The sequence below is a fragment of the Pseudomonas sp. NMS19W genome (assembly GCF_051554255.1).
Lineage (GTDB): Bacteria > Pseudomonadota > Gammaproteobacteria > Pseudomonadales > Pseudomonadaceae > Aquipseudomonas > Aquipseudomonas kribbensis.
In genome coordinates this window covers 2,510,001-2,567,671 of the sequence record NZ_CP136718.1, presented here as the reverse complement: position 1 = coordinate 2,567,671, position 57,671 = coordinate 2,510,001, and the positions used below count along the sequence as shown (strand labels likewise).

44 protein-coding genes, 2 rRNA genes and 2 pseudogenes (2 of these 48 cut by a window edge) are annotated in these 57,671 nt (G+C 60.0%); 20 read left to right on the top strand and 28 right to left on the bottom strand.

What is annotated here, in order from left to right:
* The 18 genes and pseudogenes from R1A29_RS11425 to R1A29_RS11340 form a co-directional block, all read right to left on the bottom strand.
* Positions 1-138, bottom strand: the 5' portion of a protein-coding gene (locus R1A29_RS11425) for a TonB-dependent receptor plug domain-containing protein (protein WP_438301526.1). 2,250 nt of this gene lie to the left of the window's left edge; 138 of the gene's 2,388 nt are visible here — the first part of the coding sequence; it begins with the start codon at positions 136-138; its stop codon lies beyond the left edge, outside the window.
* 107 nt (positions 139-245) lie between these two features.
* Positions 246-1,301 (bottom strand): substrate-binding domain-containing protein, encoded by a 1,056-nt coding sequence (locus R1A29_RS11420; RefSeq protein ID WP_438301525.1) that lies wholly within the window; start codon positions 1,299-1,301, stop codon positions 246-248.
* Between the two features lie 31 nt (positions 1,302-1,332).
* Positions 1,333-2,358: an ABC transporter permease gene (locus R1A29_RS11415; RefSeq protein ID WP_438301524.1), complete on the bottom strand. Its 1,026-nt coding sequence runs from the start codon at positions 2,356-2,358 to the stop codon at positions 1,333-1,335.
* On the bottom strand, positions 2,351-3,907 hold the full coding sequence (locus R1A29_RS11410; protein ID WP_438301523.1) for a sugar ABC transporter ATP-binding protein: 1,557 nt from the start codon (positions 3,905-3,907) through the stop codon (positions 2,351-2,353). Before R1A29_RS11410 ends, R1A29_RS11415 begins: the two co-directional genes overlap by 8 nt.
* 8 nt (positions 3,908-3,915) lie before the next feature.
* Positions 3,916-4,587: a methionine ABC transporter permease gene (locus R1A29_RS11405; protein ID WP_438301522.1), complete on the bottom strand. Its 672-nt coding sequence runs from the start codon at positions 4,585-4,587 to the stop codon at positions 3,916-3,918.
* Positions 4,584-5,384: a methionine ABC transporter ATP-binding protein gene (locus R1A29_RS11400; RefSeq protein WP_438301521.1), complete on the bottom strand. Its 801-nt coding sequence runs from the start codon at positions 5,382-5,384 to the stop codon at positions 4,584-4,586. Before R1A29_RS11400 ends, R1A29_RS11405 begins: the two co-directional genes overlap by 4 nt.
* Positions 5,381-6,190 carry a MetQ/NlpA family ABC transporter substrate-binding protein gene (locus R1A29_RS11395; protein WP_438301520.1) on the bottom strand — a complete coding sequence of 270 codons (810 nt, stop codon included), beginning with the start codon at positions 6,188-6,190 and terminating at the stop codon, positions 5,381-5,383. The genes R1A29_RS11400 and R1A29_RS11395 overlap by 4 nt, the downstream gene beginning before the upstream one ends.
* Before the next feature lie 27 nt (positions 6,191-6,217).
* Positions 6,218-7,270 (bottom strand): isopenicillin N synthase family dioxygenase, encoded by a 1,053-nt coding sequence (locus R1A29_RS11390; RefSeq protein WP_438301519.1) that lies wholly within the window; start codon positions 7,268-7,270, stop codon positions 6,218-6,220.
* A gap of 247 nt (positions 7,271-7,517) precedes the next feature.
* Positions 7,518-7,913, bottom strand: a complete 396-nt coding sequence (locus tag R1A29_RS11385; RefSeq protein WP_438301518.1) for a hypothetical protein — start codon at positions 7,911-7,913, stop codon at positions 7,518-7,520.
* 136 nt (positions 7,914-8,049) lie between these two features.
* Positions 8,050-8,313 carry a PAAR domain-containing protein gene (locus tag R1A29_RS11380; protein WP_423205511.1) on the bottom strand — a complete coding sequence of 88 codons (264 nt, stop codon included), beginning with the start codon at positions 8,311-8,313 and terminating at the stop codon, positions 8,050-8,052.
* A gap of 92 nt (positions 8,314-8,405) precedes the next feature.
* Entirely contained in the window at positions 8,406-8,747 is a 342-nt protein-coding gene (locus R1A29_RS11375) for an immunity protein Imm33 domain-containing protein (RefSeq protein WP_438301517.1), read from the bottom strand.
* 369 nt (positions 8,748-9,116) lie between these two features.
* Positions 9,117-13,437, bottom strand: a pseudogene (locus tag R1A29_RS11370) (RHS repeat-associated core domain-containing protein); the annotation flags it as partial.
* Positions 13,434-16,319, bottom strand: a complete 2,886-nt coding sequence (locus tag R1A29_RS11365) for a type VI secretion system tip protein VgrG (protein WP_438301516.1) — start codon at positions 16,317-16,319, stop codon at positions 13,434-13,436. The gene R1A29_RS11365 and the pseudogene R1A29_RS11370, both read right to left, overlap by 4 nt.
* 128 nt (positions 16,320-16,447) lie before the next feature.
* A pseudogene (locus R1A29_RS11360) lies at positions 16,448-16,888 on the bottom strand (Hcp family type VI secretion system effector); the annotation flags it as partial.
* A 419-nt stretch (positions 16,889-17,307) separates the two neighbouring features.
* The gene (locus R1A29_RS11355) at positions 17,308-17,685 is read right to left on the bottom strand and encodes a fe2+ zn2+ uptake regulation protein (protein ID WP_438301515.1); all 378 of its coding nucleotides are present in this window, start codon (positions 17,683-17,685) and stop codon (positions 17,308-17,310) included.
* Between the two features lie 91 nt (positions 17,686-17,776).
* Entirely contained in the window at positions 17,777-19,981 is a 2,205-nt protein-coding gene (locus tag R1A29_RS11350; protein ID WP_438301514.1) for a TonB-dependent receptor, read from the bottom strand.
* Between the two features lie 149 nt (positions 19,982-20,130).
* On the bottom strand, positions 20,131-20,532 hold the full coding sequence (locus R1A29_RS11345; RefSeq protein ID WP_438301513.1) for a ParB N-terminal domain-containing protein: 402 nt from the start codon (positions 20,530-20,532) through the stop codon (positions 20,131-20,133).
* 15 nt (positions 20,533-20,547) lie between these two features.
* The gene (locus R1A29_RS11340; protein WP_438301512.1) at positions 20,548-21,435 is read right to left on the bottom strand and encodes an HpcH/HpaI aldolase/citrate lyase family protein; all 888 of its coding nucleotides are present in this window, start codon (positions 21,433-21,435) and stop codon (positions 20,548-20,550) included.
* A 609-nt stretch (positions 21,436-22,044) separates the two neighbouring features.
* Between R1A29_RS11340 and R1A29_RS11335 the strand changes: the two genes are divergently transcribed.
* From R1A29_RS11335 to R1A29_RS11280, 12 genes are all read left to right on the top strand, one after another.
* Positions 22,045-23,439, top strand: coding sequence for a Y4yA family PLP-dependent enzyme (locus R1A29_RS11335; protein ID WP_438301511.1), 1,395 nt, complete (start codon positions 22,045-22,047; stop codon positions 23,437-23,439).
* Between the two features lie 14 nt (positions 23,440-23,453).
* The gene (locus R1A29_RS11330) at positions 23,454-24,497 is read left to right on the top strand and encodes a PLP-dependent cysteine synthase family protein (protein WP_305836300.1); all 1,044 of its coding nucleotides are present in this window, start codon (positions 23,454-23,456) and stop codon (positions 24,495-24,497) included.
* A 28-nt stretch (positions 24,498-24,525) separates the two neighbouring features.
* Positions 24,526-25,713: an NAD/NADP octopine/nopaline dehydrogenase family protein gene (locus R1A29_RS11325; protein ID WP_438301510.1), complete on the top strand. Its 1,188-nt coding sequence runs from the start codon at positions 24,526-24,528 to the stop codon at positions 25,711-25,713.
* 5 nt (positions 25,714-25,718) lie between these two features.
* Positions 25,719-27,572 carry an IucA/IucC family protein gene (locus R1A29_RS11320; protein ID WP_438301509.1) on the top strand — a complete coding sequence of 618 codons (1,854 nt, stop codon included), beginning with the start codon at positions 25,719-25,721 and terminating at the stop codon, positions 27,570-27,572.
* Between the two features lie 13 nt (positions 27,573-27,585).
* A complete protein-coding gene (locus R1A29_RS11315) occupies positions 27,586-28,830 on the top strand; it encodes an MFS transporter (protein WP_438301508.1) in 1,245 nt (414 codons plus the stop codon).
* A gap of 14 nt (positions 28,831-28,844) precedes the next feature.
* Positions 28,845-30,029, top strand: coding sequence for an aminotransferase class V-fold PLP-dependent enzyme (locus R1A29_RS11310; protein ID WP_438301507.1), 1,185 nt, complete (start codon positions 28,845-28,847; stop codon positions 30,027-30,029).
* A gap of 84 nt (positions 30,030-30,113) precedes the next feature.
* Positions 30,114-30,629: a sigma-70 family RNA polymerase sigma factor gene (locus tag R1A29_RS11305; RefSeq protein WP_085708459.1), complete on the top strand. Its 516-nt coding sequence runs from the start codon at positions 30,114-30,116 to the stop codon at positions 30,627-30,629.
* Entirely contained in the window at positions 30,630-31,607 is a 978-nt protein-coding gene (locus R1A29_RS11300) for a FecR domain-containing protein (RefSeq protein ID WP_438301506.1), read from the top strand.
* A 93-nt stretch (positions 31,608-31,700) separates the two neighbouring features.
* Complete coding sequence (locus R1A29_RS11295) at positions 31,701-34,115, top strand: TonB-dependent siderophore receptor (protein WP_438301505.1); 2,415 nt, start codon at positions 31,701-31,703, stop codon at positions 34,113-34,115.
* A gap of 64 nt (positions 34,116-34,179) precedes the next feature.
* Positions 34,180-35,367, top strand: coding sequence for an ABC transporter substrate-binding protein (locus R1A29_RS11290; RefSeq protein ID WP_438301504.1), 1,188 nt, complete (start codon positions 34,180-34,182; stop codon positions 35,365-35,367).
* The gene (locus R1A29_RS11285) at positions 35,364-36,425 is read left to right on the top strand and encodes a FecCD family ABC transporter permease (RefSeq protein WP_265814808.1); all 1,062 of its coding nucleotides are present in this window, start codon (positions 35,364-35,366) and stop codon (positions 36,423-36,425) included. The genes R1A29_RS11290 and R1A29_RS11285 overlap by 4 nt, the downstream gene beginning before the upstream one ends.
* Entirely contained in the window at positions 36,419-37,174 is a 756-nt protein-coding gene (locus tag R1A29_RS11280) for an ABC transporter ATP-binding protein (protein ID WP_438301503.1), read from the top strand. The genes R1A29_RS11285 and R1A29_RS11280 overlap by 7 nt, the downstream gene beginning before the upstream one ends.
* A gap of 10 nt (positions 37,175-37,184) precedes the next feature.
* Here R1A29_RS11280 and R1A29_RS11275 read toward each other — a convergent pair whose 3' ends face one another.
* The 6 genes from R1A29_RS11275 to R1A29_RS11250 form a co-directional block, all read right to left on the bottom strand.
* The gene (locus R1A29_RS11275) at positions 37,185-39,311 is read right to left on the bottom strand and encodes a TonB-dependent receptor family protein (protein ID WP_438301502.1); all 2,127 of its coding nucleotides are present in this window, start codon (positions 39,309-39,311) and stop codon (positions 37,185-37,187) included.
* Positions 39,312-39,404: 93 nt separating this feature from the next.
* Complete coding sequence (locus tag R1A29_RS11270; RefSeq protein WP_438301501.1) at positions 39,405-40,364, bottom strand: LysR family transcriptional regulator; 960 nt, start codon at positions 40,362-40,364, stop codon at positions 39,405-39,407.
* A gap of 98 nt (positions 40,365-40,462) precedes the next feature.
* Positions 40,463-41,818 (bottom strand): FAD-dependent oxidoreductase, encoded by a 1,356-nt coding sequence (locus R1A29_RS11265; protein WP_438301500.1) that lies wholly within the window; start codon positions 41,816-41,818, stop codon positions 40,463-40,465.
* A 37-nt stretch (positions 41,819-41,855) separates the two neighbouring features.
* Positions 41,856-42,911: a Rieske 2Fe-2S domain-containing protein gene (locus tag R1A29_RS11260; protein WP_438301499.1), complete on the bottom strand. Its 1,056-nt coding sequence runs from the start codon at positions 42,909-42,911 to the stop codon at positions 41,856-41,858.
* Between the two features lie 180 nt (positions 42,912-43,091).
* Entirely contained in the window at positions 43,092-43,361 is a 270-nt protein-coding gene (locus R1A29_RS11255) for a hypothetical protein (protein ID WP_265814814.1), read from the bottom strand.
* Positions 43,362-43,425: 64 nt separating this feature from the next.
* Positions 43,426-44,196, bottom strand: coding sequence for a helix-turn-helix domain-containing protein (locus R1A29_RS11250; RefSeq protein ID WP_438301498.1), 771 nt, complete (start codon positions 44,194-44,196; stop codon positions 43,426-43,428).
* On the opposite strand from R1A29_RS11250, the gene R1A29_RS11245 reads away from it, so the two are divergent.
* The 6 genes from R1A29_RS11245 to R1A29_RS11220 all read left to right on the top strand — a co-directional run bounded on the left by R1A29_RS11245 (position 44,184) and on the right by R1A29_RS11220 (position 50,927).
* Positions 44,184-44,390: a hypothetical protein gene (locus R1A29_RS11245; RefSeq protein WP_438301497.1), complete on the top strand. Its 207-nt coding sequence runs from the start codon at positions 44,184-44,186 to the stop codon at positions 44,388-44,390. The two genes, R1A29_RS11250 and R1A29_RS11245, sit on opposite strands and share 13 nt — an antisense overlap.
* Before the next feature lie 41 nt (positions 44,391-44,431).
* Entirely contained in the window at positions 44,432-46,063 is a 1,632-nt protein-coding gene (locus R1A29_RS11240; protein WP_134827150.1) for an APC family permease, read from the top strand.
* A 22-nt stretch (positions 46,064-46,085) separates the two neighbouring features.
* Entirely contained in the window at positions 46,086-47,012 is a 927-nt protein-coding gene (locus R1A29_RS11235; protein WP_438301496.1) for a 4-hydroxyproline epimerase, read from the top strand.
* 55 nt (positions 47,013-47,067) lie between these two features.
* On the top strand, positions 47,068-48,015 hold the full coding sequence (locus R1A29_RS11230) for a dihydrodipicolinate synthase family protein (RefSeq protein ID WP_423205494.1): 948 nt from the start codon (positions 47,068-47,070) through the stop codon (positions 48,013-48,015).
* 67 nt (positions 48,016-48,082) lie between these two features.
* On the top strand, positions 48,083-49,660 hold the full coding sequence (locus R1A29_RS11225) for an aldehyde dehydrogenase (NADP(+)) (protein WP_438301495.1): 1,578 nt from the start codon (positions 48,083-48,085) through the stop codon (positions 49,658-49,660).
* 4 nt (positions 49,661-49,664) lie between these two features.
* A complete protein-coding gene (locus R1A29_RS11220; RefSeq protein WP_438301494.1) occupies positions 49,665-50,927 on the top strand; it encodes an NAD(P)/FAD-dependent oxidoreductase in 1,263 nt (420 codons plus the stop codon).
* On the opposite strand, the gene R1A29_RS11215 is transcribed toward R1A29_RS11220, so the two are convergent.
* Entirely contained in the window at positions 50,906-51,868 is a 963-nt protein-coding gene (locus tag R1A29_RS11215) for a LysR family transcriptional regulator (protein ID WP_438301493.1), read from the bottom strand. The two genes, R1A29_RS11220 and R1A29_RS11215, sit on opposite strands and share 22 nt — an antisense overlap.
* A gap of 125 nt (positions 51,869-51,993) precedes the next feature.
* Between R1A29_RS11215 and R1A29_RS11210 the strand changes: the two genes are divergently transcribed.
* On the top strand, positions 51,994-52,983 hold the full coding sequence (locus R1A29_RS11210; protein WP_438301492.1) for a zinc-dependent alcohol dehydrogenase family protein: 990 nt from the start codon (positions 51,994-51,996) through the stop codon (positions 52,981-52,983).
* 75 nt (positions 52,984-53,058) lie between these two features.
* Here R1A29_RS11210 and ycaC read toward each other — a convergent pair whose 3' ends face one another.
* Positions 53,059-53,691, bottom strand: coding sequence for an isochorismate family cysteine hydrolase YcaC (gene ycaC / locus R1A29_RS11205; protein ID WP_169429988.1), 633 nt, complete (start codon positions 53,689-53,691; stop codon positions 53,059-53,061).
* A gap of 225 nt (positions 53,692-53,916) precedes the next feature.
* On the opposite strand from ycaC, the gene R1A29_RS11200 reads away from it, so the two are divergent.
* Positions 53,917-55,473 (top strand): sensor domain-containing diguanylate cyclase, encoded by a 1,557-nt coding sequence (locus R1A29_RS11200; protein WP_438301491.1) that lies wholly within the window; start codon positions 53,917-53,919, stop codon positions 55,471-55,473.
* 151 nt (positions 55,474-55,624) lie between these two features.
* On the opposite strand, the gene rrf is transcribed toward R1A29_RS11200, so the two are convergent.
* Together rrf and R1A29_RS11190 are read right to left on the bottom strand one after the other, a co-directional pair.
* A 5S ribosomal RNA gene (gene rrf / locus R1A29_RS11195) occupies positions 55,625-55,740 on the bottom strand.
* Positions 55,741-55,895: 155 nt separating this feature from the next.
* Positions 55,896-57,671: ribosomal RNA gene (locus tag R1A29_RS11190) — 23S ribosomal RNA — on the bottom strand (it continues 1,115 nt past the right edge of the window).

Sequence of the window (57,671 nt, the reverse complement as noted above, 5' to 3'; positions counted from 1 at the left end):
CCGGGTGCCGGTGACCAGCACGGTGCCCAACCGTGTGTCATCGTCGATGTGGGTGGAAGTGTCCTCGGCTTGTGCGGGAAGTTGCCAGATCGCACTGACAACAGCGACAGCCAGTAATGAACGGGAACGGTGAATCATGTGACAGCTCCTTTTATCGCAGCTAATACCCGTCCGCTGCCGACAAAAAAGGAGTCGTCAGTCAGTGCACGGCAAATGTCTGCTGTAGTTTTTGGGTGTTGGGATTTTCAGTTCGCCACAGGAATCCACGGTGCCCGCGCGACGTTGGCGGTATCACCGAAGGACGGCAGCTTCTGCCCCAGATCGCGGACGTTTTTCACATCCAGATCCAGCAACTGCTGGCGGGTAATCAGGGTCGGCGGCACCAGCACCTTGTGCCCCGGATTCTCGCCGGCGATCAGCAGCGCCAGACTGCGCACGCTGATCGCCCCGGCCACTTGCGGATTGACCGCCGCCGTCGCCGCCCAGGCGCTGTCGGGTTCCTTCATGATTTGAATGTCGGCGGTGGAAATGTCGGCGCTGTAGATCTTCACCTTGCTGCTCAGCCCCGCCTCGTCCACGGCGATTTTCGCGCCTTTGGCAAACTCGTCGAACGGCGCGAAGATCACGCTGATCCCCGGATTGGCGCGCAGCACGGCGCTGGCCTGATCGGCCACCGAGTTGGCAATCGGCGGATTAAGGGTGCCGAACCGCGCCTTCTCGATGATCCCCGGATTGCTCTTTTTGACCTGGCTCCAGATCTCGTCGCGACGCTCCATCGGCGTGAAGCCGCTGATGTAAACGTACCCGGCGTCGAAGCGGGTGCCGTTGTCCTTGACTGCCTGATCCAGCGCCAGACGCGCCAGCGCGTGGTGATCCTGCTCGACCTGAGTCACTTGCGGCGTGTTCAGATCGACGTCGAAGGCAACGACCTTGATGCCCTTGGCCAGCGCCCGGTCAATCGGCCCCTTGAGGGTTTCGGCCAGACCCAGTTGCACGATGATCCCGTCCACCCCGAGGTCGGCCGCCTGATCGATCATTTCGCCCTGACTGGCCGCCTGTTGCCGGGCATCGAACACCCGCAGGTTGGCGCCCAGTGCTTCGGTCTGTTTCTCGACGCCGCGCAGGTAGGCTTCGGGGAAATCCCCGGAGAACAGATAGCCGACCAGCGCGATCTGTACCTGACCTTTATCGAACGGTGCCGGCGCCCCCGGCAAGGCCCTGGCCTGAGCATTCAGCGCCAGTGCCGAAAGCAAGGCGCCGGCGAGGCAATGACGTGCGAACTGCTTGATTGAACCGTGCATGGATCTTTCCTTGAAGCATCAATGAACCGGCTCAGCGCGCCCGATGCGCGAGGCCGAAGGTGAACATCAGGGCCAGCACCAGCACCAGTCCCTTGACGAAATCCTGCGCGTAATACGGCGCGTTGAGCATGGTCAGGCCGTTGAGCAACGACGCCACCAGCAACGCGCCGACCAGCGTGCCGAACGCGTTGGGCTTTTTCGCCCCGAGCACGGCAAAACCGATCAGCGCAGCGCCGAGCGCATCCAGCACCAGGCCGTTGCCGGAGCTGACATCGCCGCGCCCCAACCGCGCCGCCAACAACACTCCGCCGAGCGAGGCCAGCAACGCCGACAACACGTAAGCAAGCAGTTTGAAGCGCTGCACCGGCGCACCGGCCAGCCGCGCAGCCTGCTCGTTGCCACCAATCGCGTAGAACAACCGGCCGATGCGCGTACGTTCGAGAAACAGCCACACCGCCAGCGCGACAACCGCCGTGATCAACACCGGAACCGGCACCACGTCCCACAACCGTCCACGGCCGAGCGCAAGAAACAGCGCACTGAACGCGCCTTCGGCTTCATCGCCATTGGGCAGGGTCATGCCCACCGCAATCGAGCGCCCGCCCGTAGGGATCAACTGCACGCCGATCACCAGGAACATGCTGCCCAGCGTCGCGAGGATGTCCGGCACGCGCATCTTTACGATCAGCCAGCCGTTGAGCAGTCCGACCAGCGCGCCACCCGCCAGACTGATCAGCACCGCCGGCAGCGTGCCCCAGCCGAGCACCACCATCACGTAACTGGCGATCATCAGGCTCATGGCCGCCACCGCACCGATGGACAAGTCCAGCCCGCCAACGGCCATGGTCAGGGTCACGCCCAATGCCAACAACGCGACAATCGACACCGACTGCAAGATGCTGAACAGGTTGCCGACCCGCAGGAACGCCGGCTCCGCGACACTGAAAAACACCACGATCAACGCCAGTACCCACAGCAGGCCGTAACGGATCAGCGCCTGCACGAAGCGCTCGGACGTCGCCGGGGCGGATGACAACAGGGAACTCGAATCAGGCACTCGCTCTACTCCTTGGCGCGGCTTGAATGAAAAGACTTTGCGGATCGGTGCCGGCCAGCGCAGCGACCAGAACGGCGCGATCCAGACCGGCACGCGGGTACTCGGCGACCACCGCGTGATCACGTACCAGTAGAATCCGGTCGGCGATTTCCAGGGCTTCATCGACATCCGCACAGATCACCAGCGTGGCGCGGCCTTCGGCGCTGTTGCGCAGCAGTTGACCGATCTCGCGTCGGGCACGTATATCTACGCCCTGAAACGGCTCGTCGAGGACCAGCACCCTGCCCTCGCCAAGCAGCCAGCGACCGAGCACGACCTTCTGCTGATTGCCGCCGGACAGCGCGCTCATCGGCACATCGATGCCGGCAGTCTTGATCCCCAGCGCCGCGACCTGCGCCTCCACCGCCGCCGCTTCGGCGCGATTGCGGATGAAACCGCCACGGGTGAAGCGTTCGAGAAACGGCAAGGTCAGGGTTCGGCGCAATGAAAAGTCCGGCACCAGCGATTGACTTGCCCGGTCTTCGGCGGCGAAGAACACCCCGCTCTGGATCGCCTGACGTGGCGAGCCCGGTTGCCAGTCGGCGCCGTCCAGTTGCAATAACCCGGACAACGGTTGGCGCAGACCGAACAGCACTTCGGCGATCTCGCTTTTGCCGGCGCCGAGCAGCCCGGTCAGCACTACGACTTCGCCTTCATGCAGGGTCAGGTCAAACGCTTGCGTGCGTGGCAGCAGTTTCACTTCGCGCAGCTTCAGCACTTCGCGCCCTGTGGCTCGCGGCGTGTAAACATGAGCCTCCAGCGCCTGACCAAGCATGGCCTCCAGCGCCTGCGGCAATTGCCGGGCACTGAATTCGCCGGCCAGTTGTCCGTCACGCAGAACGATGGCGCGGTCGGCCACCCGTTGCAGATCCGACAGGCGATGGGAGATATACACGATCGCCACACCCCGGCTGCGCAGCGTGTCGATCAGACCGAACAGGCGCTGCGCTTCGGCATCCGACAACGCTGCTGTCGGTTCGTCGAGAATCAGCAACCGTGGCTGCAGAGCGAAGGCGCGGGCCAGCACCACCAGTTGCCGTTCGGCCTGGCCGAGGTGTTCGATCGGTTGCTCCAACGGCAGCACCAAACCAAGCCCGGCCGCGATGTTCGCGGCGCGCTCCAGCAGGCGTTTGCGGTTGAGCCAGAAGTCGCCGTCCGGGCGGCACAATTCATCGAGCAGCAGGTTTTCCGCCACGCTCAAACCGGGTGCGATGCCCTCGTTGATCTGCTGATGAACCGCGACGATCCCGACCCGCCGAGCGGACAGCGGCGAATTGAATTGCCTAGGCTGACCGTCCACCTGAATCTCGCCGCTGTCGGCCGACTGGCTACTGGCAAGGATCTTCACCAGCGTCGATTTACCCGCACCGTTGGCACCGAGCAGCGCCACCACTTCAGCGGGAAAAATCTCCAGGCTGACCCGGTCCAGCGCACGGTTCGAGCCGAAGGTCTTGCTCAGTTCACGGACACGAATCAGTGGCTCGGAGGCCACGGCGACAGGCGCACTCATAGAATTCCTTAACGTCGATGAGCCAGCGAACGCACCAGTCGATCACCCAGGCTCTGCACGCCCTGAACGAGGATGACCAGCACCACCACCGTGGCGACCATCACTTCATTGTTGAACCGCTGATAGCCGTAACGGATGGCCAGATCGCCCAGTCCCCCGCCACCGATCACTCCGGCCATGGAGGAAAAACCGATCAGCATCACCAGCGTCAGGGTGACGCCCGCCAGCAGGGCCGGCAGTGCTTCGGGCAGCAGCACTTTGAAAATCACATGACGGATGTCACCGCCCATGGCCAGGATTGCTTCGATGCGGCCCTTTTCGACTTCGTCCAGGGCGTTCTCGACGATCCGCGCAAAAAACGGAAAGGCGCCGATGGTGATCGGTACCACGGCGGCGGTGCTGCCCAACGTGGTGCCAACCACCAGGCGGGTCAGCGGGATCAGGGCAATCAGCATCACCACAAACGGCAGCGAACGACCAAGGTTGATGATCGCGCCCAGTGCCTGATTGATCCGGGGCAACGGGTACAGACCCTGACGGCGGCTGATGAACAGCAACACCCCCAGCGGCAGGCCGATCAACAGGGTGAACAGCCCGGCGAGCAGCACCATGTACAGGGTTTCGCCGGTGGCGTTGAGCACCAGTTGCAGGATTTCATTCCAGTCGATGATGCGATTCATGAGTGGGCCGCCCGTACGCCGTATTGCCGTAGAAAACTCAAGCCCGGCGCGTCGTGCCCCTGCGGCAATCCGCAACTGGGCCGCAGAGAGGCACCGAGCGCGGAACCCCGAGTTGCCAGTAATCTGGCGACCGTCCCCGCCTCCACCAGCCTTCCGTTGGCCATGGACGCGGCGTGATCGCAGATCGAACGCACCACGTCCAGTTCATGAGTGATCAGCACGATGGTCAGTCCGAGCTGACGATTGATGTCGCGTAGCAGTTCCAGAATCGACGCGGTGGTTTCCGGGTCGAGAGCGCTGGTCGCTTCATCCGACAACAGATACGCCGGCCGCGCCGCCAGGGCCCGGGCAATCCCGACCCGCTGCTTTTGTCCACCCGAAAGTTGCGAAGGAAAGGCTTCAGCCTTGTCGCTCAGGCCCACCAGGTCCAGCAATTCCCGAACCCGTTCATGACGCTGTGGTTTGGCGACTTTGGCGATTTCCAGCGGCACTGCGATGTTGTCGAACACGTTGCGCGAATGCAGCAGATTGAAGCCCTGAAAGATCATGCCGATGCGCTGACGCTGGCGACGCAGTTCCTGATCGGACAGCGCGGTGAGGTCTTCTCCATCCAGCAGAATCCGCCCGGCGTCCGGACGTTCGAGCAGATTGAGGCAACGCAGCAGCGTCGACTTGCCCGCGCCGCTGCGCCCGAGAATCCCGTAGATCGCGCCATCGGGAATACTCAGCGATACCTGATCCAGCGCCGGAATCGATGCTGACGCATAGGTCTTGCTCAACCGCTCGACGACGATCATGGCTTGGCATCCGCCACAGGGATCACCGAGCCCTTGAAGCTTTCGGCGATGTACTTGGCCACTTGCGGCGAAGTCAGGTCCTTGGCCAGTTGCTGAATGCGCGGATCGTTTTCCAGTTTCGGCGTGGTCACCAGAATATTGGCGTAAGGATTGTGCTCGGCCTTCTCCAGCCCCAGCGCATCCCTGGCCGGCACCAGTCCGGCTTCCAGTGCGTAGTTGCCGTTGATCACCGCCAGATCCACGTCGTCCAGTGCGCGGGGCAATTGCGGCGATTCGATTTCGAGGATCTTCAAGTGTTTCGGGTTTTCGGCGATGTCCTTGGGCGTTGCCTGATCGGCTGCCGGGTCATTGAAACCAGGCTTGAGCTTGATCAGGCCGTTGTCCTGCAGCAGGTACAGCGCACGGCTCAGGTTGGTCACGTTGTTCGGCACCGCGACCGTGCCCTTGTCCGGCACCTGGGCGAAGGTTTTGTGGCGATGGGAATAGATGCCCAGCGGTTCGATGTGCACCGTGGCCGCCACTGCGAGTTTCTCGCCGAGGGCCTTTTCCTGGGATTGCAGGTACGGCAGATGCTGGAAGTAGTTGGCGTCCACATCGCCGTGTACCAGCAGCTCGTTGGAGTTCACGCCTTGGGGGATTTCGATCACCTTGAGGTTCAGTTGCGGATCGATCTTTTGGATGTAGGCCAGAATCTGCGCGTGGGGCACCGGGTCGGCGGCAACGCGCAATGGCTCCAGCGCTTGAGCGCCAAACGAAGTCACCAGCGCGCCGAGGACGGCCAGGGTCAAACCTGCTGTTTTCAACATGAGGAAAATCCTTTAGCGAGTGATGGATCAGGCGTTGGCGGTCTTGCGAGGCTCAGGTTCGGGCAGCAATGCGTCGGCATAGAACCGACGCGCCACATCAGGGTGCGAACGCAGCCGGCCCTTGAGGTAGTTCCAGCCGACATCGCGGAACAGCGGATTGAGCGGATCGCTCGCCGGGCCTCGCGCCTCGCGCAGCAACACCGCCGGCAGCGGGTACAGCGGCACCACCGCGTCGAGTTGCGCGCCGAGGAAAAACGCGATGGACAAGCGCTCGCTTCCCACCGGCGGCGAGACCACGCGATGCACCGTGGCGCGCAGATAACCGTTGGTGGCCAGCTCCAGCAGCTCGCCGATGTTGACCACCAGGGTGTTGTCCCGTGGCAGTGCATCGATCCAGCGCCCCTCTTCGATTTCCACTTGCAGGCCGGCGTGCCGGTCTTGCAGCAGGAAACTGAGGAAACCCGAATCCTTGTGCGCGCCGACGCCCTGATTGCTCGCCGTCGAGGACTGCCCCGGATAGCGCATCAGCTTGATGTGTTCGTTGGGTTTGTCGCCGTACAACCGGTCGAAGGCGTTCTCCGGCAGCGCGAGTGCCTGGGCGAAAGCACGCAGCAGGCGCAGCGACATATGGGTCATTGCTTGCTGCCAGTCGAGCAGCAACGGTTTGAGTTGCGGCAACGCCTGCGGCCATTGGTTTGGCCCTTGCAGACGCGCCCACAGCGGACTGTCGGCCGTCAGCGGCAAGACCTCACGCTCGGCGCCCAGATCAAACTGTTCACGTTGATCCGGCTGGCCGCGAGTGATCTCCGAAGCGGCGCGGTTGTAGCCACGAAAATGCGGCGAATTGATCATGCCGACGGCGGCTTTCTCGCTGTCGGGCAAGGCGAAGAATTGCCGGGCGTGATCCTGAACTTGCTTGAGAAGACTGGCGTCGATGCCATGGCCGGTCAGGTAGAAGAACCCGACATCGCGAGCGGCGTGGCGCAGGTCATCGAGAAAAGCCTGGCGCTGCTGCGGAGTACCGTCGAGCTGCGACAAGTCGAGGATGGGTAATGCGGTGATGTCTGAGGTATGCGGCATGATTCACTCCCGTGTGAATCAAACCTGAAGAGCCTGTGATCGATTCAGCGTGTGCCGTCATGGCAATCGGGGGTCTGTCGGTTTGATGCTTTGATTCGTCTGTAAATCAAAACTAAACGATATATAAAAATCCGAACAAATATCTTTTTTGCATTAGCTTAGGCCTGTCTATCGGGGGCTCAACTGACCTGAAGACCGACTGCGGCAATCGACTTGCCGTTGCAGTCGGTCCTGAATCGGCTGACGGCTACAGACCGACGCGCTTCAACCCTTCACGCATGCCCTGATCCGCTTGCTCGCACCATTGTTTGAGCGTGAGGTTCGGCGGCAGGTTGCTTTCCAGGCTCTTGTATTCCCCATCCGTGAACACTTCGCCTTTACGGCCAGACTGTTCGTTCTTGTCGCCGTCGCGCTTGTCGAAATCACCTGGCATGTTGCTGACGAATGCGGCCATCTTGTTGGCGTTCTCGGTGCTGTCCGCTTTCAGGAATCCCTTGTCGACACAGCTTTTGATCAGGCCTGACATGTTGCGACCATTGTCGTAAATCCCTTTCAGGGTCGCGGCGTCTTGCCCTTCGGCGTGGGCGAGCGAGTGGGTGCCAAACGCGGCTGCCATGGCGAGAATCAAAGAAGCGGTCTTCATATTTATTCCTTTAAATGTTCGAGCGTTTTGAGCTCTTTTTGAGGTGAAGCATGTTTTGGTTGAAGCGTGTTTTGTTCAAACGACGCGCCGAAAAGGCCGCTTCATGGGAGATGGCAATCAATGCACAGATATGGATTCAACTGACCACGGCCCCTTTGGGTCCACTGGCGATCAACGCTGCACCGCAGGCGGTTTTCATGCCGTCGAGCGCGATGGGCACGCCATCGACGGTGTAGGTGCTGCTGCCCTCGGCTATCGGGAAAACCCCTTTGCACAATGGGCAACTGACCATGTGGCCGACCCCGGCAATCGGCTTGCCGTTGAGATCGGTCTGGGAGAAAGCTTCGAGCACCTTGCCACCGTGGGTGGTGGAGTCGCCGAGGCGGATTGCGTCTTTCAAGTTGTCACTCCTTTGACCTGACTCTGACACGCCAGATTAGTCCACGGGATCTGCCAAGGGTGAAGCCGGCGGTGATCCGAAACCCGTGTTCCTTACTCCGCCATCCAGACATCTTCATAACCGGAGGCATCGATGATGAATTTTGCCCCGGTGGGCAGGCATAGATAATTAACTGCCTCGGGCAGCATTTCGCTCAGGTGGTGAACATGGACAGGCTTGTAAAAATCATCCGCCGTCGAGAACTCGCCACAGTGAATGAACCAGGTAATGTTTCCGCCCTCGGGAAGCTCAACCCTCGTGCCGTAAATCGGTGACTGGCCAAGCGAATCAATAGCGACCGCGACCATCTGTTCGGGCGGCTGCACAGGCATTCCATACTTTTTACAGATTTTTGTCTGTGCTTCGTCGGGATAAACAGCTTCAGCCTTTTGCATTAATCAGATCCCCAGCTTTGTTTTCATACATTTTGAATAGGATGATGCGTGCCCACCCTGCTTTCTTGAGCAGACGGGACAATGTGATTGCACAGCCAACAATGAGGACTGATGTGTCACATCGTTAGTACCCGTTCGATAATACTCCACGACCAAGGCATCTTTATGGTCAGCGACCATTTTAGGTGCCACAGTTCCACATACAACACATGGAACGCCCTGCACGGAGGCGGTTTGCGCTGTAGTAGGCCCACACGCTGAACTTCGAGCGTAAGGCTGAGTAATGCCAGGTTTTGGATCAAATTGAGCCTTGTCAGGAATACCCAGATTACTCATCGGGACGGTTTTTCCCGTACCGTCGGTGGTCGTAGTCAAGCCCAGAGGATCGACCCAACCCGTAGGGTTAGGTGCATAAACATAGGTATTCAGACCACCTGCGTACCCCACTGGGTCCTTGCTTATGAATCGACCGACGCCAGGATCAAAGTAACGATGTCGGTTGTAATGCAGTCCCGTTTCAACATCGTGGTACTGCCCCTGAAAACGTATTGGGTTAGCCAGTCCCAGCTGTTGCGCTTGAACAGAACGTTGCTCCCGAACCTCTCCCCATGCCTTGTACTGAGCACTCCAGGCAATATCACCATTCTGATCAGTCAGTTCTAATGGTGTGCCCAGATGATCGCACTGGTACCAACTAATGGCATCGAAAGGTCTTACTGTCGGTTGGTAATTCCAGAGGGGATCATCATCGAGCGTGTAATCGCCAGTATTATCGGGCAGTCCTGACAGTTGAATCGGGCCGTTGGATAAAGCCTGAGCTACCGGAACGTATGTGCCTGGTTCAAAGATGTAATGAACCGTTCTCCCTGCACCGCCATCTGATTGAGCAGGACGGCTTTCCCACGCAAGGTTATCTCCGTCCCAGCCAAAAAGCGTGAATCCGCAGCCTAGCTCTCTTTGTTTACGAGCGCGCTCATTGTGGTTCCATTGAGACCCTGCCTCCGAGCGTTCTTTGTAGTGAACGTTGGAGTTCTTGTACAGGCGTCGGCCCAATGCGTCATAAGCGAAATCGACGCTCAAACGCGCATCGTCGAAGTTCACCATGCGGTCAAACAGGTCCCAACGTAGGCGGCTGTAGCTTCCGTTGTGCCATCGCTGGACAAGATTGCCTCGCTCGTCGTACTCATAGTGAGTACCGGCATATTCGCGCAGGAGATTGTCGAGTAACTTGCTGCGGGGCTTGTCCTGATCAAGCGGTCGCCGAATTTGTGTGACCGCGTCATCCAAAAGATTACTTGCAGGATCGAACGCAAAGGTTTCAGTGCCCAGCCGGCTGACGGCACTGATGAGGCGGCCCACCGGGTCGTAACGATACGCCAATGGGCCGCGCCGGGTGTCGTTGAGCTCGGTCAACTGGCCAACGGCATCGTATTTATACTCACGCTTGAGTAAAGTTGACTTGTCGTCACTGCGACCCAGCAACTGCTCCTCAAGACGCCCTGCCGGGTCCCATTTCAGTGTTTGTAGCAGCCGATTACCCTGATGACGTGCCACTTCTCGGTGCAGGTCATCGCGCTCGTACGCGATCAGATCATGATCATCCAGCCGCAATCCCAGAAGGTGGCCACTTCCATAGGTCAGCCAGCTCACCCGGTGCCCGTCTGGCCTGACAGTCGCTATACGTTGATTAAGAACGTCATACTCATGCTTCCAAACAGCCACAAGAGGCTTTTCCAGATCCAGATAGTTCTGGTGTTCACGAACCAGATTTCCGGCAGGATCATGAAACCAGTTCAGTCGACTATTGGCATTACTGGCCATGACCAGTCGGCCATTCCCATCATAGGCATACGTTTCAATCTGGGATTCACCACCAAGGCTTGCATGACGATCAGTCAGGCGTCCCATGGAATCGAAGTTGAACTTAATGACGCGCTGTCCATCGATTTTGCTATCCAGACGTCCGGTTTCAGGATCGAATTGATATCGAGTAGTACGACCGTCAAACCCCGTCTCCTCCACGAGTCGGCCAAGCGGATCATAGTGAAAGTGGGCGCGCTGTTCGTTCTCGTTCTCCAAGGCAACCAGGCGCCCCAGGAAATCCCAGTTGTAACGCAAGCTCTGCTCAGCGGCATCTACACGCTCACGGACCAATCCAGCTACGGTATAACTCCAGGTTGTGCACTGTCCCAATGCATCAACGTATGCAAGCAGCCGGCCCTCTGCATCCCGGTCAAAGCGCTCTTCTGTTTTGTCAGGATGTTTGATCAGCACCAACTGACCATTTCTATATTCGTATTCGGTGCTTAACCCGGCTGCGTCAGTGAAGCAGATCATCTGGCCGCGCGCATCGTACTCCCACACACTGACCTTGCCAGAACAGTCAATGTATTTGGTCAGTTGAGCTGCATCGTTGTATTCAATAGCTTTTTCATTGCCGTTGGCATCTTTGATGGCAATCGGCAATCCGGCCTTGTTATAAGCGTATTCCGTCTTGTTGCCTAAAGGATCGATCGACTCAACGAGGTTGCCGTGATCATCGTATCCTCTATGCCACTGACCGCCTTCAGCATCACTGATTTTGATCAGTTGATCATTGTCATCAAACGCGTAGTGCTCGACGCTATCATCCGGGCGGATATGTTCAACCATGTTTCCGCGAGAGTCGTAGCTAAAACGATCGGTGCTTCCATCTGTATGGACATGACGGATCAGATTCTTGGCCTCGTCACGGAAGAACCATTCAGAACGTTCATCTGGATGACGGATGCGATACGTGTAGCCAAGGATGTCGTAGTAATGCCAGGTCTCGTTGCCATATGCGTCCGTCACATAGGTCAAACGAATATTGTCATCCCACTCAAGATGAGTATCGAAACTACCGTCATCCGCCCACTCCCGAACAGCTCTTGCATCGGCGCCACGCCCCTGCCATTCGATGTTCATACCCCGGGCGGTTCGATCGGTATAGCGTGTGATCAGGTGGTGTTCATAACGATACGACCATGCGGCGCCATTCTCGTCCTGAGCCAGGATCAGATCGCCGTGCATGTCGTATTGATAGCTGCAAAGTTGCCGCCGAGGTACGCCATCCTTGATCTCCCAAAGTCCGGTCAGGCGACCATGATCATCAATCAGCGTGCCCAGATGCGAAAGAACCTGTGTGACGTCGTCCTGGTAAGTCATCAAGTCCGACAGAATCAGCTCGCCCCCGTGACGATGCTCATAATGAAGCATGATCCCGGCACCATTACGAAGTACGACGCCAGCCAAAAGATAACGCTGGCCTCGACGAACGTAGGTCTCTTTGCGTTCAAAGCCGCGACACAAAAGCAATTGATCGTTGCTACTGCGAATCAGTGTGACGTTTTCTACAGGGTCATAGTGAAACAGTCCGACCTTGGGTAGTGGATAGTCGTGGCTTCTGCCATCGGCGCCAAAATAAATCAGGCCATCATCCTGACAATCGAAGCGTGTACTCAGCTCCGTTACCCAACGTGCACCCAATGAGCCTTGGTCATAGGCATCCAGTCGAGAGTTATAGGTTCTCGCCCACTCGATGGGAAAGGCGCCGGGCAGACTGAAGTCGGTATGGCGAAGAAGTTCTGACCCCAGCGAAAAGCTAATACTGTGACAAGTACCGGTGCAGGCGACATTCTTGTCGGGATTGGCAGCACCTTTGGCTGGAGCTTGATGACTGGAGGCCTCTAGTCTCCCTCCCCGGCCGTGTGTTGAGCCTTGCTGGTGGTGTTGGGTTTGACGCTGGCGGCCTGACCATGCCCACGACGCTTGCGCCAGGCCAAAACTGCGCCACTGAGCATCTGCAACAACCAGCCAATCGAATGACGTGTGCCGGGATCACCCAACTTGCTCAGTTGGGTTTTAATCTCAGGTCCCATGGCTCTCAAGGTTCCGGTATGGGTCAGAACCAGTTTCTTAGCCTGATCCGGAAGCAGATTCTTGGCTGCACTGTTGGCTACGCCCTTACCTACGGCTTTGTAAGCACTGAAGGCGGCACCAAAGATGTTACTGATGGCCGCTTTAGGATCGCTGAGCAGTTGATTGCCCGCTGCAGTGATTTTCTGACTCGCCGCTCGCGCATCGCCTTTCGCGTCAAGCTTGCCGTTAACGACAGCTTCAAGCCCTTTTGCGATTTCACTGACCGCGCTTTCACCAAGCTTTCCGGCATCGACAAGTATTCCCGAGAGTTTCCCTTGGGCCTGCTTGACGAAGTCATCTATCGTCCCGACGATGGTTGCGTTCAAATGACCGACCAATACTTCGATCATTGAGTCGCCTAACAGCATTTTGGCGCTGTTACGCAGTTCTTGACGTACTAGAAACAAAGTCGGTCGCATACTCATGCGAGCGGCGGCCATCGTGGGGGAGCGGGCAAAACACCGATCAGGTTGATACCCAGACTCACCCAGTCGAGCAGTTCCCGCTGCTTGCTTTTGGCGAGAGTCACGATATCGCCGAGCGCATCGACCAGCGCCATGATGTTGCCAACAACTGGCAGAGCGCCTGCTACACCCTTGATTCGATCCAGCGTAACCACATCGCCACTGATGGATCGCAGCCAGGCATCAAATCTTGCAGCACCGCGTCCGACGTCCTGCACATCCAGCGTATTCAACGGTACTACGGCTACCTGTGGTTCACGCTTTTTGGCACCGGATATATCAGTCATGACAACACTTCTCCATTAAGGAGGCTCGGAGTTTTAACAGCAGATTTCGGCAACACCGGGACCGGCAGACTCGGCAACTTGCCTGCCTTGCTCGCCGTCCCGAGAATCCCCGACGCACTCGGCATCGCCGCACTCGCCAGTTTTGGCAACCCCGCCACCCCGCCCTGCACTGCACTTTTCACCTGCTGCGCCGTTTGCATTGCACCCATCCCTGTCTGTGCCAATTCCTTGCCTTTCTCCAACATGTCCCAGTTCTTGCTCGGCAACGCCTGCGCCACCATCGCCTGCACCTGACTCGGCACATCTTCTGCGCCCGGCGGATTCAACGGCCATTCCGGCTTGCCGATGTAGCTGCCTTCACTCCAGGTGTCCGCCGGATCCTTGCCGAACAGCACACGCGCCGGGCCTGGGGCGGCACCGGCAACGCTGGCGAAACCCTTCGCGTCGAGCTTGCCCTTGATGCTCTTGCCCAGCGCATCGATGACTTCGTAATCGCCTTCCTTGATGCCCTGACGCCCGGCGTACTGGTTGAACAATTCGAGGTTGCCCTTGCCTGGCTTCGGCGGCTCGGGGAACACGCCGGCCAGGCTCTTGGCGCCGGTGTAGGCGAAGTTCGCCGCGTGGGCGGTGTACGGGCCGCTGGTGGCGTGGGTGATGCCGCCGGCGTTGTAGGTCGTGGCGCTGCCGCCGCCCTGGATCACCAGTTCGGTCTTGGCGGTGATGGTGATGCGGTCGGCGTTGGCGGTGATGTTGAGTTTGGCCAGCAGGTTGATGCTGTCCTTGAGTGCCTTGACGTCGATGTCGCCGGAGGCCGCCACCAGACGCCAGCCCATGCTCTGCACGAACAGGCGCATGCCCCGACTGGCACTCGCGAGCAGGCGTTTGCCGATGGAAAAACTGGTGTGCCCGGTGCTGCTCAGCGCCAGGTGTTCGCCGGTGGCGATGTGGCTGGAACGCGGTGTGGTCAGGGCGATGCCGGCGGGACTGGCGAGCACCAGGTGCGGGTCGGTGAACTCGGGGAATTCGTTGGCGGTGAGGTTCGCAGGTCCCGAGCCGAGTACGCCTTGGTGCTGCGCGTGCAAGGCCTTGGCCACGTCGTCCTGATCGCCGGCCTCCTGGGCCTGAAGCTCTTTGGCCTGCGTAGCGAAACCGTCCTGTTGGTCGCTGGCGGTGGCCAGGCGTTCGGCGGTTTCCGGCAGGTCCTTGTGGTGTTTGGATTCATTCGGGCGCGGTTCGGTGGTGATCAACAGACCGGCACCGGCACGCACCGCGCCGTGGCGGTCGGTGCGCAACTCAAACCCTTCACCGCGTGGCTGGCCGCCGCTCGGGCGCGGGTGGGTCAGGTAACCCAGGTTGATCGCACTGGCGCCGTGATCACTGCGCAGCGCGATGCTGATTTCGCTGGTGGTGTCGTCGATGCGCAGTTCGTTGGCGCGGCTGCCCTTGTATTCCTTGCTCTTGACCGTGGCCAGGGTCTTGAAGTCCGGCAGTTTGTACGGCGGCAGGTTGGCGCCGTGGTACAGGCAACCGGTGATCAGCGGCTGGTCGGGATCGCCTTCGAGGAAGGTGATCAGCACTTCCATGCCGACCCGCGGAATGTTGATCGAGCCAAAGGTTTCAGCGGCCCAACTGGAGGCCACGCGCATCCAGCAGGTGGTCTTGTCGTCGTGCTGGCCTTCGCGGTCCCAGAAGAATTGCACCTTCACCCGGCCGTATTGGTCGCAGAAGATTTCTTCACCTTCCGGGCCTGTGACCACGGCGCTTTGCGAACCAAGAACCTTGGGTTTCGGGTGATCCAGCGGCGGACGGTACGGCACGTCCCACGGGATCGCGCTGAAACGGTTGCGATAGCCCTGATGGAAATCGTCCTTGTCGTCGGTGGTGTCGCTGGTGACCGACTCTTCCAGCACTTGCGGCTGCTTGCCTTCGTGGAAGATTTCAGTGAGCAGCCACAGGTCGTTCCACGTCGGGTTGGCGTGGTCGGTCAGGGCCAGAAAATGCCCGCTGACGAGGATCGGCTGGTCGCTGTTGCCCTCGGCCAGCCGATAGTCGCTGCGGTGGCGTTCGAGGTTACGGTTGGCCAGATGTTTGCCGCGCTCGCGGTCCACGAAACGGCCCGGGTAATCGTAATCCTCGAGGTCCGGCTGAGCGCTGCTCCTGGCATCGCTTTCCAGCTCGATCTTCGGTTTGATGAAGTCGTAATCGCGCCGCGTGGTGCGGCTGGTGCGGGTGGCCAGGCGCAGGCCGAAACGCTTGACCACCGGTTTGTCCGCCACCAGCCCGGAGTCCTGCTGATAGGCCACGGGCGCGAGTTTCGGGAACACCGTCTGGTCATCACCGAAGGTCAGTTTGTGGCCGCTGGCGGTGTGCTGGAAGTGGTAGTGAATACCCTCCTCTTCGCACAGGCGCTGGACGAAGTGCAGGTCCGATTCGTCGTACTGCGTGCAGTAGATGCGCTCGGGATAAACCGCGCTCAGCTGGAAGTGGTAATCGCTGGCGAGGATGCCGTGCTCTTCCAGCACCTGACTGATGATCTGCTGTACGGTCATCTGCTGGAAAATACGCTGGTTGAACCGGTGCGCGAGGTAGGAAAGCTGCGGGCGCAGAGAGATCTTGTAGCGGGTCAGGCGCTTGCCCGCCTCGCCCTGGGCGATGCTGTAGATCAGCCCGTGAATCCCGGTGCCGCTCGGCGACAGCTGAAGAAACGCCAGTTTGTGCAGCAGGCTTTCGAGGTTGATCGAGGCCTTTTCGCTGACCAGTTCCAGCTCGAATTCGAAGGGCGTGTTGAGGGCTTCCCGACCGGTGAACGACAGCACCTGGAAATCGCTGTCCGCGCCATCGATGGTCAGATTGAAATGGGGCTGATTGGCCGGTGAGAACATTCCCTTGTCCCTCGCGCAGTGCTGCAACACACGCCAGGTCGGTAAGGATCTGACGTCGAAAAATCCTTGAGTTGTAAAGGTGCCTCGACCGGCGAAACCGGCCGAAGCGGTACAACCGTCAGCCGTAATTAAACGACTGGAGCACGCCAGTCATCGGAACCCGAAGTACCGGAGACTTCGTGGGTCCAGGTGATTTTGCGGTAGGTGAACTGCACTTCTTCCAGGTGGGTGAAGTGCGCGTTGCCTGGATCCTGGCAGTTGTGCATTTTGTTGTTGATGGCGACGATGATCGCGTCTTCCAGTTTGGTGGTGTAGTAGTGCTCTTGGGTACCTTGAGCCGAAGTGCGGTACCACTGGATAACGATTTCGCTCATGCGCTCGCCGGAGGTCAGAGCCGCTTGCAGCAGAGGCGAAGCCTTGTCGTAGACCTTGGTGATCACGACTGGCTTGTGCACGCGCTGACCGGTTGGCTGACCGGATTGCGGGTCACGCGGGATGATCACGTCGTGGGTGAAAGCCTGAACCATGACCTGGTCTTCGTGGCCTTCCTGGTAGGTGTTGCCATGGGATGCTCTCCTTGCTCAAAAGACAGGACCGGAAGGCGTGATTGCCTGTCCAGGCGGCAAAGGAGGAGTCAAAAGTCGTGCCAGCCATCACATGGCCATTACCCATCAAGGGCTTACGAATCTCGCGTGAGAATTTTCCATCCTTTGCTGTAGGAAACAGCGAAAAAGTGCGCAAGAAGTTGCGCAGTACTGTGCAACTTCTTGCGCACTTGGCTGGAAGCCTTGATTGGCAAGGCCTGCCGGGGTTTTGACCGTGATTTTATTACGGACAACTGCGCAACTTTTTGCGCAGTTCAGTAATTTCGATCGGCTCCACTGAAACAGGGAAACCGTACATAGATAACGGTCCGATCAATCCCCAAAACGACAAAACCACCTGCGGCTAAACAGGTGGTCTTGATCTGGCTGAACACAAGCGAATGTCACCGGCCAGCATGCTGCTCGAGCAGCGAGAACGCCTCACCGGTAAACCGATAACTCTTGTCCGGCTGAAACACGATAACGCCCTCCTCGCACAAACGCTTGAGCACTTCCCTCACGCTGATGAACTGAATCCCGCTGACAAACGCCTGCAGATAACCATGCACCCCACGCCCGCCAACGGCGCGTCCTTCACGTGCAGCCACCAGCAAGGCATCGATCACCTTGATCCGGATCAGGCTGGTGCGCAGCCCGTAATAATGCAGCAGTTCACGGATGTGCTCATTGGTGCTGCGCTCGAAATCGAATGCTCGCTGACCTTTCGCCAACGGGAACTGCGATTGCTTGCCAGAGGAAGTCGATGCCGGGCTGGTTAACATTCGAATGCTCCTTTTTATGATCAGCCGCTGTGCGTAGCTATATATAGAAGAAGGCGCACTCGACGGCTCCGCCATCAAGTGCACCTCCCGATCAGAAGTCGACGGTCGCCGACAACTGCAACGTGCGTGGATAGCCCGGGGAGAACGCGCCGTAGGACGCAACGCCCGACCAGTACTCACGATCAAACACGTTCTGCACCGTGGCGCGGAATGTCGTCGGCCGACCTTCGATCTTGGTGGCGTAACGGGCGCCGGCGTCGATGCGGGTCCAGGAGGGCAGCTCCTGGGTGTTGGCCTGATTGACGTATTGGCTGTCGGTGTAGATCGCGCCACCGGTCAGGGTGAAACCTTCGACCCACGGGGTGTCCCACTCGGCCCAGAGGTTGGCCTGCACATCCGGCACGCCCACCGGTTTGTTGCCACGGTTGGCAGCGGTGGCCGAATCCGTCAGTTCGCCGTCGAGCAAGGTCACGCCGCCCATCAGGCGAGTGCCCGGCGCCACTTCACCGAACATGCTCAACTCGACACCACGGTTGCGTTGCTCGGCCTGCACCGAGAACACGTTGCCGGCGCCGATTTCGCCGCTCGGTTTCTCGATCTGGAACAGCGCCAGGGTAGTCATGAAAGTGCCGTGCTCGTACTTCACACCGATTTCATGCTGCTTGGATTTGTAAGGTGCGAAGGTTTCACCGGAGTTGGCTGCCGTGCCGGGGGCGATGTCACCTTTGCTCAGGCCTTCGACATAGTTGTAATACAGCGAGACGTCTTCCCATGGTTTGACCACCACGCCCGCCAGCGGTGTGGTGGCGCTGTCGTCGTAACGGGAACTGACCGAACCGGATACGCTGTAGTTACGCGATTCGATGTCCTGACGGCGCACGCCGAGGGTCAGTTGAATGCGGTCATCAAGAAAGCCAAGGGTGTCGGTCAGCGCGACACCGGACAGCTCCGATTCGGAAATGCGCAGCACTTTCGGCGAGCTGATGTACTGCTTGGGCACGTCCACCGGATGGTAGATGTTCGAGCGGATTTCCGTGCCGTTGTTGATGCCCCGGGACAGCTCGTCCTGGTAACGGGTCGCCATGACCGTGGTCGTGTGAGTGACCGGACCGGTGGCGAACAGCGCGCGCATCCCCACGTCAGCCGTTGAACGATCGACGTTGAATTTGTAGTAGCCGGGGATGTTACTGGTGTCGCCGGCGTCATTGAGGATTCTCGGCACCTGATCGGACATGCGCTTGACGTCGGAGCGACCGCCGCCGGCGTGGGCGAACACGGTCAGGTTGTCGTTGAGGTCGTACTCGCCGCCGAGCAATGCCGACTGTTCCTTGGTGTCCGACCAGCCCCAGTCCTGCGGCAGGTTGGTGCGGCCGTTCGGCGCCGACGGAACCTTCACACCCGGCGCAATGGTGAACGGTCGCGAGGCCGCGTCGAAGCTCTCTTTCTGGCTGATGTAATCCAGGTTCAGGCGCAACCGTTCGCCCTTGTAATCGAGGGCGATGGCGCCGATGTCCAGTGCGCGCTCCTGATTGTCGATCGCGGTATCGCCGCCCTGGGTGCTGCCGTTGAAACGGATGCCGAACTGGTTCTCGCTGCCGAAACGTCGACTGACGTCCAGATGCCCGCCCACTTGCGAGTCGGACGCGTAAGTGCCGGTGAAGCGGGTCAGGTCTTCGTCCAGTGGCCGCTTGGGCACGATGTTGATCACGCCGCCGACGCCGCTGTTGGGCGAAATCCCGTACATCAGCGCGCCCGGCCCTTTGAGCACTTCGACGCGTTCGGCGTATTCGGTGAACACCCGGTAGTTCGGGGCTACGCCGTACACACCGTCGTAGGCCAGTTCGCCGAGGTTGCCCTCGCCTATCGCGAATCCGCGAATGAAAAACGAGTCGACGATGCCGCCGGTCTGCCCGGTGGAACGCACCGAAGGGTCACGCTCCAATGCATCGGCCACGGTCACCGTTTGCAGGTCGGCGAGGGTTTTGGCGGTGTAGCTGGTCACGCTGAACGGCGTGTCCATCACGTCCTTGTTGCCCATCATCCCGAGCCGCGCGCCCCGGGCGACCTGGCCGCCGGCAAGCACTTCCGGTAATGCGGTCGCGCTGTTGTAGGTGCCGGTGATGTTGGTGGTATCCAGGGTCAGGGCTTCGGCGGTAACGGCGTCCTTTTGCTCCGGTTGTTCGGGGTCTGCTGCCCAGACAGTGGCGCTTCCTGCGGCCAGAATTGAACTCAGCATCGCGGTGCGAATGGCCAGTGTTAGTGCGCGTTCACTGCAGGGTCGACTTGCAACAGACATGGAGTTCGGGTCCTTCTCGGGTGGCTGAAAATGGTAATGACTCCTATTTGCCAGCCGGCAATCGAAAAAGTATCAGCGTCGCTGAATATTTTTTTTGCTTGGGGAGAACGTCCAGAGAGCGGGCTGTGATGCCCACCCTCCGACGCCGGTCAGTCGTACAGGCATTGCAGCGGAATGGAGATCACCGGCAGCGCGGGATCGAACGCGTGCCGGGTGGTCTTGTACGGGAACAGTTCGCCGCGCTCGATGGTGGTGAAAATCCGCGCCACCTCGAACGCCTGCCCGGTTTGCCAGTGGCGCACACAGACGCGCGGATCGGCGTAGTCGAGCTGAATGCACGGCACCCGTTTCAACCCCAGCGCCCGCGCTGCGTTGAACCGGTGATTGCCGTCCATCACGATGCCCCGGGAGCACTCGACGATGATCGGTTCCAGCCAGTGGCCGGCCTGGATGATTGCCTCGCGCAGCCGTTGCACGTTGAGCGGATCGACCTGTTCGGATTGCCGCACGTCGCACAGTGGACGCAAGGCAATCTGATAACCATGTCCCATGATTCGGCCCCCGTTTCAGCAGGCATCCGCGTTGGCGACCAGCGCGTACTGGCTGGCCATGTCCCGCAGACGTTGCGCCTGTTCGATGAGCGGCAGATCGACCATTTCGCCGTCGACTTGCACCGCATGACTGCCCCCGGCCACGGCGTTCAGGACCCGGTCCGCCCACGCCAGTTGGCGGGCGTTGGGCAGATACGCTTTCTGCACCGTGGCGATTTGCGCAGGATGGATACACAACTTGGCGCCGAAGCCCAGAGACCGGGCATAACGCGAGTCGCGCTCGACTATCGCCATGTCGCTGATGGCCGGGGTCACACCATCGATCGGCGCCGGCAATCCGGCAACCCGCGACGCCAGCACGATGCGATTGCGGGCGAACAGAAACGCCTCGGGAATCTGGCTGCAGTCGATGTCCAGGGAGAAATCCAGCGAGCCGAATGCCAGCCGCGCCAGGCCGGGAATCGCTGCAATCGCCTCGACCTGATGCAAGCCCTTGGCAGTCTCGATGATGGCGACGATTTGCAGGTCGGGGTTCCATTCCAGCAGGCGCTCAACCACGCGGGACAGGCTCTCGGGGCATTCGGCCTTGGGCAGGAAAATCCCTGCGCAGCGCTCGGGGTAGCGCATGTCGCCGAGCCAGGTCATGTCCTGACGAAACAGCGAACTGCCGACGCTGTTCAGGCGGATGTAACGCTGGCTGGCGGTTTCGGGCGTGCTCTGCTGCCAGGCCCAGATCGATGCCCGGGCCACGGCTTTGCTGTTCGGATGAACGGCATCTTCGAGGTCGAGAATGATCGCGTCCGGCCCGGCCTCGACCGCTTTGGAAAAGCGCTCCGGCCGGTTGCCGGGAACGAACAGGTAGCTGATGGGAAGCGTGGCGTTGGTGCTGTGACGAACAGTCATCGGGACTCTCCTGAGCGTGCTTCAGTCGTGGGTTTTCAAAAAAATTCGAACACCTGTTACAGGGGAAAAACCGGGTTGAATCCGGGTGTCTTGAATCAACCGCCAACACCTTGAATAACAAGGCGTTGAAGGTTTTTAAAATCAACACGCGAGCGATTAATTGAGCATGCGAACAAACGGTTTCGCACTCCCCTGTTGTGTGTGTTCATTCAAAAATATTTGAAAACCTTACTTGATAATCGTTCCTGTTCGCAATATTGTTCGAGCCGCTGACAGGGTCAGGATTCAAATCAAGACCTGAAATTTTGTTCACGGAAAGTTCGGCGCAATGATGTCATTTACATGTCAGGTAATGGCACTTCAAAAGAGACAAGGCCATCAGTCATTGGCCCTCTCCTTGCCTGCCTGAACCTTAAGGAGTGGGGTTCTCATGAAACAGTTTTGTGAAAATTTTATGAAAGAACATGCCCCGTGTTTATTTGCAGAGCGGATCTGTCATCCGCCTCCACCTCTTTAAACACTCGTATCTGACGAGCAGCAAGAACACACGATTCGACAAAGATTAGTTGTCGACCTGCACATGGCGATTATCGACGCCAGAGGTTTTCTATGCCTGAATTAATTGCGCCGCCAACTAAAGAAATAGCAGAAGTTCAATACCCAAAAGTGCTGAAACCGTTAATTGACCCTGTTATCGCCAATCTACTTAAACATTCTCCGGAAAAACTTGTTGAACTCGTTAACCAACACGGGTCCCCACTGAATCTGGTATGGCCACATGCATTTGAGGCCAACGTTCAGGCGCTGCAATCGGTGTTGAAAGGACACGAAGTCGACTACGCGATTTTCTACGGAGCCAAGGCCAACAAGTCGCAGTGCCTGCTTGCTGCGGCATCGGCTTCGGGCATTGGCACCGACGTATCGAGCCTGTTTGAGCTGCAAGCGGCACTGCGCGCCGGAACGCCGGCGGAACATTTGTGTGCGACCGGGCCGGCCAAAACGGCAGCATTTCATCAGGTACTGTTGCAAGGCGGATCGCTGATTTGTGTGGATTCACTGGAAGAGTTCAGCCATCTCAAGGCGCTGCTCGACACTTCGCAACCACCGGCCAAAGCCCGGATTCTGCTGCGTTACAGACCGACAAGTTGCCCGGCGAGCCGCTTCGGAATGGGCGCGGAGGATTTGTTTCAGTGCCTGCAAGTGCTGACCGAACAACGTGAGTCGTTCCACGTCGAAGGGTTCCATTTCCACCTCGGCGGCTACGGCTACGAAACCCGGGTACAGGCTTTCCGTGAAGTCACCGGCTTCATCGATGCGGCAAGGGAAATGGGCCTCGACCCGGTCATGATCGACATCGGTGGAGGCCTGCCGATGCGCTATGTAGACCCGCAGGATTACAACAGTTTTTTGCAGAACGAAAACAACCCGAGTCATTATCAGAACCGCCGAGTTCCCGACTCTTTTTATCCTTATGGCAGCAGTCTGACGGCTTGCCAGTGGCTGGAGTTATTCCTGGAGTCGGATCATTCCTCGGGAAAAACCATTGCCGGTTACTTGAAGAGCCAGAATATAAAACTGGCACTGGAGCCGGGCCGAAGCCTGGTGGATCAAGCAGCCATTTCAGTATTCCGCGTCACCCGAACCAAACAACTGGCCGACAACAAAATTGTGATCTTTGCCGAAGGCAGCAGTTTCAGCGCGTGCGAAACCTGGTTCTCGTCTGAATACCTTGTCGATCCAATTCTTATTACATCAAAAGAATCGAAACCTGTTCCGATGCAAGCCTATATCGCCGGCCATAGTTGCCTGGACGATGATGTGATCACTCACCGCCTGATCAACTTCGACACAACACCACAGACCGGCGACTTATTGATCTACGCCAACACCGCCGGTTATCAGATGGACTTGCTGGAAAACGAATTTCATCGCCACCCGTTGCCGCAGCGACTGATGGCGACATGTTGTACGGAAGGTAACTACGCATTCACACCTGACTATTAAGGGAAGACGTCCAGATGATACTGAATAAAGTTTCGGATCTTATTGGCAATACACCAATGTTGGGCATCGATGTTCCGGATACCAACGCCCGGCTTTTGCTCAAGATAGAGAAGAACAACCCCGGCGGCAGTATTAAAGACCGTATGGCGCGAAACATGGTTTTAGCGGCGCTCAAGTCCGGAAAGTTGAAACCCGGTGGCGTAGTCGTTGAATCATCTTCCGGCAATACCGGCATCGGCCTGGCCATGGCGGCCGTGGAGTTCGATCTGCATTTCATTGCCGTGGTCGATCACCATGCGGCGCAGGACAAGATTGCGGTGATGAAGGCACTCGGTGCCGAGATTCGCTTTGTCGCCGGGACCTATCGGGAAGACGAAGTGGCTGTGGTCGAGCGTCAGCGTCTGGCTGCCGAACTGGCCTCGCAGATCCCCGGTGCGGTGTTCATGAATCAGTCCGACAACGCGGCCAACGCCGGCGGCTACAGCGATTTCGTCCGTGAAACCATTGCTCAGGCCGGTGGCCACATTGGCGCGTATGTCGGTTGCGTCGGCACCGGCGGCTCGATGACCGGCATCGCACGGGGTCTGAAACTGCACAACCCGGACATCGTCACCGTCGCCGTCGAACCGGCCGGTTCCATTGTCTTCGGCCATCCCGGCTATCCGTATTACCAGTCGGGAACCGGCACCCCGGCCGGAGATACCGTTGGCCTTGTGCTCGACTACAGCTGTATCGACCTGGGCCTGCAAGTCACCGATTCCCAGGCCTTCGAAACCGCCCGCTACATCGCGCGCAACCTGGCCCTGCTGGTCGGCGGCTCGACCGGTGGTGCGATCTACAAGGCGCTGGAGCTGATTCACAAAGGCACGTTGACCGGCAACGTCGTGGTGCCGATTGCCGACGGCGGCGAAAAATACCTGCACACCGTGTTCGACGACAAATGGCTGGAAGAACGGGACCTGCTGGACCCTGATGTCGCGCCGCAACTGGATCGCTGGCTGGGCAAGACCCGCTGGCTGGAATCCGACGCCACTCCCCTGCAATTGAGCGTCGCCTGACGCGCCTCCCACACAGGAAAGTCTCTGTATGAAACCGCTGAAAGTCGCCATCTGCGGCGCAGGCCGGACCGGGCATCTGAACGCCATCCTGTTCAAGCAGTTGCCTAACGTTCAGGTCTCGATGCTCACCAACAATCAGGAAGTGGTCGACCGGCACCTCGCCAACCTGCCGATGCAGGCGCTGATGCCGGACGGCTCGACGCTGAGCGCACTGCCGGATCAGGTCAGCACCGACGCCAGCGTTGTGGTGGCCGACGCCGATATCGTGATCATCACCGTACCGGCCCACGCTCGACCACAAACCCTGCAAGCCATCGCGCCGCATTTGAGCGCGAGCAAACCGGTGTACGTCGGCGCGATACCTGGATTCTGCGGCTTCGACTGGCTGGCGGAAGCTTCGCTGGGCGAACGCTCGAACGTAGTGATCTGGGGCATGAAGGATGTGCCACACACGGCGTTCGATCTGAAGCCGGGCGTGTCGGTGAAGATGGGCGGCGGCAAGAGCCAGTTGTATGTCGCTCTGCACGACCGGGAATCAGCGCAATCACGGCACCACCTGGAGGACATCCTCACGACGCTTTATGGCCCCTGCGTGACGATGCTCGACCACTACCTGGAAATCACCCTGACACCGGGCAATCCGATCATGCACAGCTCGGTGATTTACGGGTTGATCGGCCCCTACGGCCAGTGGCATCGCAAGATCTTCCCGCAGCGCATGTGCTGGTGGACCGAGTGCCCCGAGCTGGGCGCCTATTTCCTCGAACGCATGGATCAGGAAAGCCAGGAACTGTGCAGCGTGATCAGCCAGCGCCTGGGCATCGACCTGTCGTCGGTCAAATCCCTCAAGCAGGAAATCGTCGAGGCCTACGGCGAGCAGATCCGCGATCAGAGCAGCATGCTGTCGATCCTGCGCACCAACCAGGCCTACAACGACATCCTCGCGCCGATGATTCCGGCCGACGACAACCGCGCCGGTTACGTGATCGAGCGCGAAAGCCGTGCCTTCAACGAAGACGTCGCCTATGGCCTCGTGCTGCTGGTGGAAATGGCCCGGCGCTTCGAACTGAAAGTCCCCTACATCGAAGAAGTCCTGCAGTGGAGCGTTTCCTATATGCAGGGCCTGCGCGACTCGGCGCTCGACTACTTCCCCGCCACTGGCCGCGCACGGCGTGAGCGGATTCAACATTTCATTAATTTCTCGACGAGCAGATAGCTGATATGGATGACTTCAAGACACTCATCGCCTACTCCCGCAAGAACGCCCTGCGACGGATGATCCGTTGCCTGTTTGCCGAAAACATTCTGGATCGCTCGGGGCTGCGTTTCTCCGAGGCCGGCAACGAAGCCACCTACGCGCTGAAAGACGGCCGCTCCCATGTGTTTTTCTCCGACATCGCCAAGGGTCCGGCCGACACCGTGGTCAATGACGGCGACGTGGTGCTGGTGACCGATGAAGGCGTACGCCAGGTGATTCACACCCATCACGACTTGCTGGATGTGCTGCGCGACAGCTTCGATTTCGAACCGACCGATGAAGGCATCGCCGGGCTCAAGTCGGACATGGAAAACAGCCTGATGAACGACGCTCACGCGCGTCAGCATCGCCAGCAGTGGAACGCACGACTGGCCGCCGCCGCCCGGGAGCAGGGCCTCGACAGCCTGACCGATTACCTGCGCCAGCACGCCAGCACCAAGGACGCCGCGATCCTCCTCGACCAATGGGGCTCACTGGAGGGTCACCCCTACTATCCGACGTGGAAAGCCCGGCCGGGCCTGAGCGACGAAGAAGTCGAGCAACTGTCGCCGGAGTTCAACGCCCAAGTGCCGCTGCGCATTGCCGCGCTGCGGGCCGACATGGCGAAAAGCGAAAGCATGCCTCACGTCACCGACTATCACAGCTGGTTCGCCAGCAACTTCCCGACTCAATGGGAACAATGGAAGGCCTCGCTCAACGACAAGGGCCTGGACGAATCCCAGTGGTTGCCGCTGCCGATTCACTCATGGCATTTGCGGGCTTACGTGCTGAAAAACTTCGCGGCGGAAATCGCAGAAGGCATCCTGATCACCGACGGCCCGGACATCCAGACCCTGCCGACCATGTCGTACCGCACGATGATGCCGGTGCTCAAGGAGAGCGCGCCGCTGATCAAGTTGCCGATTGCCGTGTGGATGACCAGCGAGCTGCGCAGCCTGCAGGCCAAGTCGATCCACATGGGGCCGCGCATCAGCACCGTCATCACGAAAATCCTCGAAGTCGAAAACGGTTTCGAGCAACGCCTGGAAATCTTCCCGGAAGAAATCGGCGTGCGCTACAAGAATGCGATCACCCAGGATGACCACCCCGGCCGGCACCTGTCAGTGGTGTTCCGTGCCAGTCAGCAAGCGTTCGAGCGTAGCGATGAGTGCCTGCCGATCACCGTGGCGTCGCTGTTCACACGACTGCCCGGCAACAGCCGACCGCTGTTCACCGAGTTGATCGAGCGCGACGGTGCTCGGGCCAGTGTCGCCCAAGTTGAAGACTGGTTCCGCCAATACGCCAAAGTGGTCACCCACCCGGTGGTGGCGATCTACCTGATGTATGGCATCGGGCTTGAGGCGCACCAGCAGAACACGATGGTGCTGTTTTCCCCGGATGGCAAAGCACGTAGTCTGCTGATCCGTGATTTCGGCGACGGCAGGACCTACGCTCCATTGCTGGAGGGACGCGGCTACACCCTGCAACCGCATGTGCAGCCGGGCATTCTGCCAACGGTGTTCGAGGGCGATATCGAGCCGGTGCGCATGTTCGTGCTCGACGCGGCGTTCCTCACGCACCTGCATGAAATGGCCCTGTGGCTGACCAAGGAGTACGCGCTGGACAACAACCGGATGTGGGACATTCTGCGTGAAGAGACCGAACTGGCCTTCGCCGCAGTGCGCGAGCGTGTCGCGCCGCAGCTGTGGGAAGTCGAGCGCAAGGCCTTCCTCAATGATCCGTGGCCGACCCGTTCGTTGTTGCGCATGCACATGATGCAGTACTCCAACTACCGGATTCAGCACACGCTGACCAACCCGCTCAATGTCGTTCAATAACCGAGGCTGACCCATGACCCATGCAGGTGCCATCGCGGGTTCGCGCGTAAGAGTCCTGATCTATCTTCTGTTCGCGATCCAGCTCATTTCGATGGGTGCGATGGAAATGAGCGGGCCGTTCTGGCCCGTCCACCTGCGTGGGCTGACCTCGTCAGACTCGCTCTTCAGCTTCGCCAGCATCGCCGTGTACGTCGGGCCGATGCTGGGCATTATTCTGACCAGTGCATTCTGGGGCCGTATCGGCGACCGCTACGGCCACAAGTTGATGATGATCCGCGCCCTCGCCGGCCTGTCATTGACCCAGCTTGGGCTGGCCCTGTGCAGCGACATCTGGGTGATCCTGATCCTGCGCTTCCTGCAAGGCGCCTTTGCCGGCTATATCGCGCCGGCCCAGGCTTATGGCGTGAGCATCGAAGCGCCTTCGCGGCGGGCGCGGCTGTTCGCGATCCTGCAGATTTCCACCAACGTCGGCTCGTTGCTTGGCGCAGTGGTTGGCGGGTTGATCCTCGATTACGCGACGTTCTTCTGGATCAACATGAGCGCGGCGGTGTTGTGCGCGATCTGCACCGTGGTCGCGGCCGTCACGCTGCCGGACGTGCCGCCGGTGAAGAAGGCCCCGGTTGCGGATACAGCGACGCCAAGCAGTCACAGTGGCAGCGTCTGGCAAGGCACGCCGCTGCTGTCGCTGCTGGGTGTCATGGGCATTTTGCTGCTGGCGCGGATGCTGCCGCAGACGTCGTTCTCGCTGTATGTCAGCTCGGTGTTCGAGGTCAGCAATTCAGTGGTCGGGCTGTGTTATGGCTTGCTGGCGCTGGGCTTCATTTTGTCGGCAACGGCGTGGTCGCGTTATTTCGAACACCGCAGTCAGCAGGACACTCTGCAACGCATCACCTATGTCGTGATCGGCTGCATTGCGCTCACGGCACTGGCCGGCATCACGCGTAATCCGATCGTGTTCGTCGGCGCCTACTTCATCTGGGGCGTATTGCTGGGCGCCACCACGCCGGTATTGATGGCGCTGATTTCCAAAACCGCCGACAGCTCGCGCCAAGGCTACGTGCTGGGCATTGCCCAAAGCACAGCGCAATTTGCGTCCATCGCCGGCATCTCGGCAGGTGGCCTGCTCAGCCAGGTCTATGGTTTGCAGTACACCTACCTGTTTGTCTGCCTCGCCTACGTCCTCGCGCTGATTCCCATCGTTGCGTTGCGCTATCGGCCCATGGTCATGCAACCGAGCCAGATCCCGCCGGGCGACTGATCAAGGAGTTTGCTTTGAACATTGAACAACTGCGCGCCGACACACCGGGTGTCGGGCAACTGATTCACTTCAACAATGCCGGTGCGGCGCTGATGCCTGACCCGGTGATCGAGGTGATGACCCGTCATCTGCAACTTGAAGCCCGGATCGGCGGTTACGAGGCCGCCGGGCAGCAATCCGTTGAAGTTGAAAATGTTTACGACGCCATCGGCCAACTGATCAACGCCCGTTCCGACGAGATTGCGGTGATCGAGAATGCGACCCGCGCCTGGGACATGGCTTTCTATTCATTGCCGCTGCGGCCCGGCGATGTGGTGCTGACGTCGACCACCGAATACGCCGGCAACTACATTCCCTACCTGCAACTCAAGCAACAGCGCGGGATCGAGATCAGGGTCATTCCCAACGATGAACAGGGTCAGGTGTCATTGCCGGCGCTGCGGGACATGCTTGGCGATGACCGGGTTGCCCTGGTGTCGCTGCCGGTGATTGCCACCAACGGCGGCCCGGTGCAGCCCATCGAACAGATCGGTGCCCTCGCCCGCGCGGCCGGGGTTCTGTTTCTGCTGGATGCCTGTCAGGGCGTCGGGCAGATGCCGATCGATGTGCAGAAAATCGGCTGCCATATGCTCGCTGCCACCAGCCGCAAATACCTTCGTGGCCCTCGGGGCATGGGGTTTCTCTATGTCGAAAAAGCCTTGTGCGAAAACCTCGAACCGGCGTTTCTCGACCTGCACGCGGCTTCATTGCTGACCCCGGACACCTTCAAAATTCGCGGCGATGCCCGACGCTTCGAAAACTGGGAATGCAACGTTGCCGCGAAACTGGGCATGGGCACGGCGGCCCGTTACGCCCTGGCGCAAGGCATCGAGCCCATGTGGCAACGCATTCAACGATTGTCGGCGCACCTGCGCAATCGTCTGGCTGACGTACCGGGGGTTACACCGCAAGACATGGGTTCCATCAAGTCGGGCATCGTCACCTTCACCTGCCAGAACGCCAGCGCGGCGCACGTCAAGGAGTGGCTGGCCGGCCAGGAAAAACGCATCAACGTCACCACCTCTACCTTCCGCTCGACGATGCTCGACATGCAGCAACGAGACCTGCTGGAAGTCAGCCGCGCATCGCTGCACGCCTACAACACCGAGGCCGAAATCGATGCCATGGTGGACGCGTTGATGAGAATGCCCCGCAGCTGAAAACGGATGCTGATTCGCGCTTGCGTCACGGGCTCTTTGTACACTAGCATTGGGAATACTTCTCAATTGCAAAACACTGCAGCCATGAGCGAAACCCTTCCCGCGAACAACGACAACCATCTGCGCGTGATCGAAGCGCTGTACAGCGGCCATCACGGCTGGCTGTACAACACGCTGAAGAAAAAACTGGGTAACGCCATGGATGCGGCGGATCTGGCGCAGGATACCTTCACCCGGATCCTCGCCTCCCAGGTCACGGCCATCGAGCAACCCCGGGCTTACCTGAGCTGCGTGGCCAAGGGCATTCTGATCAACTGGTATCAACGCAAGGCACTGGAACGCGCCTACCTCGATGCCCTCGCGCATCTGCCGGCGCCGGAAGTGCCCTCGCCCGAGCTGCGTTTCGTGGTGCTGGAAACCCTGCACGAAATCGACGCCATGCTCGATACCCTCCCGCCACTGGTCAAACGCGCATTCCTGCTGTCGCAGATCGGCGGTTTGAAATACGCCGACATCGCCGAGCAGCTGGACGTCTCGCTGATCACCGTCAAGCGCTACATGAAACAGGCTTTCGTGCAGTGCCTGATGCTGGTGGAATGAATGCTCACGCGTCGCAGTGAACCGCCGCTCGATCCGAAAATCCTCGAAGAAGCCGCCGAGTGGCTGATGCGCCTGAGCGAAAACGACCTCAGTGAAACCGAGCGTGCGGAATGGGAATACTGGAAAGTCAGCAGCCCCGAGCGCAATCGGGCGTGGGCCCGCGCCCAATTGCTGCAAAGCAAGTTTGGCGGCCTGCCACCGGCGCTGGCAATGTCGGCGCTGGATCGCCCGAGCAACCCGGAGCGCCGCGCAGCCCTCGGCAAACTGGCCTTGCTGCTGGCAGCGGTGCCCGCCGGTTGGGGCGGCTGGAAACTGGCGCAATCGCAGCAATGGTCCGCCGATTACCACACTGCCGTGGGCCAGCGCCGCGAATTGACCCTGGCCGACGGCTCGCAGATCACCTTGAACACCGACACGGCCATCGACGTCCTGTTCGACACCCGTCAGCGCCTGATCAATCTGCGCGAAGGCGAAATCCTGGTGCAGACCGCACCGGACAACGCCGCGCAACCTCGACCCTTTCTGGTCAGCACCCGTCAGGGCCGGATGCAGGCGCTGGGCACGCGCTTCACCGTGCGTGAATGGCAGCCACGCACCCAACTCGCGGTACTCGAAGGCGCCGTGCAGGTCGAACTGGCCGACAGCCCTCAGCGCACGCCGATCATCGTCAACGCTGGCCAGCGCACCGACTTTTCATCGCAGGCCTTCGGCTCACTGAACCCGACCGACCGCAACGTCGGTGCCTGGACCCAAGGCATGCTGATGGCCGACAAGATGCGCCTGGCGGATTTCGTCGTCGAACTGGCGCGCTATCGCCGAGGTTTCGTGCGCTGTGATCCGGCCATTGCCGACTTGCGCATTTCCGGGGCCTATCCCATCACGGACACCCAACGTTCGCTGAACATGCTGGCGCAAACCTATCCCGTGCACGTTTCAGGGCACTTGAGCGGTTACTGGGTGACGCTCTCACCCGCCTGAGCAAAAAAATCACCGCGCGGGTGATACTTTTTTTGTTCTCGGCTGGCAATGAAAGGAACAACCATTCCACCTCGTCCATAGGGTCATCCCTTCATGCTCGTTGCACGACCCTTGCTTCCGGATCGTCTGCTAAAGCCCGTTATACGCAGTGTGTTGCTCAGCGTCGTGCTGGGCCTGGCTGGCGGTGCGTTCGCGCTGGCTGCCGAACCGGCGCAACTGGACGCGGTCACCGTTCGAGCCTACAACATCGCCCCGGGGCCGCTTGGCGCGACCCTGTCGAGTTTTGCCGTGGACGCCGGGATCGCCCTGTCGTTTCAGCCGTCGATCACCGAAGGGCTGGTCAGCCCGGGCCTGTCCGGCAACTACTCGATACAGGAGGCCGTGACCCGGCTGCTGGAAGGCAGCGGTCTGGAAATGGTCGCCCGCAGCGACGGCACCTGGACGCTGGTGGTGCGCCGGGTCACCTTGCCGGACACCACGGTCGAAGGCACCGAAAAACGCACCGACAGCTTGCCATCGGTGCTGCAGGGTGGCCAGATCGCTCGTGGCGGGCGCCTCGGCATACTCGGCAACCGAGACGCGATGGACGCCCCGTTCAGCGTCAGCAGCTACACCTCGACGCTGATCAAGGACCAACAGGCCGTCACGGTCGGTGACTTGCTCGAACGCGACTCTTCGGTGCGCTCCACGGGACAGGCCGGCGGCATTGTCGATTCGTTTTTCATTCGCGGTTTTCCAGTCGGCGAAGGCAACCTCGGTGAACTGGCGTTCGACGGCGTGTACGGCGTGGCCTCCAACTACCGGGTGTTCACCGAATACGCCGAACGCATCGAACTGGTCAAAGGCCCCGCCGCCCTGATCTACGGCATGTCGCCCAACAGTGGCGTCGGCGGCGTGATCAACGTGGTGCCCAAACGTTCGCTGGACGAAGACCTGACCCGACTCACCACCAGTTACGCCTTGAACACCCAGCTTGGCGGCCATCTCGATATCAGTCGCCGCTTCGGTGAAGAACGGCGGTTTGGAGTGAGGATCAACGGCAGCATCCAGCAAGGCGAAACCGCCATCGAAAAGCAGTCACGGGAGGTCGGTATCGGCGCGATTTCCCTCGACTATCAGGGCGAGCGCCTGCGCACTACCCTGGACCTGATCAACCAGAAAGAATCATTCGACGCCGCTTCCCGACCATTCCTGATCGCCCCCGGCGTGGACATTCCGTCGGCAGCCAACGGGCGTACCAGCGTCAGCCAGGAATGGGGCTGGTCGGATACCCGGGACAAATCGGCGTTGCTCGGTGGCGAATACGACCTCAACGACAACCTGACGCTGTTCGCCCACGCCGGTGGCGGTCGATCGGACGTCGCGCGCATGTCCGACCAGACGCCGACCATCGTCAACGCAGCGGGCGACACCTCGTCTATCCCCGGCTATTACAAATTCGAAGTCCAGCGCTACACCGTCGATGCCGGGGCACGCCTGCGTTTCGACACCGGGCCGGTCAGCCACAGCATGGCCCTGCAAGTCACCCGTTATCGCGATGAGCTGGCGCGGGGCATCATTTCCGGCCCGGCGATCCTGTCCAACATCTACCACCCGATCGACCGCCCGAAGCCTGCAATCGCCAAACCCGATACACCTAAAGTCTCGCAAAGCGAACTGTCGGGCGTGGCCCTTGCCGACACCCTGTCGGTACTCGACGAGCGCGTGCAAGTCACGGCCGGATTGCGCCAGCAGAACATCAAGTCGGACAACTACAACGCGGCCGGCTTCGTCACCACCTCCTACGACAAGAGCAGATCCACGCCGCTGTACGGGGTTGTGGTCAAACCCTGGGATCACGTCGCGTTCTACTACAACTACGTCGAGGGCCTGAGCAAGGGTGACATTGCGCCTTCCGCCGCTTCGAATGCCGGCGAGATCTTTTCTCCCTACGTTTCCCGGCAGCAGGAGCTTGGGGTCAAGCTCGACTACGGCAGCTTCATGTCCACCCTGGCCCTGTTCCAGTTACAGAAACCCAGCGGTGAACTGGCCTCGGGCGTGTTCTCGGTCCAGGGCGAGCAACGCAACCGCGGGGTGGAGCTGAACATGGCGGGCGAAGTCTCCCCTGGCACTCGCCTGCTCGGTGGCGTGACGCTGCTCGACGGAGAGCTGACCCGAACCAGCGTTGCCGCCAATCGCGGCAACAAGCCCGTGGGGGTGCCAGAGGTGCAGGCCAACCTCTGGGCCGAGTGGGACGTCCCGAAAGTCGAAGGCCTGACGCTGACCAGCGGCGCCATCTACACCGGCAGCCAGTACGTCGATCAGGCCAACACGCAGAAACTGGATGACTGGACCCGCTTCGACGTCGGTGCGCGCTACGCCACGCGCATCGCCGAACGGCCGACCACGTTCCGGGCCACGGTGCAGAACGTGTTCGACCGCGAATACTGGTCGGGCGTCGCCTCTTACGGCGCGTTCTCCCAGGGCGCGCCTCGGACCTTGTTGCTCTCGGCCACTGTCGATTTCTGAAACGTCCGGCCCGGTGCGGCGCCTGGCGTCGTGGTCCGATCCGGCTTTTGCAAAGGCATACACCATGGTTAATGTTTTTCGCCGCCGCCAGACCTTCGCCGCCCTGTTGTTCGCCGGGCTGCTGGGTTTGTCGATTTCTTCTCTGATGCCAGGCAGCGCACGGGCTGCCGAACCGGATCCGGCACTGGGCACCGTGACTGATTTGCAGGGCCGCACGGTCAAGGTTCACCTGCCGGTCCGTCGCGTGATCCTGGGGGAAGGCCGCCAGTTGTATCTGGTGGCTGCGCTGGACACGCAGAACCCCATCGAACGCATCGTCGGCTGGCGCAAGGACCTGATCCAGTCCGACCCGGACACCTACAACGCCTACCTGCGCAAATTCCCCGATATCGCGAAAATCCCGACCTTCGGCGGCTTCGAAAGCGGCACCTTTGATATCGAGCAGGCAATCTCGCAGAAGCCTGACGTGATCTTCCTCAATATCGAAGCGCAGCATGCGACCGAGGATGCGCGCTACATCGAGAAACTCGACGCCCTCGGCATCCCGGTGGTGTACGTCGACTTTCGCAACAACCCCATGCAGAACACCGAGCCGACCATGCGCCTGTTCGGCAAGTTGTTCGGCAAGGAAGAACGCGCCGAAGCCTTCATCGACTTTCGTAACCAGCAGATCCATCGCGTCACCGATGTGATCGAGAAACACCACCCTGCCCGCCCCAGCGTGTTCATCGAGCGCATCGGCGGCTACACCGATGACTGCTGCCTGAGTTTCGGCAACGAGAACTTCGGCCTGTTCGTCGATATGGCCGGCGGCAATAACATCGCCCGCCGGATCATTCCGAGTACGTTCGGGCAACTGAACCCCGAGCAGGTGATTGTCGCCAATCCGGACCATGTCGTGGTCACCAGCGCCGACTGGGAGGCCTTTGCGCCGGGCGGCCATTGGGTCGGTGTCGGCCCGGGCGCGGACCTGGCCGAAGCCCGACGCAAACTGGCCTGGTACACCCAGCGCCCGGCCTACGCCGGCATCAAAGCGCAGAAAACTCAGGCGTTTCATGCGATCTGGCATCAGTTCTACAACAGCCCTTACCAGTTCGTGGCCATTCAGCAATTGGCCAAATGGTTCCACCCGGAACTGTTCGCCGATCTTGATCCGGATGCCGCGTTTCGCGAGCTGCACGAGCGCTTCTTGCCAGTGCCTTACGAACCGGGCTATTTCGTCAGCCTGCAAAAAACCGAGGCCAAACCATGAGCTCGCTGGGTGAAGCACCGATCGTGCAAAGCGTCACCTACCGGCGGCTGGTGCTGCGTAAGCGGCTGATCCTGCTCGGGCTGGCCGTGCTGCTGATCTTCAGCGTCCTGCTCGACCTGGCCCTCGGCCCGGCGCAATACAGCCTTGGTGAAGTGCTCGAAGCGTTGTTCTCACCGGATACAGCTTCGGCGCAGGTTCGGGTGGTGATGTGGGACATCCGTCTGCCGGTGGCGTTGATGGCGGTCGCTGTCGGCGCGGCGCTTTCGCTGGCCGGGGCGCAAATGCAGACCATCCTCAACAACCCTCTCGCCAGCCCTTTCACCCTCGGCATTTCTGCGGCGGCCGGTTTCGGCGCGGCGCTGGGGCTGGCCTTCGGCGTGGCGCTGTTTCCGCTGGCGGCGCAATACATGGTGCCGCTCAACGCGTTCATCATGGCGATGCTCTCGGCGCTGCTGATCCACTTTATGAGCATGCGTCGTGGGGTGACGGCTGAAACCATCGTGCTGCTCGGTATCGCCCTGGTGTTTACCTTCAATGCGCTGCTGGCGCTGGTGCAGTTCTTCGCCACTGAGCAAGCCGTGGCGGCCGTGGTGTTCTGGACCATGGGCAGCCTGACCAAAGCCACGTGGCCGAAACTCGGGGTGATCTGCGTGGTGATCCTCATCACCCTGCCGATTTTCGCCAAGCGCGCGTGGGCGATGACGGCCCTGCGTCTGGGGGATGACAAGGCCGCGAGCTTCGGCATCAACGTGCGCAGCCTGCGTTTTCAGACGCTGATCATGGTCAGCCTGCTCGCCTCGTTTCCGGTGGCGTTCGTCGGCACCATCGGTTTTATCGGGCTGGTCGGGCCGCACATCGCACGAATGCTGATCGGTGAGGATCAACGGTTTTTCCTGCCGGCCTCGTTGCTGACCGGTGCGCTGATCCTGTCTGCCAGTTCGGTGGTCAGCAAGACCCTGATCCCGGGGGCGATATTCCCCATTGGCGTGGTCACGTCGCTGATCGGCGTGCCGTTCTTCATTTCTCTGATTCTCAACGGGAAGAAAAACTCATGGTGAAGCTGCGGCTCGAAAACCTCGGGGCCGGTTATGGCCAGCGCGAGATCATCTCAGGCGTGAGCACCGCGACCTTCACTGGAGGCCAAGTGGTGGCGGTAGTCGGGCCCAATGCGGCGGGCAAATCGACGTTGTTCAAACGCATGGCCGGGCTGATCGACGGTCCGGGCGAAGTGATTCTGGAAGGTTCGAAAAAAGGTACGCAAGGCATCAGTTACATGCCCCAGGGCCTGAACGCCAGCGCCCGGCTTACGGTTTACGAATCAGTGCTGCTGGCGCGCAAGCAACTGACGCCCAACTGGTCGGTACACGACGATGAATTGCAATTGGTGGACGAGATTCTCGAGGCGCTCGGGATCACCGGACTGTCATTCCGCAACCTGGGTGAACTGAGCGGTGGCCAGCAACAGTTGGTGTCAATCGCCCAGACCCTGGTGCGCGAGCCGGAAATCCTGCTGATGGACGAACCCACCAGCGCACTCGACATGCACCGGCAGGTGCAGGTGCTGAACTTCATGAAAGCCTTGGCGCGCCGCCGCGAGGTGATCGTGTTCATCGCCATCCACGACTTGAATCAGGCGCTGCGTTTTGCCGATCAGGTGCTGGTCATCGCTGGTGGCACGGCTCATGGTAGCGGGCCGAGCCATGAGGTCATCACCGAGCCGATGCTGCGCACGGTCTACAAGGTCGAGGCGCGGATCGAGCAGTGCAGTCGCGGGCAGCGCCATATTCTGATCGACGATATTGTTTGAGGGTTGGCCCTCAGAGCAGACTCCACGACACCCCGACATACATCGCCATGCCCTCGCCCGGCGTCGAGCGTGCGGCGTCCAGTCCTTTATCGTCGTAGCCCGGCGTGACGGTAGCGGCGTAGTGTTTGTCGGTCAGGTTGCGCATGTCCAGCCAGGTCTGCCAGTCGCCCTTGGGTGCGTTGTAACCCAGGGTCGCGCCGAAGGTGGCGTAAGGGTCGGCGTAGTAGCTGTTGGCGTAATCCACCGCGACTTTCGACACCAGTTGCGTGTTGACTGCCGCGAAGAAGCCCTGCGGAAAGTCGTAGCGCAGTTCGCCCTGGTAGTAATGCATCGGCAGGCCCGGCAGGCGGTTGTCGCCGAAGCGGTCGTCATCGCGGTAGTGGAAGTCGCTGAAGGTGTAAGCCTGACGCAGGCTCAACTTGCCGCCGTCGTTCGCCGACCACAGGTTGCTGTTCAGGCTGGCTTCAATGCCTTGGTGCACGGTCGGGCTGGCGTTGAGTTCGTACGGGGTAGTCGCGTTGGCATCCGGCAACACCGAAAGCAGTTCGTGGCGCACCTGGGCGTAGTACCAGGCCAGGCTCCATTCGCCGAGCGCGCTGTTACCACGACCACCGAGTTCCAGCGAGGTCGCGGTCTGGTTCTGCAGTTTGACCGGATCGCGCTGGGTGCCGGTGGCGGCGCCGCTGCCGGCCGGGAACCGTACGTTGGAGCTGTAGATCAGCGACCACGGATGCGGCGCTTCGACCGAGCGGCTGAGGTTGCCGAACAGTTGCAGGTCCGGCGTCACCTGATAACGCAGGCCCAGACGTGGTGCGTAGTCCCAGTCGCCGAGGCTGGTCTTGCCGCCACCTTCCGGGTAGGTCACGGCACTTTCGCGGCGGGTGTAGATCGCGGCAAGGCCCGTGGTCAGCCACAGGTCGTCGGCGATCTCCAGATCATTGCCAAAGTGCAGAACGGTGTCCGAGCCTTGATAAGTGAAGTTGCGCATGTGCGTGCCCGGCGCATAACCGGCGGTGTTGCCGGTGGGAATCCTTACCAACTCAGTGGCACCGTCGTTAGGCAGGTGTTTGGTCACCCGCAGGCCAACTGTGCTGCGGCTTTCGAGCCCCCAAAGCGTATCGCGGCGTTTGTAGTCGAACGTGCCGCTGACATCGGTGTATGCGACCTTTAAACGGTTCGGGCCTTCACGCAGATCCATCGGGTAATCGTGATAAACCAGACCGGTCTGGATGCTCGAATCATCGTCGATGTAGTACGTGGTCTTGTTGCCGATGAAGGTGCTGCCGGGTTGATCGCGGCTGTCGTTGCGCGTCACGTAGGCCGGGTTGGCCGCACGCGGATCGTGTTCGATGGAGTGTTTGGTCACTCGCCCGGCAAGATCGTTGTCGGTCTCGCGGTGACGGATGTAGAAACGGGTTTCCAGATTCGGATTGAAGCGATAACCGAAGTTGGCGATCACACCCTGGCTCTTGCTGGCGGTGTGATCCTGATAACCGTCGGAGTGTGCATCGGTCATCGACAGGTAGTAATCGAAGTCGCCCAGCACCTGGCCCGAGCTGACTTGCCGTTGCGCATAACCGTGGCTGCCCATGACGTAACGCACATTCAGCAGCGGCGCGTTGTAGCCGGTGTGGCTGACGTAATCGACCGCCCCGCCGAGGGCCAGCGCACCACGATCGAAACCGTTGGCACCACGCAACACTTCCACATGGTCGAGCCACAGTGGCTCCAGCAACTCGTAGGGCGTGCCGCCGGGACCGGTCAGCGGCAGACCGTCGAGCATCGTGTACAGCCCAGACGCGTGGGCGCCGGGAGCCCGATTGATGCCCGAGCCACGAATCGAGATTTTCACCCCTTCGTTGCCCGCCGACTGGGCATATACGCCCGGCTGATACGCCAATACATCCTGATTACTCGCCACCCGCCCCTGCAACGGAGCGCGCATATCGACCACATTGGTAGCGCCGGGGACTTGCGCAAGCCGGGACTTGGCCTCTTCCACCGAAAGGTCTTCGCCCGTCTGTTCTTCAGCCCCGATCAACACCTGCCCCAACTCCATGCCCTGAGACTCGGCTTCGACCGGACAGGCAAGGGCCAGCCCCAGCAATGCAGCGGGCAGTGTTTTGAGCGAGGGCATCGAGAGAACTCCAGACAGACAGTTACGGGCAGTGAGAACTGCGACGTATGAATGAACGAAGTAAACACATGGCGATTTTGTTTTTTGTCGAGACTAGAACCCGCGATCCTGACTGATCGGCATCAAAGGCTCGGGGCCAATCGCCTTGGCTGCGGCCAGCACCACGCTGCGCAGCCACTTCGAAGCCTGCGAACGATGTTTGCGTGCATGCCACAACTGGTAGTAGCGCAAGGGCTGCGCCGGCACCGGAAACGGCTCGATCCGCAGCGGCAACAATTCGGTGTAGTGCTTGGCAAACGAACGTGTGGTGGTGAACACCAGGTTCGATTTGACCAGCACGTAAGGCGCAATGCAGAAGTACGGCAAAGTCGTTTTCACACGCCGGACCAGGCCGCTTTTCGCCAGTTCGGCGCCAATCGTGCCCTGCCCGGAAGCATTGTGTGTCATCACCGCCAGGTGATCCGCTTCCGCGTAGGCTTCCGGGGTCAGCCCACCCCGTGCAATCGGATGCTCCTCACGCATCAGACAAACCAGATCATCGTCGCACAGGGGTTGCAGATGAAGATGCTCGGCCGGCGTTCGCCAGTTGCCGATCACCAGATCGAGAAAACCGTCCTCCAGCCCACGGGAGTAGCCGCCCTCGGCTTGCAGGTGCTTGAGCTCCAGCGTGGCGAACGGGGCTTGCGCATAAAAACGCTCGATGATGGCGGGCACGAAAAACACACTCAGGTAATCCGGCGTGCTGATGCGAAAGGTCTGTCGGGTGGTGGCGGGATCGAACAGGTCGATCGGGTGCAGGATCTGCTCGATACCGTTCAGAGCCTGCGAAACGGGCTCGATCAAGGTGAGGCCGTGCGCGGTCAGCACCATCCGGCTGCCGCTGCGCACCAGCAACTGATCGCCGGTCAGCTCGCGCAGCCTGCGCAACGCCACGCTGATCGCCGGTTGAGTCTGCCCGAGCAGCTCGGCCGTACGCGACACACTGCACTCCGTCAGCAACGTGTAGAGCGTGCGGATCAGCTGGACATCGCAGTTGGGCAAAGCGTTGGACACAGCAACCTCTTTTCCGGTGGACGGATTGATGTAGCGCTATATACCAGATGATATAGCGCTATTCATTTTCGCGTCCATGCGAGGGTTCACGTGCAGTGCTACCGCCAGTCCGGCAGCCTTTTCAGCAACTCGGCTTTTTCATGGACCGCACCACCCATCAGGACGAATCCCTGCATTTGGCTCTGCTGATCCAGGTAAATGGATTTCACGTGAGCAATGCCTTTGTCACAGCGCCCCGCCCACTCGGTCGACCACTCTCCCTCGGTGCTCATCGGCGACGCCACAATGGTCGGCAAGACACTTGTCTTGATCGTCACCGGCATGGCGGGATAAGCGACCGGCGTCGGCTGACCCGCCAGGGTCTGGGCCAGCGACCGGGCCTGCAACATGATCGGCATCACATAGGGCAGCACCAGGTCATGGACTTGCGCGCAATCGCCCAAGGCGTAAACGTTGTCGGCGCTCGCTCGCAAATAAGCGTCAGTGACAATACCGCCGGCAACCCGAATACCTGCCGCCCGCGCCAGATCGACGCGGGGTTCGAGGCCAATGGCACTCAACACATAATCCGCTTCCAGCACGCGGCCATCGGCCAGTTGCAACGCATACCCCTGCCCGGCGCGGTTAACTGCAACCGGTGCATTGCCGAGCTCCAGGCGCACGCCAATCGACGCCAGCGCATTGGCCATTTCCTCTCCGGCCTCCGAAGGCAGCAGGCGACTCAACGGCCAGGTGGCCCGGTCGACAACCGACACTTCATGACCGGCATGCCGCAGATCATTGGCGAACTCGCAACCGATCAGCCCGCCGCCCAGAATGGCGATCCGGCTATCAGCGCTGATCTGCTGACGCAGGCGCCGATAATCTTCCAGGTCGTTCACCGTGATGATGGCGTCCACCCCATCGCCTTGCAGCGCGGGGCGACGCGCATCGGCCCCGAGCGCCAGCACCAGTGCGCGGTAGCGAAGTGGTTGGCCGTCGATGCAGATCGACCGGGCATCGGTGTCGATTCGTTCTACTGACGCGTGCGTTCTGATCTGCGCTTGCAGTTGCGCCGCCATCTGCTCGGCGCTGAAGGTCACCAGTTGCTCCGGCAAACGCCCGGTCTGGAAGGCGTTGGACAGCGCCGGTTTTGAGTAAAACTCGCCGCCGTCGCGGGTGACGATCTGGATTGGCGTGTCGCTATCCAGCTTGCGCAGCTCGCGCGCCACGGTGTAGCCAGCCAGCCCCGAACCCAGAATGATCACCGGGTCGGATTGCTCCGGCACGCAGTTCGGCTCTGCACTCTGCCCGACCTGGATCATCTGAAAGTCAGCCTTCCCTACCCCGCACTCCGGGCAATACCAGCTCTCCGGCACGTCCTCCCAGCGAGTCCCGGCCGGGATATCGTGCTCAGGTATTCCCACGGCTTCGTCGTAAATGAAGCCGCACACAAGACATTCCCACTTGAACATGGTCGATCCTCCAGTCAATCGATACGCAGCGGCTGAATCAGCTGGTGAAAGCGCGTCCCAGGCCGAGCGCACTCAAGGCGCGACGGTAGGCAGTGGAAGAGCGGTCGGCAGGAATGTGGATTTCCAGCGACAGATCCAGCGGCAAGTCTTCCGGGCGGCACAGCTCGACGATGTCGCGATCTTCTTCGAAGACTTGCTGGTTGAACGCGTAAACGTCTTCCAGCGGCATCTCCTTGTCGAAGTTGCGGGTGATGGCGCAGAACATGCGGGTCTTGCGCGCCGAGATCGGGCTGGCCGCATTCAGAATCACCAAGCGGTGTTCCGGCTCGGGGAAGTTGACGGTCAGGCGCGCAGTGAACGGCGCGAAGACATCGAAGGTGCGGTTCCAGAGAAAACCTTCCGGCGCGCGATGCTGCAGACTCTTGGGGAAATTGCTGACGTTGCTGATGTACTCGGCGTGGACCCCGTACGGCGTGACCTCGGCCTTGTAGGTCGGCACCACCGGGTTGTCGCGCTCGGCAAAAGCCTCGTGGTGAATCCACGCAAAGTGCGCGACATCGATAAACCCTTCCACTTGCCGGCCGGCAGAAGCCGCGATGTCGATGGACGGCGGCAGGATGCGCTGAAAGCTGTCATCGGCCCAGGACGGCATTTCAGCGAACGGCGCACTGGTGCCAGACATCAGCACCCAGATCAGACCGAAGTCTTCACGGGTCGCGTACATCTGGATGCGATGGCGTTCGGTGAGATTGGCATTGGGCTCCGACGGGATGTGCGTGCAGCGACCATCGGTGCCGAAGTGCAGGCCGTGATACGGGCAGATGATGTTTTCGCCCTTCACCCAACCTTTGCTCAGTGGCGCGCCGCGATGACTGCAAATATCCCGGGCGGCGTTCAGTTTCCCGCCGGCCCGGTAGAGTACGACCGGCTCGTCCAGCAGCGTGACGGCATAGGGTTTGTCGGTCACGTCTGCCGAAAAGGCCACGGGGTGCCAGTGCTTGCTGAGCGTCTCGCGGTCTTGTGCGGTGAAGGTGCTGCTCTTGGTGATCGGGTTCCAGGTAACGGACTGGCAGGCTATTGCGGCCGTGGACATGTGAGTTCTCCTTGACGTGGAAAAGGCACCGAAGGGGTGCGCATCCGCAGGCTGTTGGATGTGTTGTTGGCCTGCGGACGACGAGTGCGAAATCCATGCTAGAGATTCGCGCCGGCCTCGCCCATGTCGTGAAGAACATGTTGCTTATGTGAAATCAGATATACCGGTCTGACTGGGTATTCACTTGCACTTGGCCAACACCACCTGGCAGGTACCGGGCGTACCGCCGGAGCGGCCTGCGTAGCGCATGCAGTTATCCATGGATTTTTTCTGTGCCTGGCCCAGGGTCTGTCCCCAGGCCAGGCCACCCTCGCCCATCGTCGGCACCGCTTTGGCGTAACAGCGATCACCCACGGTCGCATAGCGAGCCTTGCTGGAGCAGCCTGTCGTCAACGTCAGCATGATCGCGCAAAGAAAATACGCGCAATGGCGTATCTGTATCCGGTTCATCTCGTTTTACCTGCGCAACTTGGGACTGACGGGCTCAGTTTATCCGCAATGCCCCGGGAACCGTTCATTGCTCCGTCGCCTGCCGGTACTGACGCGGCGTGAAGCCGGTCGAGGCCTTGAATTGGCGAGTGAAGGCGCTGTGGTCGGTGTAGCCGCACTGCAGGGCGACGTCGGTGATCGGCAGGTCGGTGTGCAACAAGCGATGGGCATGCTCCAGCCGTACTTTCTGGATCATCTGCCGGGGCGTCAGATGGAACACCCGCTTGCAGTAGCGCTCCAGCTGCGCCACGGAAATACCGGCGATCCGGGTCAGTTCCCCCAGCGTCACCCGCCGATTGAAATGCGCGCGAATGTGCTCGTCGACGGCGGCCAGACGTTCGAAGGCCGGGTGGGTTTCGCTGGCCGATTGCAGATCCACCGAAATCCCCGCCAGGCCGATGATCGCGCCATCGCGGTTGTACAACGGTCGCTTATGGGTCAGGCACCAGCCCGGTTCGCGACTGCCGTACAGATGCAATTCCAGCTGATCCTCCAGCACCCATCCCTCTTCCAGCACCCGGCGATCCTGCTCGGTGTAGCCCGGCCCCAGTTGCGCCGGGAATACCTGCGCACTGGTTTTGCCGAGCAACGGCTTCAGGTCTTTCAACCCGCAGCGCTGCACCAGGGTGCGGTTGGCCAGGGCGTAACGCGCGTCTGGATCCTTGATGAAAATCACCGCATTCGGAATCACGTCCAGCATCGGCAACAGCGCGGCAACTCCTGCCACCAGGGCTTCGAGGGTCTGGGGGCGATTGTGTTCATCGCCCTCGCACAGGCGCGCAAATGCGTTCTGCATCGTCGGTGTTTTCCTTCGCGGGTGAATCGGCCAACGGCCCGCCATACGGCGTTCGCGTGCAGAGTGCAGCAACGCCCACGGCCTGTCGAGGTCTGCCGTCGTTCAGCGCAATTGTGCTGATTTCGTCATCCAGTCTTGCGCAAAACATCAATCGCCCGACCACCGATGAGTTCAATGTTGGCCCGTCCCAGTGACATACACCTGCCTATCCAATAACTCACAAGAAGGCGACGCCATGTCAGGCCAAGGCAAGTTCAAAAAACAGCTTTCATTGATCGACCTCACGTTTATCGGGCTCGGAGCGATCTTCGGGTCGGGGTGGCTGTTCGCGGCCAGTCACGTTTCCGCGATTGCCGGGCCGGCGGGGATTTTTTCCTGGCTGCTGGGCGGTTTCGCCGTATTGCTGCTGGGCATCGTCTACTGCGAACTGGGCGCTGCCCTGCCCCGGGCCGGCGGTGTGGTTCGCTACCCGGTCTATAGCCACGGGCCGCTGCTCGGTTATCTGATGGGTTTCATCACACTGATCGCGTTTTCCAGTCTGGTGGCGATCGAAGTGGTCGCCTCGCGCCAATATGCGGCGGCGTGGTTTCCCGGCCTGACCAAAGCCGGCAGTGGTGATCCGACAGTGCTGGGCTGGCTGGTGCAGTTCGGTCTGCTCTGCGTGTTCTTCCTGCTCAACTACCGCAGCGTGAAAACCTTCGCCAAGGCCAACAACCTGGTGAGTGTGTTCAAGTTCATCGTGCCGCTGCTGGTGATCGGTGTGCTGTTCACCTTCTTCAAACCGGAGAACTTTCAGGTTCAGGGTTTCGCACCCTTCGGGCTCTCGGGCATCGAGATGGCCGTTTCCGCTGGCGGTGTGATCTTCGCCTACCTCGGCCTGACCCCGATCATCTCGGTGGCCAGCGAAGTGAAAAATCCACAACGCACGATTCCCATTGCGCTGATCCTGTCGGTGCTGCTGTCGACTGCAATCTACGTGCTGCTGCAAACGGCGTTCCTCGGCGGCATCCCGACTGAATTGCTCGCCAATGGCTGGGCCGGGGTTTCCAAGGAGTTCGCCCTGCCGTATCGCGACATTGCCCTGGCGCTCGGCGTGGGCTGGCTGGCCTATCTGGTGGTGGCCGACGCGGTGATCTCGCCCAGCGGCTGCGGCAACATCTACATGAACGCCACGCCTCGCGTGATCTACGGCTGGGCGCAGACCGGCACCTTCTTCAAGGTGTTCACCCGCATCGATGAAAAGTCCGGCATCCCGCGCCCGGCGCTGTGGCTGACCTTTGCCCTGTCGGTGTTCTGGACTCTGCCGTTTCCGTCCTGGGAAGCGCTGATCAACGTGGTGTCCGCCGCACTGGTGTTGAGCTACGCCGTGGCGCCCGTGACCGTCGCCGCGCTGCGTCGCAATGCGCCGGACATGCCGCGCCCGTTCCGGGTCAAGTGCATGGGCGTGCTGGGGCCGGTGTCGTTCATCATCGCTGCGCTGATCGTTTACTGGTCCGGGTGGGACACCGTCTCCTGGTTGCTCGGCCTGCAGATCCTGATGTTTGTCGTGTACCTGCTGTGTGGTCGTTTCGTACCGACCAGACATCTGAGCCTTGCCCATCAAGTGCGCTCATCCGCGTGGCTGATCGCCTTCTACGCCGTGACCATCGTCCTGTCGAAACTCGGCACTTTCGGTGGCCTCGGCATCCTCGCCCACCCTTTCGACACGCTGGTCGTCGCCGCTTTCGCCACCGGCATTTACTACTGGGGCGCCGCCACCGGTGTGCCGTCGCACCTGCTGCGTCTGGAGTCCGAAGAGGATGAAAGCGAAGTCGCTTCGACGTCCCCGGCCTCCGCTGCCAACCCGCGCGCTGCCGGCGCTTATTGAAACCTCTTGAAGGGACACGAACATGAAACGCGTACACGTCATTGATTCCCACACAGGCGGTGAACCCACGCGCCTGGTGATGAAGGGTTTCCCCGATCTGCCCGGCAACACCATGGCCGAAAAGCGCGATGCCCTGCGCAACCAGCACGACCGCTGGCGCCGGGCCTGCCTGCTGGAACCGCGCGGCAACGATGTGCTGGTGGGCGCGTTGTATTGCGAGCCGGTATCGCCGGACGCCACTTGCGGGGTGATCTTCTTCAACAACGCCGGTTATCTGGGCATGTGCGGCCACGGCACCATCGGCCTGATCGCCTCCTTGCAGCATCTGGGGTTGATCGCCCCGGGCGTGCACAAGATCGACACACCGGTCGGCCCGGTCAGCGCGACGTTGCATGAGGACAGCGCCGTGACTCTGGGCAACGTGCCCGCCTATCGCTCACGCAAACAGGTGGCGGTGGAAGTGCCGGGATACGGCCGCTTCCTCGGTGACGTTGCCTACGGCGGCAACTGGTTTTTCCTGGTGTCGGAGCACGGCCAGACGCTGACGATGGACAACGTCGAAACCCTGACCGACTTCACCTGGAAAATGCTCAAGGCCCTCGAAGACCAAGGCATCCATGGCGAGGACGGCGCAATCATTGACCACGTCGAACTGTTCGCCGATGACAACAACGCCGACAGCCGCAACTTCGTCATGTGCCCCGGCAAAGCCTACGACCGCTCACCGTGCGGCACCGGTACCAGCGCCAAACTCGCCTGCCTGGCCGCCGACGAAAAACTTCAGCCCGGCCAGCGCTGGGTGCAGGCCAGCATCACCGGTAGCCAGTTCGAAGGCCGCTTCGAATGGGAAGGTAAACGCGTGCGCCCGTTCATCACCGGCCGCGCCTACATGACCGCCGACAGCACGCTGCTGATCGACGAAGAAGATCCGTTCGCGTGGGGCATCTGAGCCGCCGCGCTGCTTTTCCATACCTATCTGAATGACCGTTCCAAGGAGAACAATAATGAGCGACAACATCTTCACCGGCTGCATGCCCGCCCTGATGACCCCGTGCACCGCCGCACGCAAACCGGACTTCGATGCGTTGGTGGCCAAGGGTCGCGAGCTGATCGATATCGGCATGAGCGCTGTCGTGTATTGCGGCTCCATGGGCGACTGGCCGCTGCTCACTGAAGCCGAGCGTCAGGAAGGCGTGGCGCGGCTGGTGGCTGCCGGGATTCCGACCATCGTCGGTACTGGCGCCATCAACACCCGTGAAGCGGTGTCCCACGCGGCCCATGCGGCCAAAGTCGGCGCTCAGGGTTTGATGGTTATTCCACGGGTGCTGTCCCGTGGCGCTTCGCTCGCCGCGCAGAAGGCGCACTTCGCCGCGATTCTGCAAGCCGCGCCGAACCTGCCGGCAGTGATCTACAACAGCCCTTACTACGGTTTCGCGACCCGCGCTGACCTGTTCTTCGAACTGCGCCGCGAGTACCCAAACCTGATCGGCTTCAAGGAATTCGGCGGTGGCGCCGACCTTCGCTACGCCGCTGAAAACATCACCTCCAAGGACGATGACGTGACCCTGATGGTCGGTGTCGACACCCAGGTCGTGCACGGCTTCGTCAACTGCAACGCCACCGGCGCGATCACCGGCATCGGCAACGCCCTGCCCCGCGAAGTGCTGCAACTGGTGGCCCTGAGCAAGCAGGCGGCCAAGGGAGACGCCAAGGCCCGGCGCCAGGCACGGGAGCTGGAATCGGCGCTGGCAGTGCTGTCGTCCTTCGACGAAGGCACGGATCTGGTGCTGTATTACAAACACCTGATGGTGCTCAACGGCGACAAGGAATACACCCTGCACTTCAACGAGACCGATGCCCTCAGTGACTCGCAGCGTCGCTACGCGGAAGCCCAGTACGCGCTGTTCCGTCACTGGTACGAAAACTGGTCGGCAGAACAGAACTTCGCCTGACCCGCAGCCTCGTTTCAGCCCGCCGTGATTACCGGCGGCGGGCCTTCTTTCTTCTCAGGAACATGCCATGTCTCTTACGGGCAAACTGCTGATCGGTCAGCAAACTATCTCGGGTGATCGCGAAGTCATTCAGGGGATCAACCCGGCCACTGACGCACTGCTGGAGCCCGCTTACGCTGGCGGTTCCGCCGAGCACGTCGAACAGGCCTGCGCACTGGCCTGGGCCGCATTCGACCGCTACCGCGAAACCGCGCTGGACGCACGCGCCGAATTTATCGAAACCATCGCCCACGAGATCGAAGCCCTCGGCGATGAGCTGATCGACCGCGCCATGGCCGAAACCGGCCTGCCGCGCCCTCGTCTGCTGGGCGAACGTGGGCGTACCTGTCAGCAACTTCGACTGTTCGCCCGCACCGTACGCGCCGGCGAATGGCTGGATGTGCGCGTTGACAGCGCACAACCGCAGCGTCAGCCGATGCCACGTTCGGATCTGCGTCAGCGTCAGATTGCGCTAGGGCCAGTGGCGGTGTTCGGCGCGAGCAATTTTCCACTGGCGTTCTCCGTCGCTGGCGGCGATACCGCTTCAGCACTGGCCGCCGGATGCCCGGTGATCGTCAAGGCCCACGGCGCCCACCCCGGCACCAGCGAACTGGTCGGCCGCGCCGTGGCTAGGGCCGTCAAGGCCTGCGGTCTGCCTGAGGGCGTGTTCTCGTTGCTGTACGGTTCCGGGCGTGAAGTCGGGATTGCGCTGGTCAGCGATCCGCGCATCAAAGCCGTCGGTTTCACCGGTTCGCGCAGCGGCGGGCTCGCGTTGATCAAAGCGGCTCAGGCTCGCCCCGAACCGATTCCGGTGTATGCGGAAATGAGCTCGATCAACCCGGTTCTGCTGTTTCCCGTTGCGCTGCGCAATCGCTCGCAATCGCTGGCCGAAGGTTTTGTCGCCTCGCTCACGCTGGGCGCCGGCCAGTTCTGCACCAATCCCGGCCTGGTGATCGCCCTCAAGGGACCGGCGCTGGACACCTTCATTGGCGCCGCGGCCGAGCTCATCCAGCGCAGCCCGGCCCAGACCATGCTCACGCCCGGTATCTTCAATGCCTACGAGTCCAGCGTGAACGCATTGGCGGAAAACCCGCGCGCACGCCTTGCAGCGGTCGGCCAGAGAGGAACAGGTCCGAACCAGGGGCAGGCCCATGTCTTTGTCGCCGATGCTGCGGACTTTCTCGCCGATCACGCGCTGCAAGCCGAAGCTTTTGGCGCGGCGTCTCTGGTCGTGCAATGCGCCGGCCACGATGAAGTCCGTCAGGTGCTCGAACGCCTGGAAGGTCAACTGACCGCCACCCTGCATCTGGATGACGCGGATCTGGATCAGGCCCGCTCATTACTGCCGACCTTGGAGCGCAAGGCCGGACGCTTGCTGGTCAACGGCTGGCCGACCGGGGTCGAAGTCTGTGACGCGATGGTGCATGGCGGGCCTTTCCCGGCCACGTCCGATCCGCGCACCACGTCGGTCGGCACGGCGGCGATCCAGCGTTTCCTGCGCCCGGTCTGCTATCAGGATTTCCCCGACGCCTTGCTGCCCACCGCGCTCAAACAGGCCAATCCACTGACATTGCGACGCCTGCTCGATGGCCAAAGGGAAGCCTGAAACCATGCCGAACATCACCCATGACATCGCCGTGGTCGGCGCCGGCATCATCGGCGTTGCCTGCGCCCTGCGTCTGGCGCGGCAGGGTTTGCAGGTGGTCGTGATCGACCCGCAGGAGCCCGGCCACGGCGCATCGTTCGGCAATGCCGGGCACCTGGCGACCGAGCAGGTGTTTCCGATAGCCGATCTGTCGATTCTCAAGCGCTTGCCGGCCATGCTCATGGACCCGATGGGGCCGCTGCGCCTGGACTGGAAATACCTGCCCTGCGCCCTGCCCTGGTTCACTCGCCTGCTGCTGAATCTGCGCTCGGCGCCATTTCAGCGCACCGTGGCGGGTCTGCGAGCGCTCAATGAAAGTTCGCTCGAAGCCTGGCGCCGGTTGCTCGACGACATCCGACGCCTCGACCTTTTGAAGGTGGAAGGATCCTTGCTGGTCTTCGAGCGGCAGGATTCGCGCCCTGCACTCGAAGCATTGCAACGACGCATGCAACAGCAACAGGTGCCGGTTGATTGGTGGCAGGCCGGGGCGGTACATGAAACCGCACCGCAACTCAGCGAAAAGATACAGGGCGGGCTATTTTTCCCGAACACCGGGCATTTCATCGATCCGTACCGGGTGGTGTTTGAACTGGCCAGCGCTGCCAAGGCCTGCGGCGTGCAATTTGTGAAACAACAGGTCGAGGGCGGCCAACTGCAGGAGGGCGGCGTCAGCCTGATAACCGAAAACGGCACGCTGTCAGCTCGTCAGGTGTTGATTGCCTGTGGCGCTCACTCGGCAAAACTCACCGCCGCACTGACCGGCAAAAGAGTTCCGCTCGATACCGAACGCGGCTATCACCTGATGCTGCCTCAAGAACACGATCGTTTACCCTTCCCGGTCACTTCGCTGGAGCGCAAATTCATCATGACGCCGATGTCCGAGGGACTGCGATTGGCGGGCACTGTTGAGTTCGCCGGGCTCAAAGCGCCACCGACCATGGCGCGGGCCTGGCAGTTGCATCGTCTGAGCAAGGGGTTGTTTCGAGAGGAATTGAATGTGGAGGCAGCCACGCCATGGATGGGATTCCGGCCGTCGCTGCCGGATTCGTTACCGGTGATCGATAGTGTGTGTGACGGGAAAGTGTTGCTGGCGTTTGGGCATCAGCATCTGGGGCTGACACAGGCGGCGGTGACGGCGGAGATGGTTGGGGGGATGGTTTCACCAGCGATGCGAAGTGAGTCTTGTCATCTGCCGTCACTCAAGCGTTATCGGCTGGATCGTTTCTGACAGTGGGCCGCTTTCGACTCGAGGCGGCCCACAAATAGACAGGCTTGTTTACTGCCCTTCGTAACCGAACACCCCCGTGCAAAATCAATAAAGCTTCTTAGCTTTGGCGTCAGCCGCCGATCCGGCGAATACAATAGACTCATCGGCGACACCGGGACCTTGTATTGCGGCAACACACTCACCAGCGTGCCGCTTCGCAGGGAATCCTTGACCAGTTCCAGCGGCAACATCACTACGCCCAGCCCCGCTATCGCTCCGGCCAGGAGAGGATCGCCCTGATTAATCGTCAATCGGCTTTTAATCGGTACGTCGATGCAGCCTTCCGGGCCTTCGAATCTCAGGTGGGAACGCCCGTCGGAATAGGCAAACGCCAGGCATTCATGTTCCTGAAGATCCCAGGGTGTCGCGATCGGCGGGCGCCGCGCGAGATAGGACGGTGCCGCACACAGCACCATTTGATAAGGCATCAGGGGCAACGCCTTCAAGCCGCTGTCGGCCAGTTCGCCAATGCGGAATACCGCGTCGTATCCGCCGTCCACCAGATCCACCAGTTCGTTCGACAGCGCCAGATCCACGGACACCTGCGGATAGCGGACCATGTACTCCAGTAGGCGCGGCGACAGTGTACTGACACCGAAAGTCACGGGCGCGTTGATCCGCAGTCGGCCACTGGGCACACCACGGGTCACGGCAGCCATTTCCTCGGCGGCTTCCATGTCAGCCAGAATCATCTTCGCCCGCTGATAAAACGTACGGCCAAAATCCGTAAGGCTTTGCTTGCGAGTGGTGCGATTGAGCAGCGAAACACCCAGGTGCTGCTCAAGTAGCTTCACCTGTTTGCCGACCATCTGCGGGGACAGATTGAGCTCATCCGCCACCGCACTGAAGGTACCCAGCTCTACCGCTTTGACGAAGGTGGCCATGAGTGTGAGGCGATCCATTGGAAACTCTTTGTTTCTAGTGTTGCGCCATCCTAGGCCTTTATCCGAAGCAGGCCAAAGACTAAATTGGCGCCCAAGGCACCGGATCACACAGGTGCAATTCATCGAAAACCGAGGAAGTACACATGGCACGCATTGTCAGGATTCATGAATACGGTGACGCGAGCGTCCTGAAACTGGAAAACATTGATGTTCCGGCACCCGCAGCGGACGAAGTGCAGATCGAGGTCAAAGCTTTCGGCCTGAATCGCGCCGAAGTGATGTTCCGTAATCACGCCTATTTGCAGGAAGCGGAGTTTCCCAGCCGCCTCGGTTACGAAGCGGCCGGCGTCGTGGTCGCGGTCGGTGCCAACGTCAGCGAATTCAGGGCCGGCGATGCTGTGAGCGTTATTCCGCCGCTGGACATCGCCCGCTGGGGCACCTACGGCGAACTGGCCAACGTACCGGCAAGCCTCACCGTCAAGCATCCCTCGAATCTGTCCTTCGAACAGGCCGCCGCATCCTGGATGCAATACGTCACCGCATGGGGTGCACTGGTCGAACAAGCGAAGCTTCAGAAAAATGACTTCGTGATCGTCACCGCCGCCTCCAGCAGCGTCGGGCTCGCGGCCTTCCAGATCGCCCGGATGGTGGGCGCTACCTCGATCGCCGTGACCCGAACTCGTGCCAAGAAACAGGCATTGCTGGATGCCGGCGCGGCGCACGTGATCGTCAGCGACGAAGAAGACATGGTGGCAGTGGTCATGGCGTTGACCGACGGCAAAGGCGCGCGCGTGGTATTCGATCCAGTGGGCGGCCCCTCGTTCGAGCCGCTGACCCAAAGCATGGCTCGCGGCGGCATCTTGCTGGAGTACGGCGCATTGAGCCCGGAACCCACACCATTCCCGTTGTTCACCGTGCTGGGTAAATGCCTGACCCTCAAGGGTTACCTCTATTCGGAAATCGTGTCGGATCCGGCCACACTGGCCCGCGCAAAGGCCTTCATTGTCGACGGCCTGGCATCGGGCGCGCTGCAACCGGTCATGGCTCGGACCTACGCTCTGGACGACATTCAGGATGCGCATCGCTTCCTTGAGGCCAATCAACAAATCGGAAAAGTAGTCGTCACGGTCTGAAGACCTCCCCTCCTGCTCCTCTGTAAACGACGAAAGCCTGCTTTTCAGAGCAGGCTTTCATCTTTCGGCATTACCTTATTTTTGCTGGGCCGTCAGCGCCGCATAGCCATTCATCAGGTTGCGATAGTTTGGAATCCGCTGGGACAGCAGATTGCCCAGGCCTTCGATGTCGTTACGCCAGTCGCGGTGCAACTCACAGGCCACCGAAAACCAGTTCATCATTTGTGCGCCGGCCTGGGTCATGCGGTTCCACGCAGCTTGCTGCACGGTGGTGTTGAAGGTGCCGGAGGCATCGGTCACCACGAACACGTCAAACCCTTCCGCCAGCGCCGACAAGGTCGGGAACGCCACGCACACGTCGGTCACGACACCGGCAATGATGATCTGCTTGCGGCCGGTGGCCTTGATTGCCTTGACGAAGTCTTCGTTGTCCCAGGCGTTGATCTGGCCCGGGCGGGCAATGTACGGCGCGTCCGGAAACATTTCCTTGAGTTCCGGTACGAGCGGGCCGTTCGGGCCTTGTTCGAAACTGGTAGTGAGGATGGTTGGTAATTCGAAGAATTTCGCCAGGTCGGCCAGGGCCAGGACGTTGTTCTTGAACTCGTTCGGCGAGAAGTCCTGTACCAGGGAAATCAGGCCGGTCTGGTGGTCAACCAGCAAAACTACGGCGTCGTCTTTGTTCAAGCGGTTGTAAGTTGCAGTGCTCATGTTGAATCTCTTTTTAGTTGTGTAGGTAGGGTTGCGTTCAAGATGGGCACAGATTAATGACTTGGTTGGACGTGATAAATCGCCTGTAAAGGGTTTCACCGTCAACTGAGAGGAGACAATCCATTCAAAGTGATGTATCGATCACGCCGCTGTCCGAACTTACCGCCGATCCTTGTCATAATGTTTGTCAGCACTACGTTCAGAATGACATCCAAGGAAAAGTTGATGCTCGGACGCAATTCTCAAGAGCCAACTGCAAACGACGCGCGACGCAGCAAAAAAGTGAAGGCGGGCTCGACCTTTCGGCTGACCGTCAGCTTCATGGTGGTGGTTGTCGTGGCCTTTCTGGCGGTCGAGAGCTGGCGAACGTGGCGGGACTATCGTTCGGTATTCGCCTCTGCTCGGGACTCGGTGACCAACCTCGCCCGCGCCACGGCCCAGCACGCCGAAGACACCATTCGCCAGGTCGACGTGCTCACCGCAGGGCTGGCGGAACGTGTCGAGGGTGATGGCCTGCAAAATCTCGACGTTACGCGTATTCACAAGCTGCTGGTGCAGCAATCGAAGATCATGCCGCAGCTGCATGGCCTGTTCATCTATGGCCCGGATGGCCACTGGATCGTGACCGATAAGGAGGTCACGCCGGAAATGGCCAACAACGCCGACCGTGATTACTTCCAGTACCACCGCACCCATGACGATCGGCAGGTACGGATCGGTCAAGTGGTCGAGAGCCGCTCCACTCATGACTTGATCATTCCTATCTCCCGCCGTTTGAACAACCCCGATGGTTCGTTCGCGGGCGTGCTGCTGGGGACGGTCAAGGTCAGTTACTTCGTCGACTATTACGGCGACTTCCGCATCGATGACAAAGGCGCACTGGTGCTGGCCATGCGCGACGGCACGATCCTGGTCCGCCGTCCCTTTATCGCATCGGTAGTTGGCAAGAGTCTGGCAAACAGCGAGATCTTCAAGACCTACCTGCCCAGCTCCAACGAAGGTATTGCCCAGATCCGGGCGGTGGTCGATGACACGGAGCGTCTGTATGGCTATCGTGCCTTGACCACTTATCCACTGGTGGTCGAAGCGGGGTTGTCCAAGGACTCGATCACAGCACCATGGCGACGGGATCTGCTGAAAAACGGCTTTGTGCTGATTTTTCTGATTCTGGTACTCGCCGGTTTCGGTCTGATCGTCCTGAGTCAATTGCGTCAGCGAATTGCGATGGAACGGGAAATTCGTTCCGCCCATCAAGCCATGCGCGACATGGCACTGACCGACAGCCTGACCGGCCTTGGCAATCGCCGACGTCTGGACGCCGCACTCTCGGATGAAATCCGCCTGACCCGGCGCCAGGGCACACCGTTGTCGTTGATCATGCTCGATGTCGATTACTTCAAACGCTACAACGACCGCTATGGCCACGCTGCTGGCGACGATTGCCTCAACGCTGTCGGACGTGCGATCCAGCAAGCGGTCAAACGCCCGGGCGACCTCGCTGTGCGCTACGGCGGAGAGGAGTTCACCGTGTTGCTACCCAACACCGACAACGCTGGCGCCATACGAGTCGCCGAAGACATTCTTCAGACTATCCGCTCGCTGGAACTGGAACACAGCGGACATCCCTTGCGTTACGTGACTGCGAGCGCAGGGGTTACCACACGCCACCCGGTTGACGACTCCGTGACGCCGGCCATGCTGTTGAAGTCGGCTGATACCTGCCTTTATCAAGCGAAACGGCTGGGGCGAAATCGCTGGTGCTCCACGGATAAACCTGCGTGATGCGGGGGGCATAACGCAAACGAGTGCATCAAGGATGCGTCCACGGCCACTTCAATGGTTGCGATCGCGACAGTCGGCCCCTGCGCCGAGCACTTTCCTGCAGGCAAAACAAAACCCCAACTGCTTTCGCAATTGGGGTTTCGGAATTTAATCTTGACGATGACCTACTCTCACATGGGGAAACCCCACACTACCATCGGCGATGCATCGTTTCACTTCTGAGTTCGGGATGGGATCAGGTGGTTCCAACGCTCTATGGTCGTCAAGAAATTCGGGTACTGACTCGTGACCAAATGGCCTCGCTTCAGCAAATTGGGTATGGATAGTTTTCGGTGCTTTGTGAGCGTCGAACTTTCGGTTCATTGCGTCTTCACACACCGCAATCTGGTCTCTTTCGAGTCTGCAGATTGCTTGGGTGTTATATGGTCAAGCCTCACGGGCAATTAGTATTGGTTAGCTCAACGCCTCACAGCGCTTACACACCCAACCTATCAACGTCGTAGTCTTCGACGGCCCTTCAGGGAACTCAAGGTTCCAGTGAGATCTCATCTTGAGGCAAGTTTCCCGCTTAGATGCTTTCAGCGGTTATCTTTTCCGAACATAGCTACCCGGCAATGCCACTGGCGTGACAACCGGAACACCAGAGGTTCGTCCACTCCGGTCCTCTCGTACTAGGAGCAGCCCCTCTCAAATCTCAAACGTCCACGGCAGATAGGGACCGAACTGTCTCACGACGTTCTAAACCCAGCTCGCGTACCACTTTAAATGGCGAACAGCCATACCCTTGGGACCGGCTTCAGCCCCAGGATGTGATGAGCCGACATCGAGGTGCCAAACACCGCCGTCGATATGAACTCTTGGGCGGTATCAGCCTGTTATCCCCGGAGTACCTTTTATCCGTTGAGCGATGGCCCTTCCATACAGAACCACCGGATCACTAAGACCTACTTTCGTACCTGCTCGACGTGTCTGTCTCGCAGTCAAGCGCGCTTTTGCCTTTATACTCTACGACCGATTTCCGACCGGTCTGAGCGCACCTTCGTACTCCTCCGTTACTCTTTAGGAGGAGACCGCCCCAGTCAAACTACCCACCATACACTGTCCTCGATCCGGATAACGGACCTGAGTTAGAACCTCAAAGTTGCCAGGGTGGTATTTCAAGGATGGCTCCACGCGAACTGGCGTCCACGCTTCAAAGCCTCCCACCTATCCTACACAAGCAAATTCAAAGTCCAGTGCAAAGCTATAGTAAAGGTTCACGGGGTCTTTCCGTCTAGCCGCGGATACACTGCATCTTCACAGCGATTTCAATTTCACTGAGTCTCGGGTGGAGACAGCGCCGCCATCGTTACGCCATTCGTGCAGGTCGGAACTTACCCGACAAGGAATTTCGCTACCTTAGGACCGTTATAGTTACGGCCGCCGTTTACCGGGGCTTCGATCAAGAGCTTCGCGTTAGCTAACCCCATCAATTAACCTTCCGGCACCGGGCAGGCGTCACACCCTATACGTCCACTTTCGTGTTTGCAGAGTGCTGTGTTTTTAATAAACAGTCGCAGCGGCCTGGTATCTTCGACCGGCATGGGCTTACGGAGCAAGTCCTTCACCCTCACCGGCGCACCTTCTCCCGAAGTTACGGTGCCATTTTGCCTAGTTCCTTCACCCGAGTTCTCTCAAGCGCCTTGGTATTCTCTACCCAACCACCTGTGTCGGTTTGGGGTACGGTTCCTGATTATCTGAAGCTTAGAAGCTTTTCTTGGAAGCATGGCATCAACCACTTCGTCGCCTAAAGGCAACTCGTCATCAGCTCTCGGCCTTAGAACCCCGGATTTACCTAAGATTCCAGCCTACCACCTTAAACTTGGACAACCAACGCCAAGCTGGCCTAGCCTTCTCCGTCCCTCCATCGCAATAACCAGAAGTACAGGAATATTAACCTGTTTTCCATCGACTACGCTTTTCAGCCTCGCCTTAGGGACCGACTAACCCTGCGTCGATTAACGTTGCGCAGGAAACCTTGGTCTTTCGGCGTGGGTGTTTTTCACACCCATTGTCGTTACTCATGTCAGCATTCGCACTTCTGATACCTCCAGCAAGCTTCTCAACTCACCTTCACAGGCTTACAGAACGCTCCTCTACCGCATCACTTGCGTGATACCCGTAGCTTCGGTGTATGGTTTGAGCCCCGTTACATCTTC

Excerpts from the sequence above, each read along its gene's own strand:
- R1A29_RS11390 (WP_438301519.1), bottom strand. The coding sequence starts at position 7,270 with ATGCCGCATACCTCAGACATCACCGCATTACCCATCCTCGACTTGTCG.
- R1A29_RS11200 (WP_438301491.1), top strand. The coding sequence starts at position 53,917 with ATGCTCGGACGCAATTCTCAAGAGCCAACTGCAAACGACGCGCGACGC.
- R1A29_RS11255 (WP_265814814.1), bottom strand. The coding sequence starts at position 43,361 with ATGAACCGGATACAGATACGCCATTGCGCGTATTTTCTTTGCGCGATC.
- R1A29_RS11405 (WP_438301522.1), bottom strand. The coding sequence starts at position 4,587 with ATGAATCGCATCATCGACTGGAATGAAATCCTGCAACTGGTGCTCAAC.
- R1A29_RS11265 (WP_438301500.1), bottom strand. The coding sequence starts at position 41,818 with ATGTTCAAGTGGGAATGTCTTGTGTGCGGCTTCATTTACGACGAAGCC.
- R1A29_RS11315 (WP_438301508.1), top strand. The coding sequence starts at position 27,586 with ATGACCCATGCAGGTGCCATCGCGGGTTCGCGCGTAAGAGTCCTGATC.
- R1A29_RS11290 (WP_438301504.1), top strand. The coding sequence starts at position 34,180 with ATGGTTAATGTTTTTCGCCGCCGCCAGACCTTCGCCGCCCTGTTGTTC.
- R1A29_RS11395 (WP_438301520.1), bottom strand. The coding sequence starts at position 6,190 with ATGTTGAAAACAGCAGGTTTGACCCTGGCCGTCCTCGGCGCGCTGGTG.
- R1A29_RS11295 (WP_438301505.1), top strand. The coding sequence starts at position 31,701 with ATGCTCGTTGCACGACCCTTGCTTCCGGATCGTCTGCTAAAGCCCGTT.
- ycaC (WP_169429988.1), bottom strand. The coding sequence starts at position 53,691 with ATGAGCACTGCAACTTACAACCGCTTGAACAAAGACGACGCCGTAGTT.
- R1A29_RS11365 (WP_438301516.1), bottom strand. The coding sequence starts at position 16,319 with ATGTTCTCACCGGCCAATCAGCCCCATTTCAATCTGACCATCGATGGC.
- R1A29_RS11225 (WP_438301495.1), top strand. The coding sequence starts at position 48,083 with ATGTCTCTTACGGGCAAACTGCTGATCGGTCAGCAAACTATCTCGGGT.
- R1A29_RS11305 (WP_085708459.1), top strand. The coding sequence starts at position 30,114 with ATGAGCGAAACCCTTCCCGCGAACAACGACAACCATCTGCGCGTGATC.
- R1A29_RS11340 (WP_438301512.1), bottom strand. The coding sequence starts at position 21,435 with ATGACTGTTCGTCACAGCACCAACGCCACGCTTCCCATCAGCTACCTG.
- R1A29_RS11400 (WP_438301521.1), bottom strand. The coding sequence starts at position 5,384 with ATGATCGTCGTCGAGCGGTTGAGCAAGACCTATGCGTCAGCATCGATT.
- R1A29_RS11325 (WP_438301510.1), top strand. The coding sequence starts at position 24,526 with ATGAAACCGCTGAAAGTCGCCATCTGCGGCGCAGGCCGGACCGGGCAT.
- R1A29_RS11375 (WP_438301517.1), bottom strand. The coding sequence starts at position 8,747 with ATGCAAAAGGCTGAAGCTGTTTATCCCGACGAAGCACAGACAAAAATC.
- R1A29_RS11245 (WP_438301497.1), top strand. The coding sequence starts at position 44,184 with ATGCGTTCTGCATCGTCGGTGTTTTCCTTCGCGGGTGAATCGGCCAAC.
- R1A29_RS11280 (WP_438301503.1), top strand. The coding sequence starts at position 36,419 with ATGGTGAAGCTGCGGCTCGAAAACCTCGGGGCCGGTTATGGCCAGCGC.
- R1A29_RS11215 (WP_438301493.1), bottom strand. The coding sequence starts at position 51,868 with ATGGATCGCCTCACACTCATGGCCACCTTCGTCAAAGCGGTAGAGCTG.
- R1A29_RS11330 (WP_305836300.1), top strand. The coding sequence starts at position 23,454 with ATGATACTGAATAAAGTTTCGGATCTTATTGGCAATACACCAATGTTG.
- R1A29_RS11275 (WP_438301502.1), bottom strand. The coding sequence starts at position 39,311 with ATGCCCTCGCTCAAAACACTGCCCGCTGCATTGCTGGGGCTGGCCCTT.
- R1A29_RS11210 (WP_438301492.1), top strand. The coding sequence starts at position 51,994 with ATGGCACGCATTGTCAGGATTCATGAATACGGTGACGCGAGCGTCCTG.
- R1A29_RS11240 (WP_134827150.1), top strand. The coding sequence starts at position 44,432 with ATGTCAGGCCAAGGCAAGTTCAAAAAACAGCTTTCATTGATCGACCTC.
- R1A29_RS11350 (WP_438301514.1), bottom strand. The coding sequence starts at position 19,981 with ATGTCTGTTGCAAGTCGACCCTGCAGTGAACGCGCACTAACACTGGCC.
- R1A29_RS11320 (WP_438301509.1), top strand. The coding sequence starts at position 25,719 with ATGGATGACTTCAAGACACTCATCGCCTACTCCCGCAAGAACGCCCTG.
- R1A29_RS11355 (WP_438301515.1), bottom strand. The coding sequence starts at position 17,685 with ATGTTAACCAGCCCGGCATCGACTTCCTCTGGCAAGCAATCGCAGTTC.
- R1A29_RS11345 (WP_438301513.1), bottom strand. The coding sequence starts at position 20,532 with ATGGGACATGGTTATCAGATTGCCTTGCGTCCACTGTGCGACGTGCGG.
- R1A29_RS11235 (WP_438301496.1), top strand. The coding sequence starts at position 46,086 with ATGAAACGCGTACACGTCATTGATTCCCACACAGGCGGTGAACCCACG.
- R1A29_RS11385 (WP_438301518.1), bottom strand. The coding sequence starts at position 7,913 with ATGAAGACCGCTTCTTTGATTCTCGCCATGGCAGCCGCGTTTGGCACC.
- R1A29_RS11420 (WP_438301525.1), bottom strand. The coding sequence starts at position 1,301 with ATGCACGGTTCAATCAAGCAGTTCGCACGTCATTGCCTCGCCGGCGCC.
- R1A29_RS11335 (WP_438301511.1), top strand. The coding sequence starts at position 22,045 with ATGCCTGAATTAATTGCGCCGCCAACTAAAGAAATAGCAGAAGTTCAA.
- R1A29_RS11230 (WP_423205494.1), top strand. The coding sequence starts at position 47,068 with ATGAGCGACAACATCTTCACCGGCTGCATGCCCGCCCTGATGACCCCG.
- R1A29_RS11410 (WP_438301523.1), bottom strand. The coding sequence starts at position 3,907 with ATGAGTGCGCCTGTCGCCGTGGCCTCCGAGCCACTGATTCGTGTCCGT.
- R1A29_RS11260 (WP_438301499.1), bottom strand. The coding sequence starts at position 42,911 with ATGTCCACGGCCGCAATAGCCTGCCAGTCCGTTACCTGGAACCCGATC.
- R1A29_RS11220 (WP_438301494.1), top strand. The coding sequence starts at position 49,665 with ATGCCGAACATCACCCATGACATCGCCGTGGTCGGCGCCGGCATCATC.
- R1A29_RS11300 (WP_438301506.1), top strand. The coding sequence starts at position 30,630 with ATGCTCACGCGTCGCAGTGAACCGCCGCTCGATCCGAAAATCCTCGAA.
- R1A29_RS11250 (WP_438301498.1), bottom strand. The coding sequence starts at position 44,196 with ATGCAGAACGCATTTGCGCGCCTGTGCGAGGGCGATGAACACAATCGC.
- R1A29_RS11285 (WP_265814808.1), top strand. The coding sequence starts at position 35,364 with ATGAGCTCGCTGGGTGAAGCACCGATCGTGCAAAGCGTCACCTACCGG.